Below are 57,671 nucleotides of genomic sequence, written 5' to 3'. Positions count from 1 at the left end.
CTGCTCGTCGTGATGGGGGCGATCGCCGAAATGGCCACCGTGTATCCGGGCAAGAATATGAAGGACTTTATCCGCGAAGCGTTTGGGGAGCGCGTCTCCTTCATTCTCGGTTGGCTTTATTGCTTTATGTGGCTCGCCGTTTGCGTCATCGAAGTCATCGCCGCCGGCAGCTTCCTGCAGTTCTGGCTGCCCGATGTGCCCTTGTGGGTGCTCAGCCTGGCCAGCGCCGCTTTCATTATCGCCGTCAATATGATGAGCGTCGGCGGATACGGCGAGTTCGAATTTTGGCTGGCCGGCATCAAAATCGCCATGATCGTCGTGTTCATCGGGCTGGGGGCCGCCATGCTGTTCGGCTGGATCCCCGGGGCCGAGACTCCGTTCCCGCATAATTATACCGACTATGGCGGCTTTTTCCCGAACGGCTGGACGGCGATCTTCTCGGCGCTGCTGGTCGTGATGTTCTCCTACGGCGGCTCGGAGTTGATCGGGTTGACCTTATCGGAGGCCAAGGATGCGGAAAAAGTGCTGCCCCGCGTCGTCAAAAACTTTATTTTGCGCGTGGTGCTGTTTTATACGCTGCCGATTCTGATCATTTGCGGGCTTATTCCATGGAACAGCCTCAGCGAGCAGACTAGCCCGTTCGTGCAGGTGCTGACCTCCGCCGGTCTTCAGGGCGCGGCCCATCTGATGAACTTCATCCTGATCACGGCCGTGTTGTCCGCGGCCAACTCCGGCATTTACGGAGCGACGCGCATGCTCCACTCCATGGCGACCGGCGGCGAGGCTCCGGCTTCCCTCGCCCGAATTTCGGCCAAGGGGGTGCCGATGAACAGCCTGAAGCTGAGCGGCACCGTGCTCGTCCTCGGCTCCATGCTCGCCATGTTGAACCAGGCCGGATTGTTCCGCCTGCTGATGGCCGTTCCGGGATTTGTGGTGCTGCTCGTGTGGATCACCATCTGCTTGTCCCAGTATAAGCTGCGCAAAACCTATCCCGTTGCGCCGGCCTTTAAGGTCTGGGGTTATCCGTATATCACGCTGCTGACGGTGATCGGTTTGTCGGTGATTGCGTTGTTGTTCCTGTTCGACGCGCAAAACCGCGTCAGCATCGGCGTTTGCCTTGCCGTCTTGATCCTGCTGATCGTCTGGTCGGCCGTTCGTTTCCGCCCTCGGGCCGGGCGAGGCTAACAGCGCAACCTGCATTCCCCTGTTCCTCCCGTCAGCCCGGGCATGATACAATAAGGGCAGAGGAGACTACTTTTTGGGGGAAACCATGGAACTTCAGGTATGGAGTGAACTGATCCAAAGCAAACCGACGCTCGGCTCCCGGATCGCCCGCCGCATCCGGGGAGCCTACCGATACGATACCGCCTTTTGGCGATCCGCCGCTGCCGGCCCCTGGGGGGCCGGCATGTTCGCGTTTATCCTCCTGGCCTTGGGCATGCCGACCGGACTCAGTGCGGCCATCGACATCCTGCTGTTCATGCTGGCGGGAACGTTGAGCCTGTTCCTTGCGGCGCACCTGACGGCCTTATTGCTGGCCTTGATTGGCCTGCCGATCCCCCGATTGTTTGCGGGAATCGTATTGTTCGACCTGCTCGCCGTTTTTTTTATTTTCGAATATAATGAAGTTTCGTTTGCCGCCGCGGCGGTCGTATCCGCCGTCGTCACCCTGGCGGGAATCGCGGTCGGGCTAGCGGCGGGAACGATGGCCAACGGGCGTATCCGGCTCCGTCATAAAGCCGGAGTCGTAGGGCTGATCGCCCTGCTCGTACTGGTTGCGGCGGTCTGGCCGAATGCCTCCGAGGATACTGCGGCCGTGCCGGCGTTTCACAATGCGGATACGGACGGAGGTTTGGCGGAAGACCTGGATTCGGCCGTTCCCGCAACGATCGTGCCGGATTTATCCGTAACGGCCGACAACCCGGCCGAACCGGGGCCTTACGAGGTATCTACTTTTTATTACGGGAGCGGCAAAGACGTTTGGCAGCCGGAATACGGCGCTGACGTCGACGTCAAGTCGAAGCCGGTCGATGCCTCCGCCTACATCAAGAAATGGTCGGTCTTCCGTACGACCTATTGGGGATTTAACCAGCGTGCCTTGCCGGTGAACGGCAGAGTGTGGATGCCGGATGCGGCTGAGGGGAACACGGATAAGAGGCAAACCTATCCGCTGGTTTTGATCGTCCATGGCAATCACCTGATGGAGGATTACTCCGACGATGGGTACGCCTATTTGGGGAAATTGCTGGCCAGTCGGGGGTTCGCGGTCGTGTCGGTGGATGAGAATTTCCTCAACTATTCCGTGTGGAGGGGAATTCCCGATAACGACATGAAGGTTCGGGCCTGGATGCTGCTGAAGCATCTCCAGCAAATCGGCGAGTTCGCCGCCGAACCGGGCAACCCGTTCTACGGGAAAATTGATTTCGGCCAAATCGGCCTGGCGGGCCATTCCCGAGGGGGCCAAGCCGTGGCGATGGCCGCCGATTACAAGAACTGGTTCAGCGGGGACGCGGCGTTGCTCAAGAGCCTGGAACCGTTCCGCATTCGGGCCGTGGCCGCCATTGCCCCGACCGATAAGAAGGTCGACGGCAAATATACCAAGCTGCGGAACGTCAGCTATTTGACGTTGCAGGGCGCGCGGGACGGAGATGTCAGCGATTTCGACGGCGACCGCCAGTATATGCGGACCTCCTATTCTCCGGAATCCGACCGATTCAAGGCTTCAATCTATATCGCCGATGCGAACCACAGCCAATTCAACAGCAGCTGGGGCGGCCGCGATGTCAGTTATCCGAAAGGCATCTTGCTCAGCCGGGACGGCATGCTCTCCCCTGCCGAGCAAAGAACCATCGCCAAGGTGTACATCTCGGCCTTTTTGGAGGAGTCGTTGGAGCGTGCGGACGAATCGTCGTCCGGAGCGGCCCCCGGCCGGTACCTTCCGCTCCTGCAGGATTACCGCACGGGCCTTGCCTGGCTGCCGCATACGGCTTATTATAACCGGTTTGAGAGCGGGGCATTTACCGCTTGGGCCCGATATGACGAGGACATGAACCGGATGACCCTGCCCGGCGGCGGAACAGCCGAAGCCGATGGGCTGGGCTGGAAGGAAGAGGACGCCAAGAACCGGCAAAACTCCAGCAAGCCGACCCGCGGCATCGTGCTGGAACGCCCGTCGGACAAGAGCGAGCCCTCCGACTATTCCTTAAGCTGGAAGCAAAGCGCGCCGTGGCCTGCTGCCGATATGCCGGAATGGCTCGCTTTCTCCCTGACCGACCGCAGCTTTGAGCTGGAACCTGAGGGCTCGCCGGATGCGGCTTTGGCCTCGGGAGCAACGAAAATCGAGGTCGAGCTGGTCGACGCAGGCGGCGGAACCGCCCGGTTGCCATTAACGCAGTTCGGTGACCCAACCCCGTTGCCCGTTACCGCGTTCACGATTCATCCCTGGCTCGACCGGCACCTGTCGGACGGCAAATACAAGCGTCCGACCGAAGCGGTGTTCCAGACGTACCGGCTGCCGCTGGAGGCCTTTGCATCAGCCGGCTCGGACTTTGATCCGGGCGCCGGGATCAAGCGGCTCACCTTCCGCCTCAGCGGGAGTACCGCCAAAATCATGCTCGATGACATCGGCGTTTATTAAAAGCACGACAAAAAACGCTTCATTCCCGATGGCCCGCTGGCGGCAGGTCGGGAATGAAGCGTTTATTTTTGGGGAGTCGGCCTTATTCGGTTTCTTTGGGCACCAGGTTATAGATTTCTCCGCTTTCCATCGCATCGATCAACCGGTCCAGCCACTCGTAGTACTTGGCCGCTTCCTTGATCTTGCGCACGTCCTCTTCCAGCACTTGGCGAATCGGGCCTTCCGGCTCACAAGCCAGGGCTTTGTTCATTTCGTCAATCGAGCGGCGCAGCACCAGAATGTTGCTCTCCACCGCTTTCCTCCATTTTATCGCGAAAAAGTCCGTAAAGGTCTGGTACCAGTCGTATTCGACTTCATATAAGTCCTTGCGGGAGCCCTTCTCCCACACTTTATTCACCATTTTGAGATCCAGTAAGGTCCGCACGCCCGTGCTCATGCTCGTTTTGCTCATCTTCATTTCCATGCCCATCTCATCCAGGGTCATCGGCTTGTCGGCAAAAAACAGCAATCCATACAAATGTCCGGTCGATAAAGAAACGCCGTATAAGTCCATATTACGGCCAATCGCTTCTATGACACGCTTGCGTACTTTCATTAATAAAACCTGCTGCTCTGATGTGAGCTGGTCCAAGCTCATGCTTGCAACCTCCTATCGTTTTGCAAACCATCTCTGGCTGTAAAGGCGTCGTTACCGCTTAGCTTACGGCGATACGCGGTCTAACGCTTATTCTATCTTAAGAAAAGCAAGGCCAAAAGTAAAGAAGCAGCCTAGGTAGCATTTGGGAGCATACCGGAGTTATCCGTTGAATCCTTATGTTCAGTTTTTTCTGTACGTTCCTTACGTACGGATTTGGACTTTGATTTACGAACGTTTGGTCTGTTACACTTACGTCACGGGTTGATGCGATGTCGCCTCGTCAGGCTTTCAGCCGCCGCGAAGTCCGATATCGAAGGGTACGAGTTTAGAAAGCAAGGAGTGAATGTATGAATCAGGAAATATTACGCGTTCAGGAAGTAAGCAAATTGTTCGGCCCGCATGCGGAACAGGGCATTCCATTATTGAAGCAAGGCTACACCAAAGATCGTCTTCTGAAGGAAAAGGGCATCACGGTGGGCGTAGGCCAAGTGAGCCTAGACATTCGCGAGGGGGAAATTTTCGTCATCATGGGCTTATCCGGCAGCGGCAAGTCGACGCTCGTTCGGATGCTGAACCGGCTCATCGAACCGACGTCCGGAGAAATCCTGCTGCACGGACAAGATTTGCGCAAAATGAACAAAGCCGAGCTGCGGGAAGTTCGGCGCAAATCGATCAGCATGGTATTCCAGAAGTTTGCCTTATTCCCCCATCGAACGGTGCTGCAAAACGCGGAATACGGTCTGGAAATCCAGAAGGCCCCCAAGAAGGAGCGCCGGGAAAAAGCGATGCAGGCGCTGGAGCTCGTCGGTCTTAAGGGCTGGGAGAGCCAATTGCCCGACCAGTTAAGCGGCGGGATGCAGCAGCGCGTCGGACTCGCCAGAGCGCTGGCGAACGATCCGGAAATTTTGCTGATGGATGAAGCGTTCAGCGCGCTGGATCCGCTTATTCGCCGCGATATGCAGGACGAGTTGCTGGAGCTGCAGGAGAAAATGAAAAAAACGATCGTGTTCATCACCCATGACCTCGATGAGGCGCTGCGCATCGGCGACCGGATCGCCCTGATGAAGGACGGTGCGCTCGTACAGATCGGCACGCCGGAGGAAATGCTGATGAACCCCGCCAACCGCTATGTCGAACGGTTTATCGAAGATGTCGACCTGTCCAAGGTGCTGACCGCTTCCCGCGTCATGCGCCGGCCGGAAACGGTCACGCTGGACCGTGGACCGCGGGTAGCGCTGGAGTTGATGCGCGAACGGGGGATTTCCAATCTGTTCGTCATCGACCGCGGCAAACGGCTGCTCGGCGTCATTACCGCCGAGGACGCTTCGCAAGCGGCCAAAACGGGCGGCAGCCTGAGCGATATCCTGATCCAGGATGGCCCCCGGGTCAGCCCGGACACGGTATTAAGCGATTTGTTCGAGGTCACGAGCTCGTCCAAAGTTCCGCTCGCCGTCGTCGACGATCAGGAACGACTGCTTGGCGTAATCGTGCGGGGCGCCGTGCTGGGTGCGCTGGCCGGCGAAAACCAACAACACGAAGCGAAGGAGGTGACCGCAAATGAAGTCGATACCGAGATTGCCGCTGGCCGATTGGATTGAGTCGCTCGTCGACGGAATGGAGACGTATTTGGGCGGATTTTTTGACGGCTTGTCCACGTTTATCGAAACGGTCGTCGATTTCTTCGCCGGATTGTTCCTGCTCCCGCATCCATTGTTGTTTATCGCCATTATCGGGATTCTTGCTTATTTGATCGGGAAATGGCAGCTGACCCTGTTTACGGTGATCGGGTTTCTGCTGATCGACAACCTTGGCTTTTGGGAAGAGACGATGAACACTTTGGGCCTGGTCATCACTTCAGGGCTGATCTCGATCCTGCTGGGGATCCCGATCGGGATCTGGAGCGCCTACAGCAAGCTGACCCACCGGATCGTATCGCCGCTGCTCGATTTCATGCAGACGATGCCGGCGTTCGTGTATCTACTGCCGGCCGTCACCTTCTTCAGCTTGGGCGTCGTGCCGGGGGTCATCGCTTCGGTGATCTTCGCCATTCCGCCGACGATCCGCCTCACCTATCTCGGGATCAAACAGGTATCCGGGGAACTGACGGAGGCGGCCAATGCCTTTGGCTCCACGTCCTGGCAGAAGCTGTTTAAGGTTGAGCTGCCTTTGGCGATGCCAACGCTGATGGCCGGCGTGAACCAGACGATCATGCTGTCGTTGTCCATGGTGGTTATCGCGTCCATGATCGGGGCGCAAGGGATCGGGGCTACCGTCTATCGGGCGGTCACCCAGTTGAAAATCGGCGCAGGATTTGAAGCCGGCCTGGCCGTGGTCGTGTTGGCCATCGTGCTGGACCGCTTTACGCAAAACTTGTTTAAATCCAAACAAAGGGGAGATTAAGATGAAAATGAAGAAGATGAGGAAACTGTTGGTGCTTGCAGGTTTGGTTGGAGTCATGGCGCTGTCCGCTTGCGGTCAAGCGAACAATACGGCGGCGGGCAACGGGAATGCCGCAGCCGGAGGTGCGGCAAACGAAGGCGGTAACGCCCCGGCTAGCGCTGTCGGCGAGCAGGTTGACCACGAAATCATCGGCATCGACCCCGGCGCAGGCATCATGAAAGCGACAAGTGCCGCTCTCGAGCAATATGAACTCAGCGACTGGACGTTGATCGAGGGCTCCGGCGCCGCCATGACGGCGATGCTGGATAAGGCGATCAAATCCGAAGATCCGATTATCATCACCGGCTGGACGCCGCACTGGATGTTCGCTAAATACGACTTGAAGTACCTTGAAGATCCGAAAAAAGTGTACGGAGAAGCCGAGGAGATCCATACGGTTGTACGAAAGGGGCTAAAAGACGATCAGCCGATCGCTTATGAGTTCCTCGACCGCTTCGAGTGGACCTCCGACGAGATGGGCGCGATCATGACCGCCATCCAGGAGGGCCAGGACCCGGCCGAAGCGGCCAAAGCCTGGGCGGACAGCCACGGCGACCGCGTGGACAGCTGGACCGAAGGCTTGGCGCCGGTGGACGGCGATAAGTTCAAGCTTAGTTATGTGGCATGGGATTCGGAAATCGCGAGTACAAACCTGTTGGAATACGTGCTGGAAAGCAAGCTGGGTTACGACGTAGAATCCCTTCAAGTCGAGGCGGGACCGATGTGGACCGGGGTTGCCAGCGGCGACGTCGATGCGACTGCCGCAGCTTGGCTGCCGCTCACCCATGCCGACTACTGGGATAAATACGGCGAGCAGTTGGAGGACCTTGGCCCGAACATGACCGGCGTCAAAACCGGCCTGGTGGTTCCGGCCTACATGGAGATCGATTCGATCGAGGATTTGAAATAACCGATTTGATGCACACAGAGAAGAAGCCACCCCTGCGCGGGGTGGCTTCTTCATATATATCAATTAAGAAGAGGGAGTATCTAAAGGATAGCACCTCTTCCTTAAAGGAACATTACAGAAACCTGAAGAATTGCTTAATTTTCTTATTTCCAGATTCTTTGCCGCTGCAGCAGCTCCTGAACATAACCATAAACGGACACCGGGCTCATCACCATTTGATACGCAAGCACGTAAGCAAAGAAACCGAATAGGTTTTGGCGGATCCGCAGGTTCAACGTTTGGAAGACCCGTTTTTGATAGCGGTAGAGAATGTAGTTTTGCAGAAAAGTCAGCGGCAGTACCAGCAGCGTCGCCGGCCCCACGATCCAGTAGTAGCCGAAGCAGGCCAATACCAGCCCCGGCAACCAGCAAAAGGTATAAACGAGGTCCAGATAAGGCATGACCAAGTTGCAGCCGGTCAAGTATTTGGCGTACACGGAGGGTTGGTTCCACGGCTTCAGGAATTTCAAGGCTTCGATCATCCCGCGGGCCCAGCGGCTTCGCTGCCTCACCAAATGGCGGAAAGACTCCGGAACGTCCGTAAAAGCAACCGCTAACGGCTCGAAATACACTCTCCGACGATTGGCCAGAAACTTCCACGTCAGGACGATATCTTCGCCGATCGCGTCCGGCCAGCCTTCAACCTCGCGAACGGCTTCCGTCTTGTACAGCGAAAAGGCCCCCTGCGCCACCAAGGTTCCCTGAAACATCCCCTGCAGCCTTTTGATGCTGGCAATGCCGAGGAAATAATCCCACTCCTGAATTTTGGCCCAGAAATTATGACGGCTGTTGCGGACGAGCATTGCCCCCGCGACGGCGCAAATATCCGGCGGCGCCATGGCCATGCGCGTCACGATGTGTTTGAGCGCCAACTTATGCAGGAGCGTGTCCGCGTCAAGCGTGATCATGAGCTCCGTCTCGACGAAGCCCAGCGCGGTGTTGAGCGCATGGTGTTTGCCCGGCTTGTTCTCCCCGATCACGAGTAGATCCATCTCCAGCTCCCTGCCCGCGGCTCTGGCCCATTCCGCCGTTCGATCCGAGGAGTTGTTGTCGATGACGATCACCTTGATCGGCCCCGGATACTGCTGCTCGGCCAGGTAAGCCAAGGTCGTCCGGATGCCCCGCTCCTCATTGTGGCAGGCGACCAGCACGGTAACCGGGAGTTCGGGACACTCGAAAGAAAGTGAAGGCTGCCGGTCCAGCAGCAGGCTCGTCACCATGAAAGCGTTCATGTATCCGGGGACGTAGGATATCCCCGCGATGATGAGGAGCGCTCCCGGCAACGTGATGAAACGCGCGAAATCGTTCAGCCAGGGCAGCGATACCAGAATGGAGAAGACCATCCAAATCAAGGCGGCCGAATGGCTGATCGCGAACTTTTGACGTACGGAAATATAACGGCGTTCGGGATTATCGTAGCTGCGGCTCATGTTGTTCTCCCACGATGTGTTTGATAGGTCAAGTAGTTTCAATAGGCAATTGAATTCATTATAATCGGAGGGGAGCGAGGCTGTAAATCATTTCGGAGCCTGGCAAAATTTATCGTTTGCAGCAAAGTTGCCGATACATGTGATTAGGAGGTGACAAAATGGATATTGCTGCCGCATCGACGGTTATGAGCCAAGCCGCGCTTTCCCAGGCCGTTGGCATCCGTGTGCTTAGCATGGCTAAGAACCAGGCCGAAATCCAAGGTCAAAATCTCGTACAAATGATGGCGCAAAGCCAGGTTCACCCGAATCTCGGTAAAAATCTGGATATTAAAGTTTAGCGATAACCCCAAAACCCGTAAGGTCCTTGGCCTTGCGGGTTTTCCTTTTGGGCAGCGCCTCGCAGCAGTTCCGGTCCCCGGCTGAATTCAAGATTCGATGTCGACCCCACTTCTCGAGTTACCTCGTGATCAAAAGTTGACTTTTTGAACAACCTCTTCAACTCCCATTCGGCTCCCAGGTCCATAAGCCCTGCTTGCCGACGGCCGTGACGGGCCGCGGCAGCCTCTGAAGCTCCGTTAATTCCCAGGCATACCGTCCCGGCGTAAAATCGCCGAACCGGTATTCCTCCCCGCTCGCTTCCACAGTGCGATCCCCGCCGTCCAACAGCGCTCTCTCCCCATCGTTTCGCAGCACCGAAAAGCAGTCGTTCAACCGGCAGACCGCCACGACCGACCCCATCGGCAAACTGTCGGGGCCCGCATATCCGTGTGCCGCCAAGATGGAGCGGACCGGTTCCGTCTCGCAAGCCTCCCGATCCACCTGTTTGCCGGCATGAACGGCCAGCTCCCCGCGGTAATTCGTTTTCCACCCCCGCGTCTCCAACCGCTTTGCGCCGACCGCAATCAGCGTTGCCCAAGGTTGGCGTATCGTAATGCAGCGCAAACTTATCCCCCCTTTTTTACTCCCGGCGAAGCTCCGGATGATCCTCATCCGTCCACATCCCGGGCTTAATCCGCCGAATCTCCGCCTTCAGCTCATCCATCATCTGCTCGGCGGCTTCTTCGCCCGCCCTGATGCAGTCCGGCATTTTGGAAAAATCAAACGCGGAGACATGCCCTACCTCCGGCCGGATCACTACGTCGGCCAATCGCAGGCTGGTATGCTTCCGCTCGGCCGTCATCAAGCTGTAGGAGCGGTAGACGACCTCGATCATGTTCCGGGGCGGCTTCTTCTCATGCTCCCGGGTCACGTCAACGGCGATGATCAGGCCGGTATCTTTGCGCTTCAATTCCTGCACGGGCAAATTGTTTAGCACGCCGCCGTCGACCAGCATCTTCCCCTCCACGACCAAGGGCGCGAATACGCCTGGAAAAGCCGTCGTCGCCCGCAACGCCGTCCCCAGGTCGCCATGATCCAAAACCACCTGCTTGCCCTGCATCAAGTCGACGGACACGGCTTTGAACCGAATGGGAAAATCCTCGATTTGCAGCGTGTCCTTGCCATGCTGCTTAAGAAGCTCATGAACGGTGTTGTAGATTTTGTTGCCGCCGATCAGCCCGCGCTGGCGGATGCCCAAATCCATCAGCCGGTATTTCGGCGTATGGTTCAGCAGGTTTTCGATTTCGTCCGCCGGTATGCCCGCGGCGTATAGCCCGCCGATAGCGCCGCCCATGCTCGTTCCCACGATTTCGTCGACCGGAATCTCGTGCCGCTCGAAAGCCTTCAGCACGCCCAAATGGGCGAGACCCCGCACAGCCCCGCCGCCCAATACCAATCCTACTTGTTTCATGGCCATCTCCCCGTCATCCTTGTGATACTGAGATACATATTCTTCGGTGACGCCGGAAGTTCCTCCATATAACATCAAAAAGCAGCCTTAGCTCGATTGTACATCGAACCAAAACTGCTTTACCGGCGGCGGGTTATTTAAAGGCGGCGTAAGGGATGACGAACTCCGGCATGCCTTCGGCATAAGACGTATACTCGTATTGCGTGAAGAAGACGACGACCCCGTTCCGGTTCAGGAAATAGCCACGGTCCGGTTCGATCGATTCAAAAGGGGTTAACAGCTCCATGTTGCGGTTTTTGATTTGCTCCTTGATCCGTTTGTTAATGATCGAAACGTAATTCGGATTATCGTTGGCTGCGTCTTTCAACGACAACGCATTGCCCGTGGACAAATCAAACGTATACGGAACGCGGGCAGTAACGCCGTGAGCTCCCCCCAGATAAACATAATAAATCCACTTTTCCTTTCCGGATCCACTCGCTTGATGAAATGGAACACATACTAAAACGTAGGCTCGCCGGAAAAAGTTTCAGTTCAATTCCCGCTGCCGCGTTTATCCGGATGCAGATATGATTTAAAATAGGATAAGAACCTATAGCAAGGAGCCCTGAATATGTGCGGCCGATTTACGATTACGCTCTCCCTCGACGAACTGATCGTCAGGTACCTCATTTTGGAATCCCGTCTGGCGAAATTCGCGCCGAACTATAACGTGGCGCCGATGCAATTCATCCCGGCCGTCATTTCGGGCAAACAGGGGAACCGTCTCGGCGAATTGCGCTGGGGATTGGTGCCGTCCTGGGCCAAGGATGACAAAATCGGAGTCAAAATGATCAACGCCCGCGCCGAATCTCTAACCGAAAAACCGGCGTTTCGGAAGCTGCTGTCGTCCCGGCGCTGCCTCATCCCGACCGACGGCTATTATGAATGGCAGCAGCAGGCGAACATGAAGCAGCCTTACCGGATCGTAATGCGGGAAGGCGGCCTCTTCTCTTTTGCGGGGCTATACGACATTTGGAGCGATCCGAACGGCGACAAGTTAGCCACCTGCACGGTCATCACTACGGAGGCTAACTCGCTCATGGCGGAGATCCACCCTCGCATGCCCGTGATCCTTCGCAGGGAAGACGAAGCCGAGTGGTTGAATCGCGGCAATTCGGACGTTTCGTCCCTTCAAAAGCTCCTAACGCCTTACGATGCCGCGCAAATGAGAGCTTACCCGGTATCGCCGGTCGTCGGAAACGTAAGGAACAACTCCGAGGAACTGCTGGAAGAGGTGAAATAAGCGCGTTTCTTTACGCCCATAACCCGCCGTCCGGCAGCGGACAAGACCGCTCCTTCAGCCAGGCGACAACGGGAATGATGCAGCCGCAAGCGGCGCAGGTTATCCCGTCCGTCAGTTTGGGACAGGCGCCGCAAATCCGCAGCCTTTCTTGATACCGCTCCTCGCTTACCCTTCGCTCGGGCGCAAACGCCGTCGTCTTAAGCAACCGTTCGATTTGAGCCTCGGTGACCCGATAGTCGTCGCGGCAAGCTTTGCAGGAAGTGTCCGCCATCTGCGTTACGCCTCGGCCGCCAATTCCAGCGTCGTGACCGACATCGCCGGCAAGTTGACCGTCAGTTTGCCTCCCTCCAGCGCGAAGGCGTCGAACGGTTTCGGCACGACCGTATTCGGCTGCTCGAACGTATTGTGCGCATCGAGTTTGCCGCCGGCCAGCGTCGAACCCGTGATCGCCAAGCCCTCCGCAGCCAAGCCCCTGACGTCGATGACGACCTTCGCTTCGGCATCATGCTGCAGGTTGCAGAAACTGATGTGAATGTTCCCCTGCCCGTCGCGCGACGCCGTGGCCGTGACGGCCGGAATTTCGCCGTCATCCAGCCGGTAGCTGCCGCAGTCCAGCGAGAGATCAAGCAATTCGGCGTCTTGGTGAACCTTGTACATATCGAATACATGATACGTTGGAGTCAGAATCATCTTCTCGCCTTCCGTCAGGATCACGGCCTGAAGGACATTGACGGTCTGGGCGATGTTCGCCATGCGGACGCGGCCGTTGTGCTTATGGAAAATGTTCAGCGTAAGCCCGGCAACCAGTGCATCGCGGATCGTATTTTGCTGATACAGGAATCCGGGATTGGTGCCCGGCTCGACGTCGTACCAAGTTCCCCACTCGTCCACGATGAGCCCGACGCGTCCTTCCGGATCGTATTTATCCATGATCGTGCTGTGGCGGGTGATCAGTTCATCCATGCGCAGCGCTTTTCTCAACGTCGAGAACCAAGCCTTCTCGTCGAATCCGGTGGCCGGTCCTTTGTTTTGCCAGTCGTCGTTCGGCAGCGTGTAGTAATGCAGTGTAAGGGAATCCATGAACCGACCGGCTTCGCGCATCAGCACCTCCGTCCAGTTGTAATCGTCCGAGTTCGCACCGCAGGCGATCCGGTGGATCCGGTTTCCGTCATAGTTTCGGACGTAGGTCTGATATCGGCGATACTCATCCGCATAATATTCCGGACGCATATTGCCGCCGCAGCCCCAGTTCTCGTTGCCGACGCCGAAGTAGGTCGCCTTCCAAGGCTCCTTGCGCCCGTTTTGGCCGCGAAGCTCGGCCATCGGAGAGACGCCGCCGAAGGTCAGGTACTCGACCCATTCGGACATTTCCCGGACCGTGCCGCTGCCGACGTTTCCATTGATGTAAGGCTCGCATCCCAACTGCTCGCAAAGCTCCATGAACTCATGGGTGCCGAAATGATTGTTCTCGACCACGCCGCCCCAATGCGTGTTGACCATCCGCTTGCGTCCTTCCTTCGGCCCGATGCCGTCCTTCCAGTGATATTCGTCGGCAAAGCATCCCCCCGGCCAGCGCAGCACCGGAATTTTAATTTGTTTAAGCGCTTCCACGACATCGTTGCGGATGCCGTTCGTATTGGGAATCGGGGAGTCCTCGCCTACCCAGATGCCCTCGTAGATGCATCGCCCCAAGTGCTCGGAGAAATGCCCGTAAATGTTGCGGCTAATCGTTCCCTTGGCGGAATCGGCGTTGAGCACACCTTTAAGCGTCATCGATTGCTTCACTCCTTAGTTAATATTTTTATTAATAAAATAATAATATCACTAATATTATAGGCGCCACTTTCCACCTTCGTCAATTTATTTCCTAAGTTTTCTCGCAGTTTTTATATTGCTTGTCAAAAACACATCATTTGATTAATATAATTATTAACCAAACTATCGATAAGGTGGCACTCCCATGAAACTTGACCTTACTGAGAAGTCGCTTCCCGTTTATGAAGCGCTCTCGAGTCCCGTACGTCTGCATATCTTGCGCCTGTTGGCCGAGCGCTCGATGAACGTCAAGGAATTGGCCGCCGCGGCCGGTTTGTCGAGCGCGATCATGACAATGCATGTCCGCAAGCTATCCGAAAGCGGCCTGATCGCAACCCAAATGACGCCGGGCAAAAGCGGATTGCAAAAGATTTGTTCGCTCGCCGTATCCGGGGCGGAAATTCTTTTTCCTATGCAGACGGCAGGAGGGCGGCGTATGAGCCACCGGGTTGAAATCCCGGTCGGGCATTACTCCGATTTTCACATCGAACCGACATGCGGTCTGGCGACCATAAGCAACGTCATCGGCAGCTTCGACGACCCCCGTTACTTCTGGGAACCCGAACGAATCCATGCCGCCGTCCTTTGGTTCGGCACCGGCTTCATCGAATATAAGGCGCCCAATTATTTGCTGGCCAGTCAGGAGCCGCAAGAGCTGGTGCTGACGATGGAGATCGCCTCCGAAGCCCCAGGAACCAACGACAATTACCCTTCCGACATTACGTTCGCGTTTAACGGCAAAAGGCTTGGAGTCTGGACCAGTCCTGGCGATTACGGCGACCAGCCGGGCAAATATACCCCCGATTGGTGGCCGAGGCAAGCGAATCAATACGGTTTATTGAAACGGCTACGGATAACGGAGAAAGGTACGTTCATGGACGGGATGAAAATGTCAGATGTCACCATCCACGAGATCGACATCCGGAATAAGCAATGGACGTTGCGCTTATCCGTGGAGCCGGACGCCCGCTATCCGGGCGGTCTCACTTTGTTTGGCAAAGGTTTCGGAAACTATGACGAGCATTTGAGCGCGGAATTGTTTTATACAGAGAAGCAAAGAAGCAGCAATAAACGACTCTTTTTGATGTTGTGAACATTTTTTCCACCATGGCGCAGCGCTTCCTTTGCTGCTCACTCCCGACCTGCCTCACAGGCAAAACGTACAGAATAGGAGCGTCCGGCCTCTCCTTCAAACGTAACGGGGGCAAGACCAGGAGCAGCCATACGGCAAGGGCCTGAAACCGAGCACGTCACATTCGCTTCCGTAACCTGGCCTGCAGCCCAGGCAAAGTCAACGGTAAAGCCCCCACGAGCCCGAAGTCCCGTGACGCTCCCCTCGCTCCAACCGCCAGGCAAAGCGGGCAGCAGCCGGATCACCCCGGCGTGGCTTTGCAGCAGCATCTCGGCAATGCCCGCCGTTCCGCCGAAATTGCCGTCGATTTGAAACGGAGGGTGGTTGTCGAAAAGGTTGGGCAGCGTGGAGTGGTCGAGCAACTCCTTCACGTTCTCGTAAGTTTTCGATCCATCCTGCAGCCTGGCCCAGAAATTAATGATCCACGCCCGGCTCCAGCCGGTGTGGCCGCCGCCGTTTGCCAGCCTGCGTTCCAGTGTCGTCCTCGCGGCTGCGGCCAGCTCCGGCGTACGATCCACGCTAAAGCCTTCGCCCGGATAAAGGGCAAACAGGTGGGAGATATGGCGGTGTCCCGGTTCCGCCTCTTCATAATCCTCCATCCACTCCTGGACCTGACCGTATCCGCCGATCTGCGGTTTGGGCAGCCGCTCCAGGGCGGCGGCGAGATCACCGCGGAACGCCTCGTCCCGTCCAATGAGTTCCGCACTGCGGATACAGGCGTCAAACAGCGCTTCGATAATCTGAAAATCCATCGAAGCCCCCGCGCAGAGCACTCCCGTCTCGCCATTCGGCAGCTTATAGCTATTCTCGGGGGAAACGGACGGGCAAGTGATCAGGCGTCCTTCCTCGTCTTCGATCAAATAATCGAGCAGAAACAACGCCGCCTCCTTCATCGTCCCATACGCCCGGGCCAGAAAATAACGGTCTTGGCTGAACCGGTAGTGCTCCCACAAATGCAGGCACAGCCAAGCGGCGCCCATCGGCCAGAAGGAAGCCGGAAGATACGTGTCCTGCGGAGCCGTGTCCGCCCAAATATCCGTATTGTGATGCGCCGTGAATCCCCGGCAGCCATACATGACGCGGGCCGTAACCCGCCCGGGCTCCCTCATCCGTTCGATTAAATCGAACAGTGGCTCATGGCATTCGGCCAGATTGCAGTTTTCCGCCGGCCAATAGTTCATTTGCGCGTTGATATTTATCGTGAATTTGCTGTCCCAAGGCGGGGTAAAGCTGTCGTTCCAGATGCCTTGAAGGTTCGCGGGCAAGGAGCCCGGCCTGCTGGAGGAAATGAGCAGGTAACGGCCAAATTGGAAATAGGTCGCGATCAGCCCATGATCCTCTTCGCCCTTCCGGAGCCGTTCCAGCCTTTCATCGGTCGGCAGCAAGCTTTTGCCCGGACTCTCCGGCAACTCCAGGCCAACCCGCCCGTACAGCTCCCGGTAATCCGCGACATGCCGGGCCAGCAACTCGGCATAAGGAACCCGGCTCAGCTCATCCAACTGTCGTTTGCCGTAAAGCTCCGGGTCGGGATGCCGGAACGTCGTACCGGCTGCGAGCAGCAGCGTGACCGCATCCGCTCCTTCCACCAGTAAATACTCGCCCAAGGTCCGGCAGACCCCGCCTTCCGGAAGCGCCTTCAATACCGCACAAAAGGAGCTGCCTCCTTTGCCGCCGCATTCCCCGCGCATGACCAGCCCGCCAGGCTGCCATTTTTCCGTCTTCTCCAAGTATCTCCAGTCCCGGCGGTTAAACCGGGTCTTTAACGAAACCGCCTCCTTCTTGTCGGCGGAAATCCGGATGACGATGGCCTGATCCGGATAGCTGGCAAACAGCTCGCGGGTATACCGCACCTCGCCGATCCGGTAGCTGACCCGGGATACGCCGCACTCCAAATCAAGCTCCCGAACATAGTCCTCGGCAAGCTGCCCGTGATGGCCGAACGACAGCAGCAGATCGCCGAGCGGCAAATAGTGCCGTTGCGCTTCGGGCATCCCGGCCATCGTCATCGCCGCCAGTTCCTCCGCCTCCCGCAGCCGTCCCTCCATAATCAGCTTGCGGATCTCCGGCAAATGAGGCAGTGCATCTTCGTTGTTGCGGTCGCGCGGACCGCCGTACCATACGGAATCCTCGTTAAGCTGCAGCTTCTCCTCGGCCGTGTCTCCGAAGATCATCGCGCCCAGCCGGCCGTTTCCGATCGGCAAAGCCTCGTTCCATTCGGAAGCGGGCTTGCTGTACCACAATCGATGTTTCCGTTCCATGCTAGCCATGCTCGTCATGCTTCTCCTCCTGTCCGCCGGATGGGCGAAAATATGAGTTGCGTTTAGTCCAGCTCCACCAACGCTTTGATCACCTTCGATTCAGGCAGGAGCCAACCGTCGAACCGGCCGATCATGTCTTCGAACGCGCTGCGGTGCGTGATGTAACTGCCAATGTCCATGCAACCATCCGTTATGGCTGCAAGCACACGCTCAAAATCCTCCCGCGTGGCGTTTCGGCTACCCTGCACCGTCATTTCGCGCTCGTGAAAATCGGGATCGTTGAAGGTGATCGTGCCTTTTACCAAACCGACATAAGTCAAGGATCCGCCGTGGCCGACGAGCCCAAAAGCGCTCTCCATCGACGAGGCGTTGCCGGTGGCGTCGATGACAAATGCCGGAAAGCTGCCGTCCGTTAGCTTGGCCAACCGTTCCTTCGGCTCCCGGAGCGCATTCACCGTATGTTCGGCTTTCGCCCAAACCTTGCAAAATTCAAGACGCTCATCGTTCACGTCCATCGCGATCACCTTCGCGCCGGCGTATCCGGCCAGCGCCATCACGCCCAGTCCGATCGGCCCGGCACCGATGACCAGCGCCTGATCGCCGGCCCCCAGCCCCGAGCGCTTGACGGCGTGCGCGCCGATCGCCAGCGGCTCCAGCATCGCCGCCTGATCCAGCGTCAGCCCTTCCGTCTGGATAAGACAGGACACGGGCACGGCAATTCTCTCCCGCATTCCTCCGTCCATATGAACGCCGAGCACCTTCATATGTTGGCAGCAATTCGTTTTGCCGCTGCGGCAGGCGCGGCAATGGCCGCAATGCATGTACGGGATAACACTGACCTGGTCGCCGACCTTTAGCCCTTCCCGGTTGTCGCCGATTTGCTCGATCGTCCCGGCCAGCTCGTGTCCGAGCACTCGCGGGTAGGTAAAGTAAGGCTGGTTGCCCCGGTACGCATGCAGGTCGGTTCCGCAAATGCCGATCCTCCGGATCCTTACGATCGCCTCGCCTTCCCGCATTTGCGGCTCAGGCAGATCCTCCCGATAAACGAACCGTCCGATTTCCTCGCAGATAATCCCCTTCATGATAATCGCTCCCCGTTCTGCAGGGCCTGCTCGCCGCCCCAGTCCGGCCGTCCGCTCGGCCACGTTGCGCCGTCGATCGGCTTCAGGATCTCCAGCACTTCCTGCAGCAATTGTTCATCCATCGGTTCTTCCGTCCACAAAATATTGTTGCGGATATTATCCGGAGTTGCCGTGCTTACCAGCGTCGTCGGAATGCGTTCATCCGCTGTGGAATACTGGACCGCCAGCTTTGCGATATCCTCTCCTTTGCTCCGGCAATGTTCGGCGGCGCGCCGGCAAGCGGCCTTGATATCCTCGCCCGCGGGATGCCATTCCGGCACGTCCCGGTTGCTCAGCAAACCCATGGACAACGGCGACGCATTGATCAGGCCGGTCCCTTGCCGCTCCAGCAACGGCAGGAGACCGAGCAGCGTGGTATCGTTCAGAGAATAATGGCAGTACGATAAAATGACGTCCAGCGCGGTGCGGGACAACACCGTGTCGAACATATTCAAGGGCAAGCCGGATACGCCGAAGAAACGGATTTTCCCGGATTTTTTCAACTGTTCGAGAGCGGGAATCCCTTCCTCCACCACTTGCTCCAGCGAGCCGAACTCGATGTCGTGCAGCAGCAGAATGTCGAGATAATCCGTCCCCAGGCGCCGCATGCTTTCTTCCGCGCTCAGGATCAGCCTGTTTTTCGAAAAATCAAATTCGTCCTGTCCGTAACGTCCCGCTTTCGTGGACAACACATACCGGTCCCGCGGAATCGTCCGCAGCGCTTCGCCCAGCACGGTTTCCGCTTTCGTCAGGCCGTAATAGGGCGAAACGTCGATCAAATTGATCCCCATGTCGATGGCGGTATGAACCGTTCGCATTCCCTCATCCTTCTGAACGTCCCGGAACACGCCTCCAAGCGAAGACGCCCCAAAACTTAAAGCCGATACGTCCAGCCCCGTGTTCCCCAACTTTCTGTATTTCATCGCGTCGATCCCCCATTTTTAAAGTTCACTCAACTTGTAAAATTTAGCGGCGTTGCCGCCGAAAACAGCTTCGAACTCCTCCGGCGACAGCCGGTCTTGCAATGCTTGCCGGCAAATGTCTACGACTTCATCATAAGTTGCCGCCAGAAGACACACGGGCCAATCGCTGCCGAACATCACCCTTTCCGGGCCGAACAAATCAAGCGTCTCCTGGACGTATGCCGTGAAATCTTCCTTTTCCCAGCCCTTCCGGTCGGCCTCCGTCACCATTCCCGAGAGCTTGCAGTAGATATTCGGATACTGGGCAATTTCGGCCATATGGCTTCTCCACGGCTCCATGACCCCCGAAGCGATCGGCGGCTTCGCTAAATGGTCGACGACGCCCCGAAGCTGCGGAACCCGCTCCAGCAATTGGACAAGCTGCGGCAGCTGATTCGCCAGTACAAGCAAGTCAACCGGCACGTCCTGTTCCGCAAAATAGGAAAGTGCTTCTAAATAGGCGGAGGATAAAACGGTGTTCGGGTCCCCCATATCCTGGATCATTACGCGAAACCCGATGAATTTCGGGTGCTTGCAAAACCGCCGATATTGTTCCTTGAATAAAGGGTCCTCAAGATCCAGCCAACCGACCACGCCGGCGACGAAATTGGCCGTTTCGCTTAATTCAAGGATAAATTCGGTCTCCTCGATGGTTGGCGCCGCCTGCACCAGAATCGTTTTGCCGATGCCGTGTTTTTGCACATGCGGTTCAAGGTCGGAAGGTAAATAGTCGCGGAAAAGCACCGGAAGTTCCGGCGTAATCCAGCCGTAATCTTTTCTGTCCATCTTCCAAAAATGCTGATGAGCGTCTATACGCATCGTACCACCTCCATTCCACCCTATTGTGTGCCGGACCGCTTATTTCGAAGTAGGATGCAAACGGCCGAAAACGGTTTTCCCAAACGGCAGGAAATGTGGCCGTCTTCTACTTCGACATCCGCATTCTTGTCCGAAAATACCTGCGTAATTTCGTAATGCCCAAATGCAGGAAGAGGCAGCTTGATGCTTTCCGGAACGTCACCTCCAAAGGTATGCACAACAGCCATCATATGCGATCCTTGTTTGGATATGCGCATGATTCCTTGCCAGCCCTTGGGATGACGATAGCTGTGCACCGAAGGTCCGAATCGACGAGTCGTACCTTCCTTAATGATCGGAGAAACAAGCTTGTAGAAGGCGATGGCCTCGTCTACAATTTTCCACTGTTCTTCATTCAACTCATGGATATCGCCGGACAAACACATCCTGCCAAGCATCGTGCTGGCCAGCGAGTAAACCAAACGCTGCGAACTGTCATTTTTTCTAAGAACGGCCCAGATCTGGCTTTGCCTCGGCAAAATCACTCTATGCATATTCGCGGCAATCATCGGGATCTCCTCGCATTCATGCGCGTCCGAAAATGATGACATACTTGTAAGTCCCACCATGGAAGGCTCCAACCGGTGTCCGCCGGATGCGCAATTTTCAATCACGATATCGGGTACCTCTTGTTTAATCAACCTGAAAAAATCCTGGACCGCTTGCATTTGCTCGCGTAATCCTTCACCGAGCGATTCCGCGCCGTCACATCCGATGCCCAGATTATCGTTATAATCCACTTTCAAATATCCGAATCCATGTTCTTTCATAAAGCAGATCACTTTCTCTTTCAAATATTTGACGACAAAGGGATCACGGAAATCCCAAAACCGCCGGCCACCGCTCGTAATCGGCAAGCCATCCCGCTTTAAAAGATGATCGACCCTATGGAACGCCGCGGATTCCACGCCGCACACTTCCATTTCGAACCAAATCCCGGGAATCATCCCGCATTTTCGAATATGTTCGAGGGTTTGTTCCAGTCCTTCGGGAAAATCATGTTGGCTGACTTCCCAATCGCCCATACTGTTGTACCAGTTCGTCCCTTCTTTCTTATACCATCCGCTATCAATGACAAGATAGCGGATTCCCCTGTCTTTAAGCCGTTCGGCAATTCCGTAAAGATTCGCGGCCGACGGCGACCCCCAGGTTGTACAATACTCGTTAAAAATAATCGGCAAATCGTCTTCCACAGCTGGCCCATGTAATAGAGGACGATTCTGAATCCCGGTTAATCGGCCCGCCGCACAGTCAACATCTCCCACTACGGCGGTGAGATAAGCACTGGGGGTTTGAAACGTCTCTCCGGGACCGATCGTTTTGGTCCAATGGCCGAATTCTCTGTCCGCCAATCCGCCTGACAGGTACAAGGCGTTATCCTGTCTTCCGATCTCAATCTGCCAAGAGGCGGGATGGGCGATCTGAACCCCCCAAGACACGCCGGAGCGGGTATCCTCCAAAAATGCCGCCGGGAAAAATCCGCGAACCGGCATAGATCCGACTTGTCCGAATCGTAAACATCGTGTTCCATAAGGCGCCCAAGCCGGTTCAAGATTTAGTTCTTCGATTTTGTCGGAAATCAGGCGCCCTTCCGCAGACCACGAACTAAGGATACGGTGAAGAGTCAATGTTTCAGGAGCATCGTCTTCAGCAAACGGGGTAAGCCCTGTCAACGAGAACGATGATATCATTTCTACCGTAACGGGAACTTCGCTTTCATTCCGGATCACCGTAAAAGATTCCAGTGCTTGATACCCCGAATACCAGGTTAAATGATGCTCGACCCTGCATGAACTCGGGCTGCGCCATACGGATATAACCGTTGCGCTGTCATCGCGCTCAATCTTACGCTGCTCTTCAAATAACAGCGCGTCCATAGTTCCGCTGTTGCGCATGGAATGACCGTGCGCGAATCCGCCGGGATACTCATCTCCTATCCATTTGAGTTGCACTAAAGGATCCGCCTTGTATTTCTTCTCGCAGACATGGGATACCCTGGATTCCGGCAACAAGACCAGACCCAATTGCCCGGTTTGTCCATCTTTCACGTAACGCGCGATCATATCGTCGAACTTATGGTCAATCCAGTTTTCCATTCTATCCCCCACTTAAAAGTAATCTATTGTTCGCTTTTTCGGTAGGCGCCTGGCGTAGTGCCCGTATATTTCTTAAACACTTTCGCAAAGTAATGCTTATTGTCATAGCCGACCTGCTGCCCGATTGCGCTGACGGGAAGATCACTCTTTGTCGTCAGCAGCCTCCGAGCCTCCTGAATCCGCATCATGTTCAGGTAATTAACGAAGGTGTGGCCGGTTTCTTTCTTAAACAAGCTGCTGATATAATTCGGATGAAGATTCATGAGATCAGCAAGATGATCCAGCGAAAGATCCTTCCTGAAGTGGATTTCCATGTAAGCGAGAATGCGCCGGGCATGGCAAGTGTACTCCGAATCGGACACGTTCGGCAGCTCTCCTCTGACACGTTCAAGCAGCGAGGCGATTTCATTCTTGTCGATCGGCTTCAGCAGGTAATCAACCACACCGGCACGCAGCGCTCTGCGCACATACTCAAATTCATCGTAGCCCGTCAGGATGATGAAGCGATCGCACCATCCGCCCTGTCTGGCTTCCTCGATTAGCTCGAATCCGTTCTTCTCGGGCATGTTGAGATCCGTGATCGTAACGTCCGGCATATAGTCCCTCATCGCTTCGAGCGCCTCATAGGCGTTTAATGCTTCACGAACTTCGGTTCCAACAGGGGCGACTTCCCTGACGATCTTGACCAATCCGCTCAGGATTAGCGGTTCATCGTCAACAGTCAATACTCTCATCGTTAGCTCCCCCCCTTTTCGTGATGCTGATGCATAGACTCGTTCCCTTACCCGGTTCGCTTGCAATCTCGATCCGGGATTCTCCACCGAAGAAAGATTTGATTCTTTCGCTAACATTAATGAGCCCTACGCCGCTTTCGGTTTCGGCTTCCCTTGTCACATTATGACCTAGTAGCCGGGATTGTAAGGCAGCGAGCTTCTCCGGAGGAATCCCTTTCCCATTGTCTTGGACAACGATCCGTATCTCCTGTTCGGACTCGCTTGCCTGAAGACGAATATGAACCGGACGAAGAACGGCCGACGCTCCATGGATGATGCTATTTTCAATCAGCGGCTGTAAAATAAAACGGGGGCAAACGATGCGCTCCGCGTCGACAGCCACATCTATCTCATAGGCGAGTCTGCTCTGAAGCCGCATTTGATGAATGTTGAGATAGAAGGTGACCATTTCGATCTCTTTTGCGAGAACGGTTACATCCTGCTCGGACAAAAGGCTGTAGCGCATCAACCTTCCGAACCAGAAGGAAATGTCGGCAACCTCTTTGTCGTTGTTGGATTCGGCAATCATTCGGATCGTTTCGAGCGTATTATAGAGAAAATGCGGTTTGATTTGAGCTTGCAGCACTTTATAGGCAGCTTCTTTATTTCTCAGCTCGGCACGATGAACGTTGTTAATCAATTCATCCATCCGCTCAAGCATCGAATTGTAGGTTGCCGTCAAGAAACCGATTTCATCTTTCGGGTTCAGCTTGTCATGCTTGATCATGTGCTGTTTCAGATTATCGTCGTTTAAGGTGCGCATATGTCTGGCTAATCTTAGGATGCGCTTAGTGATCGTGGAGGCCAAGGCATAATAAGCAATCGATAAACCGAGGAGCAACAGGACGATGATCGTCACCAATACGATTTCCCTCTGCTTGATGGAGTGGAATACGCTGCGAACTTCCCCGGTGACAAGCAGACGTACGCCGAGTTCTTTGATTTCCAACTGATTCACGATGGTTTTCCGGTTGATGAAGAACGGATTCCCCTCCGTTTGCAATTGCCGCAACGTGTTTTCGTCCAGTTCGATTCCCGCCTCGCTCGCGAACAGCGGCTTGCCTTCCCCAGAGAGCAGTATCGCCTTCCAGTTCCCTTCGACTCCTGCCGCCTTGTAAAAATTCGCTAGCAAGCGGTTACTGACGCGCATTTCAAGGAGTCCGATTTTCTCCGTATATTGACTATTGTATATATATTGATAATAGACTAACTCCGATGTGTTGGAATCATCAAAGACCCATTTGCCCTTGCCAGGTTCCAAGTCGCTGACGACCCCCTCCATCTGCGGGTCTAGTCGTGAACGGTCTACAAAATGATCCGAAATGGAAAAAATATCGCTCTTCATAGTGTAGATCACAAGAGATTCGATTTCCGGATGGGCAAAAAACAGCTGGGTATATAACGGCCGGATATAGCGAAGAAACACATACACACTTTCGGCATCGGACGGGTATGCCCCATCCAAATAATCCGTGACATAGGGGTTGTATTGAAGCATCCGTTGTACGGATTGGATCCGGGTAAAATCCGTTTTTAGATTCGCGTAAGCCTGTTCCAATATTTTCTGTCGGCTTTCAACAAACTGTTTCGTCAGGTTGCTGTAAATTTGCGAATAGTAGTGGTAACCGAAGGCAATGACCGGAATGAATATCAGAATGACATAACCGAAGAGGATCTTTCGCATGATGCTCATGGCACAATTCTCCCTTCAAGCTTTGGAACTGTATGATAGTTACCTTACCATGAGCGATCCATTTCAGGAAGAAGCGCCGCAGCAGATAAAAGTTCGGTAGAGACATAAGGGTCCCTACCGAAAGTTCTCTGTTATTTAAACAAATCTTTTTTCTTCTGATAAATCCCGTTCGCCCAATCGACCAGCTCCTGGAGGCCCATCGATTCAGCAGTTTTAATCATCTTCTCGTAATTGGCCACGGCTTCCTCTTCGGAATCGGCGAGATAAACCTTCACTTTTTCGTTCTTAATCATTTCGTCTATCTTCGTTTTGATCGTTTTCTCTTTGGAGTCCGGCTGGGTTTGGATTAACCCGATCTCCGGCTTGTAGACCGTGACGGCTTTCCGTTCCAATAACGCCTGGGTCTTTTGCGTGCCAGGTACATAACCCTGCAATCCTTCCATCACGCCATCGTTGTACAAATACCACCACTTGATGCCATTACCGTTGATGAAATCGGCGTCCGACGGGTCGTACTTCAGATTCGGGTATCCCTCTTCATTCCAAGTCCAATGCTCACCCTCGACGCCGAACATGGTCAGCTTCTTGCCTTCGTCGCTGGCCAGATACTGCAAGAATTTGATCGACGCTTCAGGATCTTTATTTTTCTTTGTAATAAAAGTACCTGCAAACCCAAGTCCCGTGCTGACAATTTTTGTTCGTTGCGACAAAGCGCTTGGCAGCATTTTGAACGTATACGGCTTCCCACTAGTTTTGGCCTTGATGTTATCCGCATCCGCTACGCTGACGGTATGGCTGTGGGCGAACGCTTTTCCGTTCAGGGCGTATTGATCATCGATCTGATCGTTCGTATAGGCATAATTTTCGGCCAGTACATATCCGTTACGGTAAAGACTGTTCATAAACTTGAAGAACTCCAGCATCTCCGGTTGTCTGATCGCATAATCCACTTGTCCGTCTCGTTCATACCAACCATCCAACAATGCCTCAACGCCGAACTGTTGTAGAAAATATTGCTCAATCCAATCCTTGTCCATAACCATGGGCACCATATCGGGGTATTTTTCCTTAACCATGCCCAGGATCTTAGCGAAATCCTCCACCGATTTAAGCGGCGGATTGCCCAGCTCCTTCAGGATGTCTTCCCGAACGGCAATCCCCGGGTTTCCATCACTGCCGATCGCGTATTTGTTCTGGGCCATTTCTTCCTGCGTCGCAAAGGAATTTCTCACGGTATAGAAATTACCATCGTCCATGGTATGGATCGCGATTCGGGTATTATCGATTTTAAAATCTGGCGCATACTTCTCAATCAGCTCATTCCAGGGATAGGAGAGCTTGGAATCCGACATCCGATCGATCTGTGCATAAGTAAAGACGAGATCCGGGAGATCGCCGGAGGAAATCATCAGCGGAAGTTGCTTGTCATCCGTCGCGACGGTCACTTTTAGTTTAATCCCCGTTTTTTCCGTGATTTTCTCGGCCACCGGTCCCTTCCATTCCTTGACCGGATACCAAGAAGCATCAATGAACAACGAAAGTTCCTTGACTTCTCCGGTATTCGTCGAAGACGTTTTATTTGTCCCGGTGTTTTCTGGCTGGCTGCTATTCTCCTTGCCACCACATGCCGACAACAACGCCATAACCAACACGACAACCAGTGATAAAAGCGCAACTTTCTTGCCCCTGTCCTTCTTCATATAACACCCCTCCAAGCTTGTAATATATATTAAAGCCTAATGCCTTAATATCAAGTTGATCATCAACCCTTAACAGAACCTAGCATGATCCCTTGAATAAAAAATTTCTGCAAAAACGGGTATACGCATACGATCGGCGCGATGGAGATCACCATGGCTGCGACCTGAAGGGAATAGCTGGTGACACCTGCCGACGCGCTGTTTGCCACGGCGATCGCATCCATCGGCGCATTACTTTTATTGATGACCTCCATCATCCGGAAAGCAAGTGTCCGTAAACTCTCCGATTGGACGAAGTAAGCGGAATCCAGCCAAGAATTCCATTGGCCTACACCCATAAATAGCGCCATAGTGGCGATCAGCGGCTTGGATACGGGAAGAATGATCCGATAAAAAATGACGAACTCGTTCGCTCCATCCATATGAGCCGATTCTTTGAGTTCTCCGGGAATCTCGCGAAAAAACGAGATGGCGATGAGCAGAAAAAAGGTGCTTAACATCGACGGAATAATATACACGCCAAACGAATTGAGCAGCCCGACCGAACGCAGCACCACGTAATACGGGATCAGACCGCCCGAGAAATACATGGCGAAGATGATGACCGTGAAATACACTTTATGGAGGAGAAGATCTCGGTGGGACAGACCGTACGCAACAAGGCAAGTGAATAGAACGCCCAATACGGTGCCCGATATCGTTCTAGCGATCGTCACTAGAAAAGCCTGATACCAATGCGGATCGCTCAAGAACTGGGAATAGTTCTCCAACGTAAAGGTTCGGGGCCAAAGATAAATCCCCCCCAGTAGCGAATCGGTCCCCTTGTTGAATGAGAGGATCAGAACATAATAGAACGGATATAGCATGGACAGCATGATGATAAATAAGAGGATGGTGACGAAGGTATCCATAATCCGGTCCTTTTGTCTTTGGCTTAGAGTCAATGCCGACCTCTCCTTTCCTAGAATAGACTTGATCCGGACGTTCGTTTGGCGATGAAATTACTGGAAAAGATCAGAACGACCGAGATGATGGATTGGATCAAATCAATGGCTGCGGCGTAGGAGAACCGGCCATCCCTAAGCCCAACCTTAAACGCGTAGGTTTGCACGATTTCTGATGTAGGATTGTTGATACTGTTTCCGAACAGAAAGGCCTGTTCAAAATTGGAACCGACCAATCCTCCCCCCAAAATACTTCCGATCGTTAGAATGAGCACGACAACGACCGTTCCTTTCATGCCAGGGAAGGTGATGTGGCGAATCCGCGCCAGCCTTCCGGCGCCATCAATTTGCGCAGCTTCGTACAGAGCCGGATTAATGCCCGCTATGGCAGCTAGGAATATGATCGTCCACCAGCCCATCTCCTTCCAAACGGCGCTTGTGACGGCTAATCCCCAGAAGTAATTCGGATTCGTAAGGATATCCAGCGGCTTGTCAATCATCCCAAGGGACATGAGCACCTTGTTGACCATTCCGATATCCGTAGAGAGCAAGGAAAAGGCGATGCCGACAACCACGACCCATGAGATGAAGTGCGGCAGGTAGCTTACCGTTTGGACAACCCGTTTGAATCTAAGGTTTTTCGCTTCGTTTAGCAAGATGGCCAAGAGGATCGGAGCCGGAAAGGCAAATATGACTTTCAAGAAGCTCAAGACCAGCGTGTTCCTCACAATGGTTCCAAACTGATAGTCGTTCACGAACTCGTTGAAATGTTGAAGTCCTACCCATTCGCTTGTGAATATTCCTTTGATGCCCGTGGATATGGAATAGTCCTTGAACGCCATGATAATGCCGAACATCGGCGTATAGGAGAAGATCAGCAAGAAGATCATGCCGAGTCCAACGAAAAGATGCAGAACCTTCTGTTTTTTAAACCGCTTCCAAAATTGAGATCTCTTCTTCGCTATTCCGGTGGGTCCTGCCAATCGTGTATCTACATCCATAAGTGTCCCTCCCTTGTATATAGGTTACCCTTTGGAAGATGGGCGGCGTAAGCCAACATTTTTAAGAAAGCGTTGTCATTTTTTAATATCCCTTCGCCACCATCGGCGGATCAAAAAAGATACTCCTTTCCATTTGCGGAAAGGAGTATCCCTTAGAGCATTTATTCCAATGTAAACGAGGACAGGCTTGCGCCTCCCGTGCCTCTATACGTAAAATACAACGCTTGTATGCCGTCCGGTATGACGAGATCGGCAGAATATTCCGTCCAGATATTCGTAAAGTTGACCGGTATCTTTCCGAGAACCGGGCCATCCCAAGCTGTCTTTACTTCAAAGGCACCTTGGCAATATCCGCGCACCTTGATTTTAACCTTCCTGATTCCTTGGCAATCGAAATACTTGAAACCGGCCGTAGCGGAATCCGTCATATTGGCGATGTATCCGATTTCTTTATCCCCGTCTTTTCCGTCCTGGGATATCTTCGGAAACCGGCTGTCCATCCATGCCCCGGCACGGCCGAAACCGCCTGTATACAGTTCCTCGTCTTTACAGAACAGATTGCATGCCAGATACGCGGGATACTCTCCGCGACCCGCAAGCGGTCCTCCATTTGCGCCGCAGGAGGTCATCTCCGCCTGAGGGATCGTCCCATCCTGCCGAAATGCGATCGGCTCGATACAGCCTTGCCGGCAGAAAGCTGTACCGTTGGTATGTCGATGATAAAAAATATACCAATTTCCGTTTATTTCAACGATACTGCCGTGGTTGTTCCCCCCGTAATACATCGGTTTGTCCGCCGGTTTGTAGGAATCGATATGCAGATCGTTATTGCTGACGACAACCCCTTGGTAGACGAAGTCTTTGGTCGGAAATTGGCTTGTGGCATAACACAGCTCATGCATGACGATCGAGGAGTACACAAAATAATACGTATCCCCTTTTTTTCGAATCGAAGGAGCCTCAAAAAACTCATGTCCCTCAAATCCGCTGCCCATGCTGTAAGGTTCGCTCGGCGCAACAAATACGGGTTCTTCCACAATCGTGAGCATATCCGGACCAAGCACCGCGGCCATTGCGCCGTGTCTTGATTTGTCCCCAGCCGCACAGAAACCGGTATACAGGTAAGTTTTCTCTCCTTCCGTCAACACGCCCGGATCAAACTGGGGCTCGTCGCCTTCTCTTTCTCCCAGGCGCGTGCCGTCGGCATACTTTACGTAGCCGTAAAACTCATACTTGCCGGCCGGTATATCGCAAACGGCTACCGATACGATGGAAACCTTATCGAGAACATAGTAGAGATAATACCGTCCATCCGGTCCGACAGTGACGTCCGGCGCATAAAGACACATCCTGCCGTCGGGATTAAGCGGATCATCCGTTTTCTTGTAAATCACGCCTTCATACCGCCAGTAGCCCAAATCGTCCACGGGTGCCGACCAGCACACATAGTCATCTAAACAAAAGGCATGTCCGTTAAAACGATCGTGGGAGCCATACACATAAACTCTGCCGTTAAAAACATAGGGCTCTCCATCCGGAATGTACTCCCACGATGGGAGATAGGGGTTCAATCCTTGCTTTTTCATGATAATTACACCCTCCTTGTTAACTGTAAAACTTTCTTCTCATAGTTCAATCTCACCTTCCCTGACGACCACAGGATCACCCTGATAAGAGACGATGGTTTGACTGGATTTCCCGGCGATTTCCACTGCGAATTGTCTGTCCTCCGGCATACCGTCGTAACTGCCGACCCGCTCTCCTATCGTCAGCGTGCGGTCTGATTCGCACCAACGCATCTCAATCGTGGAATAAGCGCCAGCCTCGTAGTTATACGTATCCCCTTCATCTTCATAAAGCGTAAATACGGCGTCCCTGCCGGAGTATACTTTCAGGCGAATAACCGCTTCAGGCTGTTCATTCGCGTATTGCACGTCCGGACCGACAGGAACGATGGAGCCGGCACGGACAAAGAGCGGAAGCGTCTCCAAATCGGCTTTCGCCTCAATCGTCTTGCCGCCCTCGATTCGTTCGTCAGTCCAATAATCGTACCATTCATCCGCCGGCAGGTAGACGCTGCGCGACTTGCTGACGCCTTGAAGTACGCGGGAACCGGGACCGTAATACATCGCCGTCGTGACAGGCGCGACCAGGAAGGCCGGTCCGAGCATAAACTGATCGTCAATATCGCGGGCGCGGGCATCTTCCCGATAATCGAAGGCCAGCGCCCGAAGCATCGTATAGCTATGATGCGCAACCGCCCCCGCAAGAGAATAGATGTAGGGAAGCAGCCTGTACCGAAGCTTCAGATATTTCGCCAACGTATCGTAAAATGGTTCGCCCGGTTCGCCGAATCGCCAAATTTCCCTGGGCGTGTCCGTTCCGTGGGAACGGAACATCGGCAGAAAAGCCCCCAATTGGAACCAGCGGACATACAGCTCGCGATACCCCGAATCTGCAACTCCATCGTTATAGTCCCCGTTCCAGAACCAAAGATCTTTATGGTTATGAACGAAAAACGCGCCGATATCCAGCGTCCAATAAGGCGACCCCGTCGCGCAAAAATTAAGGCCGTCCGCAATCTGCTTTCTAAGCGTCTCCCAGTTGGCGGATATATCTCCCGACCATGTAATCGTGCCGTAACGATGCTGCCCGGCATAAGCGGAACGCGTCAGATTCACGACCCGTTTGCCGCCGGTTACGGAACGCTGTCCTTCATAGATGCCTTTGGAGTGCAGCAGCGAATAGGCATTGATATACCCCGGGTCGAGATAAAGTTTGGCTTCCGCCGTGTTCATCAGCATTCGCTGTTCGGGCTCCGGCTTGACCGCCCCTTTCCAGTCCGATTCGAACGGCTCGGTGCAGTCGCACCACCATGCGTCTACCCCATGGGAGAACAGTCCGTCATGAGCTTGCTTCCAATACAATCGGCGAGCTTCATCCGTGAAAGCGTCATAGGTAGCCTGGTTGCCGAGCAGAAACCCGTGCTCGTTCATTTCCCGATGATTGTCGCCGCCCTCTCTCATGATCGGCCAGATCGATACCATCAGCCTGGCGTTCAACGCATGCAACTTGCGCATCATGTCCGAGGGGTCCGGGAAACGCTGCGGATCAAACGTCTTTTGACCCCATAGCTCCCCCGTCCACGACTGCCAATCCAGTACAATGCAATCGAGAGGCAACCCGCGGTCTCGATATTCCTGTACGGTAGAGATCAATTCCTCCTGGGAAACATAGCGTTCCTTCGATTGCACATAGCCGTAAGCCCATTTCGGCAGCATCGGCGCTTCGCCCGTCAAATAGCGAATCCCGGCGATGATCTGATCGAATTCCGGACCGTAAATAAAATAAAAATCCATTTCATCGTCTACATCGGACCAGATGTACGAACCGAAGGAGTCGTCATGAAAGCTCATGTACGAATAAGAGTCCGCCAAAATTCCATAACCTTTCGTAGATAAAAGAGCCGGGACAACCGCCTTCATATTTTGCTGGTACAAATATTGATGTTTGCCCCGAAGATTCATCATCCCCTCTTCGTGCGAACCAAGCCCGTACAGCGCCTCGTCTGCCTGCCATGCGAACTCCAGCTTCGTATGATAGGCCTGCCTGTCGAATTTGCGGTTCATCCCTTCCGCTCGCGAACGGAACCCGTCCGCCCCGCGAGCCGTTTCAACCTCGCCCGCCGAAGCGTCGAAGATCGTACGGTAAACATCGGTGCGCTCAAGCGTTTTTCCGCCTCGGGACGGTTCTTTCGCGAGCAGCCTGCCGCTCGCATCCCAATAGCTGAATGCGCAAGTCGATTTGTCCACCCGAACCGTGAGCAGCTCGGTCGAGATTTCCAGATGGCCCGGCTGGTCTGCAATCTTAAATTGCACATCCCTTCTCTCCGAACGTTTCACAACCATAAGGCTCTGTTTCCCGCCGAACTCCGAATCCAACGTATAACGGATTCTGGCAATCCCCGGTGTGCAAAAAACGATCTGCATGATTCCGTCAGAGGTGTTCAACGTAACGCCGTTCGTTTCGGTTTGAAAATGAGTCAACCTCAAAATCATCGCTACCCTTCCTCATGGATTTGATCTAATATAATGATATTATTGTTTTTTTCGCATTATCTAGCAGATAATTACGTATTATCGGCATTATATTACGATTTCCAGGAGGGTATCATGTACGAACATCGTTACCGGGAAAACAAACCGCACGGCGTTCCAGATTTTCCGGTGGATATATACAAGGTAGAGCATCAAACCGGGGTTCATCCCATTCTGCCCGTCCATTGGCATAATGAGATGGAAATCATCTATCTGGCCCTAGGAAAGGCCACGTTCCGAATCGAAAACCGGGAGTTTGCCATTCGTGAGGGAGATGCGCTCGTCGTTCACCCGGGCGAACTCCATTCGGGAATGAACGAGCATGATGCAGGGATATGCTATTACTCCATCGTGTTCAAATTATCCTGGCTGTCTTCGCTCCAAGCGGATCGAGTCCAGGAGCTGTTCCTCGGACCGATCCTGCAGGGGACGTCCAGACTTCCTGCCTTGATATCCGCTTCGGGCGGGACGCCTCCCGAATTGCTGGACTATGTACGGCAATTCCTGATCCGCTATGAGCGCCGGTCCCCCGCATACGAAATGAGCCTGAAAGGCGTACTGCTGCTGCTGATTGCGGATATTTACCAATACGGGCTGGTCGAGAAAAATAACGAGCCGGGAAACCGCCACGGACGCGAATTCAACCGGCAAATCAAAAAAGTGCTGACATATATGGAGGAGCACTCCCGCGAAAAGCTCGAGTTGGATCAACTGGCAGCCGTAGTGTCCCTTAGCCGCTCCCATTTTTGCAAATTTTTCAAAACGCAGACCGGGATGCGGCCGATGGAATATTTGAATTTCATCCGCATCAATAAAGCCGCGGGCTTGCTGCGCACCGGATCGTACAATGTTCTGGAAGCCGCGCTGGAGTCCGGCTATCAGCATGTCAGTTACTTTTCCAAATGGTTCAGGTTTTATATGAATATGACGCCTTCGGAATACAAGGCCTGTTATTCTTCCGGTCTTTAAAAGCAAATCAGCAGACGCTGCATTTATATGGTCCCGTCGCCGCCTAGCGTATCGGTGCGATATTCCTGCGGCGTTAAACCGGTCCATTTTTTAAAAAAACGAGTGAAGGATTGCGGCATTTCGTATCCGATCAACCAACCGACCTCGGCCACCTTCAACTCGGCCCTCCTCAGCAACTCCTTCGCTTTGCGGATTCGGAGCTCGTCAATATATTCCGACAGATTGACCCCCCGCTCCTGCTTGAACATCCTGGACAAATAGGAGGGATTGAAATGGAATTCATCCGCCAATCTCACGAGGGACAGATCTTCGCTTATGTTCTGCTCAATGTACCAGCACATTTTATGGATTGCGCCGGCCGCCCTATTTTGCTCTCCGCTTTTCCGGAGCGAAAACAGAACCTCGGCCGCGCCTTTCAGAAACGCGAAGGCTTCTCTCCAAGAATGATAGGTCTCCAGCTGCATCAGACCGAACGAACCGATCTCACGGACTTCCCATCGATTGATGTATGACAGAAGCACAAGCGCAATAGTATAACAAAGCTCCGTCAGATTAGGGTCTCCCCTCCCGTGTTCGTAAGCCGGTTCGGCCAATTCGTAGAACAGCCTCATGAACTCCGCTCTTCTTCCGGCTTCCAAATGCGCGGCCAACGCTTCGGATTTATCGCGCAGTGACCGGCTGCGAACCGAGGCGGACGCCGGGGCGTCCTCATTCGGAAACACCCTTTGGACCATTCGCGTTCCGTCCCCGGTCCGATCATGCTGATGCCGCCTCATTTTGTCGTAAATGGCGGGAAGCCCTTCCCAAGCGAACGCATCGCCGCTCAGCGTAACGGCAACCGTCGTATCGAGCGACTCCAGGCAGGCTTGCTGAATCAACTCAAATGTCCCTTCCAAAAACATGACCGTCTGTTCGAAAGCGTCCGTCCGCTCCAAATCAATACGTTGCCCGGGTTGAAAAAACCAGACCAAATCGCCGTATCGATCGATGAAACCGATGCTGTCCGTCCGCTCCGCCAAAAACGCCTCTGCCAGAAACTTAACCGCAAGTGCCGTCTCCTGACGATCGGCATACGATGGGGACGCGCCCGCCGATCCGGCATGCGTTAAATTGCCAATCGCAATCAGGACCGGCAGAGTCGCGTCCAGCGGGATATGAAGCCGCTTGAAATCTTCCGCCAGTACCCGTTCGAAGAGGGCGTCATGGAATAACAAATTTCGAAAATAGTCCCCGTGCGCAAGCGTCTCAAGCGTATGCAGCTGTTCTTTCGACCGCCGGATCAGATCGTTCGCGCGCAACGTATCCTCCAATTCCTCTAGCGCTCGCTCGACGGCTGCGATCAATTTCGGATAGCCTTCGTTTTTCAGCACATATTGCACGTCCGGCGCTTGAATCGCCTGATAGACATAGTTGAAGTCGTTATGCCCCGTCAGAAAAACGATTTTGCACTGCGGCCATTTGAGTCGTATGGCTTCCATCAGTTCCAGACCGTCCATGCCGGGCATGCAGATATCGGACAAGACGATATCGACTCTGGTCCGGTTTAACAAGTCCAGCGCCTCTTGGCCGGAATACGCCTTGTACAAGTCGAGGTCGAGGTTCAACTTTCCGAAAATATCCGCCAAACCATCCGTGATGATCTCTTCGTCGTCAACGATAAGCATTCTGTACATCTGACCGGTCACCTCCGTTGGCAAGAACGATCGTTACCCGAAGCCCTCCAAGCTCGCTCCGTTCGGTTTGCAATCCGCTACCCTCCCCGAATGTCATGCGAATTCGGCGATGAATGTTCACCATCCCGGTGGTCTCGGACTGATCCTGCACATCGTGCAATGCTTGCCGTATCTCCTTCAGCGATTCATCCGTCAACTGTTCTCCGTTATCCTCCACGATAATTCCGGCATGGCCGCCAGCCTGCTCAAAACGGACCGTAATCAATCCTTTTTTTACCTTTTTTTCAAGGCTATGCTTGAATGCGTTTTCAATAATCGGTTGAACGATTAAACGGGGCACGGGGATCGGCCGCAGCTCGTCGGGCAGCGTATCAAATCGAACCTGAATCCTTCTGGAAAACCGCAATTCCTGAATTTCCGCATACATTCTCGCATGATGGATTTCCTGTTCCAAAGCAACCAGATCGGAAGCATTCCTCGTCACAAACTCGAAATACTCCCCGAGCAGCGTCGTAAACTGTTCAATGCGTTCCGTGTCTCCCGTCTTGGCCATCGTATTCAGGATAAAAAAACTGTTATATAAAAAGTGCGGGTTGATTTGCGATTGCAGTTGCTTCAGCTCCGCTCGCTGAGCCATGATTTTCTGCTTGTAGACTTGATCGATCAAGGAGCGCAAATTTCCCACCATCTGGTTAAACCGGCCATACAAATACCGAAACTCGTCTTTGGATTCATGCGCGATGTGGATGCTCAGGTCCCCTTGCTCCATCCTTCTGAAGCTTTTAACGAGCGTCAGCATCGGTTTGTGAATGAACTTATAGGTAGACAGCGCAAAAGCGGCAAAAATCCCCAATGCACAAGCGGCAAATACCCACGCCCATTTATAAAACCTGCTCAGCGGCTCACGTACGACCTGTTCGGGAATGAAACGGTATATCGACAATCCCAGGTCCGAAGAGTGCGCCTGAACGGCGTAATACCGGTTCCTCGCAATAAGCAGCCTTGCCGTTTTGACCGCTGCTGCCGGCCGGATTTCCCGAACGTAAAGGGAGACGCCAGCCTTCGACAATTCCCTCGCTCCGCTCGCCAAAGCCACCTTGGCGCTGTCCGACAGCAGCAGCGTGCCGCTGCCGGAGTAAGTGTTGAATTGGGCTAGCGCCTCCTGCAGCTTTTGCGTATCCAGCTCGATCTCGACCGTGAACAAGGGCTCCGCCCCTTTGGTCCCCCTCTGTTTCATCGCGCCGAGGAACAAGCCGCCGTTCCATTCGACGACCTGGGAACCGCCGCCAAATACGGAGCGGATTTCGCGGTAGCGTTCGGTTTCGAACTCGCGCACTCCGCCCAGGGCCGACATCGTTCTGCCGATCGTCGCGATATGGACGCTCACATCCTTGATATACATGCTGCTGTTTTGGACGGTGTAAAGCCGTTTCATCAGCGAATTCATATTTTCCATGCGGTCGATCGTCGCCATCGTTTCCCAGGCGAGGGCGAGTTCGTTCAGATTATCGTCATCCAGCAGACTGTACTGCAATAGTTTCATGCGCTCGATCTCATTTTCAAGATCGGTCAAATAGAATGCGGTTTGCGCGGCAGCCGTCTTGGTCATGTCCGCGCTTGCGGTTTGCACGATCCAATGGTACAGATAAACCGCGGATAACAAAATAGGCAGCATGATCAGCAGAAAAGTGACGATCAACCGTAGAAATATCGTATTTCGCAACGAAAAGTCCTGCTTTGAAAACAAAACCGATGCCTCCAGCCATTTTTTCTCAATTATATAGCCCGAAACCGAAGAGACAACCAGGCATTCGAAGCGTCCTATGCCATTAGCCCCGCCGTCATCCTTTGACGCTGCCCAGAACGATGCCTTTCACGAAGTATTTCTGCAAGAACGGATACGCCAAAATAATCGGGAGTGAACCGAGGAAAATTTGCGACGATTTCAACGTCCGATCGGAAATGAGCGCCAGATTGAGCATATCGTCCCTCGACATATTCGACAGGTTTTGCTGGATGACGATCGTTTGAATATAGCTTTGCAGCGGATAATTGGACGGGTTCCCCATCAGCAGCAGCCCGTCGAACCAACTATTCCAATGCTCGACCATGGAAAACAATGCCAGTGTGGCGAGCGCGGGCTTGGAGATTGGCACGAAAATCGCCCACATCGTCCTCCAGTGGCTTGCTCCGTCAATGAGCGCCGCTTCTTCAAGCTCCTTCGGAATCTCCCGGAAAAAGTTAAGCAGCAGCACGACGCTGAATACGGGAACCGCGCCGGGCAAAACAAGCGCCCAAATCGAATCGAGCAGCCCGTATTCTTTAATCGTCGAATACCAGGGAATCAGCCCCCCGTTGAACAGCATCGTAATAAAAAAGATCCACGCATATAAACTGCGAAACCGAAAAGCATGCGACTCTTTGGCCAGCGGATAAGCGACCAATATGGTCAAAAGCAGATTAAGCGGAGTTCCCAAGCCGATCCGCGTCAATGACACAAGCATCGATTGCCATAATTCGTTGCGGCTCGCCGTATACATGTAAGAGGCGAACGTGAAATCGACGGGCCACAGCCTCACGTACCCCGCCGAAGCCGCCGCGCTCGAACTGAAAGAAATCGCTATGATATGAATCAAAGGCAACACGCAAATAAGTGAAATCAAGATAAGAATTGCGGCATTGGCCAGAGGAAACCATTCAAAACGTTTTCCTTGCCGGGTGCGGGCAAACCCTGCCGGTTTTGGCGCCAACTTTTGCTCCAAAGTTCTCCCTCCTCTAAAAAATCCGATATTTCGCAAACCGGTAGGCAAAGAAATAAGAGCCGGAAATTAGCGTGAACGATATGACCGATTTGAATAAACCGACCGCCGTCGCTACCCCGTACTGCGCATCCAGCAAGCCGATGCGGTACACGAACGTATCCAAAATATCGCCGCTTTCATACACTTGCGGACTGTATAAATTAAATACTTGATCGAATCCGGCATTCAGCAACTGCCCCAGGCTTAACACCGAAAGCAGCACGATCACCATGCGCATCCCCGGAATCGTGATATGCCACATTTTACGCCAGCGATTGGCGCCGTCCATCGTCGCCGCTTCGTATAGTCCCGGATCGATGCTTGTGATTGCTGCCAAATATATGATCGTCCCGTAGCCGAAGTTTTTCCATGTGTCCGAAGCGATAAGCGTAAAGGGAAACCAGTCGTTATCGCCGAGGAAAAAGATCTTTGAAATCCCGACTAATCCGAGAAATTCATTAACGATCCCTCCGGAAGGGGAGAGAATATCGATCAGAATACCGCCCAGAACGACCCAGGATAAAAAATAGGGCAGATAAATCGCGGTTTGAACGGATCGTTTGATCAGTTTATTTTTCAATTCGTTCAAAAGGATCGCAAAAATGATCGGGATCACGAGGCCTAATATAAGCTTGAAGCTGGAAATAAAAAGGGTATTCCACAAAACCTGCGCAAAATTCGGCAAATTCATGACATACACGAAATTGTCCCAGCCGATCCACTTCTGATCGCCGAACAAGCCTTTGGCGGGAATAAACTTCTGAAACGCAATCATAACGCCGGCCATAGGGATATACGAAAATAGCACGATCAAAATTAGTCCCGGCAAAATCATCAAATGAAGCGGCAATTCTCTTCGCCATTTCGCTCTCATTTTCATCCTCCACATCGGAAAGCAAGAGTAGGGCCGAGGGAGAGCACAATCCCTCCTCCGACCCGGAATCGTTACTTTGTAGTTTCATGCCATTCGTTGACTTCCTGCGTTATTTGATCCCCGCCAAGCTTTTTCCAATCCGCCACGAACTGGTCGAATGTATCGATGGGCTCCCCTAAAATGATTTTGACGAACACTTCGTTTTGCAGCTTTTCGAGCGTCGCTTTGCGTTCAACCATCGTTGGGGTCGGGGCGCCGACGAATTTTTCCCGCAGAAACTGATTGTTTTTATCGTACTGGTCGGCAATTCCCATTGAGCCTTCCTCTCCATAAATTCGTTCCCAGCCCCATAACGCGAATCCATCCGACGATCCCGACGCGTAAGCTTCCAGTTTTTCTTGGATCGTCTTGGCCTCTCCCGTCAAGGTGGAGAAGTCGTCGGCTTTGCGCGCAGCATCAATCGCCCGGAAGGCGTCTACGTTTTTCTTAACCGGATACGGCGTAACGGGCGAGAGCTGCCATACGCTTTCGGCCTCCGGCGGCGCAAAATACTTATCGAACTCCGCGGTCTCGCCCCAGTTTTTCTCCAGATGCAAATTGAACATTTTGATCACCGCTTCAGGATGCGCGGCGCCCTTCTTGACGGCGAAGAAGCGGGTAGTGCTGAATTTAAGCGGTACCTTCGGCGTTTCGCCCGACTCCGAAACGATCGGGAAAGCTTGCCATTGCGCGTTCGGATCATTATCGCGGTTGAGCTGAAGCGGCCAGATGGAATTCCACTGCTCGCCGTACTCCATCCCGATCTTTCCGGCGGAGATCTGTTCAGACACCTTGCCTCCGTCTTTGACCCCGAACTCTTGGTCGATCTGTCCGTTTTTGGCGATATCCTGCAATACCTGAAGCACTTTCTTCACTTCCGGCTGGATGCTGCCATACACGAGTTTGCCGGAAGCGTCTTCCACCCATATGTTGGGGTAGGCATTGTATCCGGCCATAAAACCTTCGAGTCCCATCGCGCCGCCCCACAAATCCTTCGTCACGCCAAGACCGAAGGTATCCTTCTTTCCATTCCCGTCCGGATCGTTATCCGTAAACGCTTTCGAAATCGCCAGCACGTCGGCCATCGTTTTCGGCGGCTCCAAACCTAATTTGTCCAGCCAGTCGGTACGAATCCAGATGTACATCGCCCGTTCCATGGAAGACTCCAACTGGGGAATGGCCATCAACTTCCCGTCGAACGTAGCGGCATCGAACACACTAGTCCCTTCTTCAGACAGCACTTTTTTCGTAAAAGGAGACGCGTACTTTTCGTATAACTCCGTCATATCCTCGATTTGGCCGGAATCGGCCAATTGCTTGAGCTGCGTAGCATTCACCGGGATGACGTCAGGCAAGTCGCCGGAAGCCAACGTAACGTTGATTTTCTGCAGGTATTGATCGGAAGTCGTGCTGCCCTTTACGACCCAATTGTATTTGATCTTGATACCAAGCTCGTCCTCGTACAGTTTGGTCCAGCGGTTGTTGTCAATCGTTTCGTCCTTCAGCACGCCGAGCACATTGTTTTCCACGACATCGCTCAGATCTCTGACGAACGATACATCAATCGCCGGATCGTAGTTGCCGAGCGGGCCGTCATCCGTGGCGGAGGTCTGGTTCTGGTTGTCCTTCGAAGCTCCGCCCGGATTCCCGTTTGCCCCGCCTCCGCCCGAGCAAGCGGCAAGCATAAGCGAAGCCAGCACTATTACGGAGAGCCCTTTTAACCACACTGAGCTTTTTTTGCTTCTCGTACTCATTTGCATCCCCCTGTTCAATGTATTCGTCTTTCAATTGGTTACGCTTTCATTATGTAATGGTGTACATTTCGTGACAACGTTCATCTTTTTACTTTACTTATCCTTCATTTACCAAAACAAGCAAAAAGTTTCGTAGCTGCCACGCAACTACGAAACTTTTTAAAATTCTTATAAATATCGGAACGGCTCTCGCGCATCAACGAAAGCGACGGGAATGTTTCTTACGAGCGGCCGCAGCCATCCCGCCATATACTTCATCCCCCATTCCTCGCTGCGCTCATGTCCAACGACCAGCATCGCCTTGTTCATCCCCAGCATTGCTGCGTCATTGACATAGGCGCACAGCGTCCATTCCAGAATTTCCCCGCAGATCATGACGTCCAGCTCCTGATCCCGCATCAGTTCCATCGGCATTTGCTCTCTTCCGAGTCCCAGGCTCCCGCCGCCGACCAAAACGCCGATGCGAGAGCATGGCATTTCCGGGCGGCCTACCAGTTGAAGCACGTCCATGGACAATTTCCGCTTCAGGAAATCCGCCAGCTCCCCGACCGTCGTCCGGTCGATGACATACACCCAAGGCTTACTATCCTCCGCAAGTCGGTCTTTCCATCCGAGTTGTTGGATAAGACCGTCATATATCCGATCCGTTTCGGCCATGTGCATATGGTCATGATATCGCCATATGGCGATGCCGTGCTCGTCGATCAATTTCTTCTTGGCAAGATAAACCGGATCTTGCTCTAGCCACTCCAGCTCATCATTTCCTGTGAAATAAGTCGGTTCGTGGGTAATGATCAGATTTGCCCCGATCGATATCGCCTCCTTAATGACGCCGACGGTCGCCATAAAGCTCGTGACGATCCCCGTAACTTCCTGTTTCGGGTCGCCCGATGCCAACCGATCGCAAGTGTTTTCGACTCGTTTCTCGCCGCAGGAGTCTTCCAGAATTCGATTAATGACTTCTTGTACTTTCATATGGGCATGGTTTCCTTTCCGTTTCATCCTTTAACGGCGCCGATGACGACCCCTTTGGTTAAATACTTCTGCAGGAACGGCAGCACAATCACGATCGGCAGGATGCCGATGACCGCCATAGCCATGCGGATGGCCGTGCTCGGAAGCTCGACTGTTCCCGCGCCAATGACGCTGCCTGCCTGCCCCGATTTCAGAAACTGAATGTTGTTCATCAAGCGGATCAGCATATTTTGAATGCCATAATATTGCGGTTTCGTGATAAAGTACAACGCATTGATCCAATCGTTCCAATAAGCTAAACCCATGAATAATCCAACGGTGGCCATAACTGGAACGGATAACGGCAGCATAATCCGGAAGAACGTCCGCAGCTCCGACGCCCCGTCAATTTGAGCGGCTTCGATCAGCTCGGCGGGAATGTTGTTTTTATAATAGTTGCGGATCAGCAGAACGTAAAACCCGTTGGTCAGTAGATTCGGTACGATCAAAGCGGCCAGCGTATCCTTGATATGCATATATTTGGTCCACATGATATAGGACGGAACGATCCCGCCGCTGAACAGCATCGTAAAGAACACGATAAACGCCAGCACGTTATGATATTTGAAATCTTTCCTGGACATCGGGTAGGCCAGCATACTCGAGATCAGAAGCCCTCCCGCCGTACCTAGGATCGTCACCAGGAAAGACACGCCGTACGACCGAAGGAAGGTCGAAGCCGAGGAGATCATGTACGCGTAGGCGTCCAGGCTCAATTTCGCCGGGAAGAAGCTGTATCCGTCCCGGATCAACATCGATTCATCCGTAAACGAAGCGACCAGGATCAAGATGAACGGCACAAAGGCAAATATCGTAAGCAGCACCATCGCGACTGCGGAGAACAAGACGAAAATTCGTTCGCCTTTCGTTTGAATCATGGTCTTTCCTCCTAAAACAACGCGTTATCCGCGTCAATCTTTTTGACGATCGCATTCGCCAGCATGACCAGCCCGAACCCGACAAGCGACTGGTACAAGCCGGCTGCCGCCGACATCCCGATATCATTCACCTGCATGAGTGCGCGGTACACATACGTATCGATCGTTTGCGTCGTGCTGTATAAAGCCCCCGCGTTCATCGGGACCTGATAGAAGAGGCCGAAATCCGAATTAAAGATCCGCCCGATCGACATCAAGGTCAGAATCACGACAGTAGGCTTCAGAAGCGGCAGCGTAATCGTCCAAATTTGCTTCAGCTTGCCTGCACCATCGATTTTTGCAGCCTCATAGATGCTCTTGTCAATTCCGGCGATGAACGCAATGTAAACAATGGAGCCATATCCGGCTGTCTTCCACATCTGAATAACCACAAGGAGATACGGCCAATATTTCGGTTCGGAGTACCAATTGATTTCCGGCAGGCCCAGCGGACGAAGAATCGAATGGTTAACAAATCCGCTGTCTGCGTTCAAGAACGCAAAGACCAGATAAGACAATACGACCATTGAAATCAAATTCGGCAGCACGAGCCCGGATTGAAATAGCTTGGAGTAAGCCTTGCCGATCAGCTCCGACATAAAGATCGCGATGATGATCGAAAAAATGGTTCCAAACACGATAAAAGCAACGTTGTACAACAAAGTGTTTCTCGTCATAATCCAGGCATCGGACGTCTGAAACAGGAATCTGAAATTGTCGAACCCGATCCAATCGCTCCGGAAGATGCCCTTGGCATAATCGATGTTCTTAAAGGCAATGAACACGCCGGCCATGGGAATGTAACTGTTTAGGATAAAATACAGCAGGCCTGGCGCGGCTAATAGCAGCAGCGGGAGATTTTTCTTCAGCCCTCTTGATCTCAACGTCTTGTTTGTCATAGCGGTTCTCTCCTACATTCCCGTTCTACTTCCCGCTATTCTGGGCGGCAATCCATTGATCCAGCTGCTCTTGCTTACTGCGGATAATATCCTCAGCACCCGCGTTGTTCAAAGCTTCAACAAACTTCGGAATCGTCGTTTCCGGATCCAGCACACCACACATGAGTCCTGGCAAGTATTGGTTCACAACATTCGTGACGGCGCTTATCTGGGTTTTCACTTCGCTAGGATCAAAGATAAAACCGAAATACGGGGATTTCTGGGTCTCTTTGTTCTCTTGCAGCTTGAGCTCAACGTCAGACCAGTTGACGCCTTCCAATTGATATTGCAGCGACTCGGAGCCAACGATACCGGTGCTGAGCATGGCGGTGTAACCAACTGTGTTGGCATCCTTGCCATCCGGATATTTAACGTGGTGCTCATCCACCTTCACATAATCTTCGCCTTCGATCCCATATAGAATCGTATTGATCAACGCTTCATCGGTGTACAGCAGGTTCAGGAACTTCACCGCTGCTTCCGGAGCCTTCGTCGTGCTCGACAACATCCAGCTGACCATATTCACGGCCCCAGTTTCAAAATAATAAGGGGCGATCCGTTTCATCTCCAGGTTTTTTCCCGTTTGGGCACTTAAGGCTTTGGCTGCCTCCAAGCCGCTGTATCCGCCCATAAAGGAGAAGCCGCGCCCGGATGTGATCAGGTCGGAAGCGGTGATCGATGTTGTAGCCGCATCCTTCTCCAGATACCCTTTATTGAACCAATCCCGCATCATCATAGCGCCTTCTTTGAACAAGTCGGTCTCATAGAAATTGCGCACTTTGCCCTCATCGCCGACGACAACCCCGATTCCGGTGGTGTCCGACAAGAAGTCCACTTGATGCGAGCCTTTTAACAGCAGCAGAAGCGAAGTATCACTTGGATTCACATTAATCGGACCAAACGGAACGGCATCCGGATGCTTTTGCTTGACCGCTTCGAAGATCGCCGGTAAATCATTGACCGAGCGAATATCGTCTGCAGTGAAACCGGCTTCGTTCAGCATGTCCGCATTGTAAACGAAGTTCGTTGGGATCGACATGCCCTTATTCACGGGGATGCCGTAGATATGTCCATTCAATGTGGTCGCTTTCAACATGTCGGGGCCGAAGTCCTTATCCAGAATGGCGGTGAGTTCTTTGCCATACTCGGGGAGCAATTCCTCCAACGGGTAGACCTGGTTTTTGGACACGTAGCTAGTGAATTGCCCCAGCGTCGTAAACAAATCCATCTGCTCTCCGCTCTGCAGTGCCAAATTGACTTTTTGTGCGTAATCGACCGGACCGTAAACTTTGTAGTCCACTTCTACGCCGATCTTCGGAATCGTGATTTCATTGATCGCATCCGTGATCCGTCCCAGATTATCGGGGATTCGGTTAAAAGAAGGCATGGCGAACACAATTTTCTCCACTTTGGCATCGGTACCATTGTCAGGAGTTGTCTTCGTCTCGCTCGAATCCTTGCCGCACGCTGCCAGAATCGAGCTGCACAGCATGGCGGATAACAACAACAGGACCATTCTCTGTTTTCTCTTCATCTCTTCTTATTTCCCCCATTCATGTGGTTTCGTTATCAGTGTATCGTTTTGAACGGGGCTTCTCTTTTAATAAACCGACATCTTCTTTTAAAAAAAAGCTCAGTTCCCTGAGCTCCTTAATCCTCCGGCTTATGTTTGGCCCGATAGGCGTTTGGTGACTCGCCCGTCAGTTTCTTGAACACCGTGGAGAAATACGAGAGGTTGTCGAATCCGGTATCCGCCGCAATTGTTCCAATGCTTACTGGCCGCTCCGCCAACATCCGCTTGGCCATTTCAATCCGATGGGCATTCAAGTATTCGATGATCGACATGCCTGTTTCATTTTTGAAGGTTTTGGACAAGTAATCCGGCGTCAAGAAGACGCTGGCTGCCACGTCATCCCGGCTGATATCCCAGTGATAGTTCTCATGAATGAACCGTTTTGCCCGCTCGACAACGCCCTCGGATTGTAAGGTTTCCTTCAGCGTTTCAATCGCCTTTTCCGTCATCAGGTGCGCCCATTTCATGAAATCAAACACGCTGTGGTCGGATCGTTGGAGCAGGCGTTTGGCGATGTCATCCGAGAATAACCGATGGGCTTGAATATTATTTTGTGCCAAGAATGCATAAACCACTTGAAGAAAATCCTCACGCACCGAATGGAGGGTAGCAGCATCCAGTATATTCTGCGCGGCAAGTCGTTCCAAAGTAAGCTTCAAGCGCTTGACGATTTGCATTTTATCCTTCTGGGCGAACAGCAACGTAAATAAGCGGGTGTCCAGAGCGAACGACTCCGTCGTGTTATATTGGAAGCGGTCGTTTTGAAAGTGGACAATCCCCCTGAAGATTAGATTTGATGCATCCATTTGTTCCAACTTCACCTTACCCTGGGCCAATTGGGAAATCTTCAATTCCTCGCTGATATAACACGTGGCCGTGCATTTGAAGTATTGTTTGCATAAGCGGACGAGCCGCTCGCCGCTTACTTTCAATTGGAGCGGTTCTGTCCCGCTATCCAGAATGAACGCGTGGTAGATCTGATTGTCCTGTTTATATGGGATCACGCGGTCAGGGTTGGGACCATCGAACATGATCTCGGATCCGAGATTGGACAGAGCGTAGTGAAACACACTAGCGTTCCAACGTTCATCGATTTCGGATGCCGCAACGCTGACCAGAACTAGGATAAATCGCCGCTCCGCGGAGAAGGACAAATCCCTCCTTTGGATTTCCCCTTGGATCAAATCCTCCCTCGTAGAGAGCGTGGAGGACAAGACGTCACTCCAGAAGCTCTTCTCCACCAAATCCTTGTTACGCAGCCAGGCTAACCCGTGCCTGCTGTATTCACCTAGCGTTCTTCGCCGCTTCAGCGACTCAAGTGAACGGTGCAGCGCTTCATCCAGCTTAGTCTCGTCGAGCGGTTTAATCAGGTAGGAATCCGCATGATAGGTCAAGGCCGTCGAAGCGAAATCGAAGCTCTCGTGGCAGGTAAAGAAGATAAAAGCGCAATCGCAACCTTGCTCTCTTACCCATTGAATCATTTCGAGACCCGTCCCCCGGGGCATTTCAATATCACAAATGATCAGATCCGGCGGACCGGCTTCGAAACAGGACTTGGCCTCCATAATGTTATACGCTTCTATCACCTGCGAGAAGCCGTAATCATCCCAGTGAACGATATCCCGGAGCACCTCAACAGTAGGTATGTCGTCATCAATTAGTAAGCAGCGCATCGTTACACCTCTCTTATGAAGTCATTTCCTCGTCGCCTTCCATCGGGATGAGGATCTCGACTCTAGCTCCCAGCGGTTCGGCATTGGATAGTTTCAACAGGTCTTCGCGTTTATACAGCAATTGCAGCGTTCGCCGGATATTGGAGATCCCGACTTGCCTGCTCGCTTCCGCCGACTCCATACTTGAATGCCCCGCGGCCTGCAACATGTTTGTTGGAAATCCCCCGCCGTTATCCTCGATCGAAATGTGGAGATAGCGCTTGTCCTCGAGCTCGACCAGACTGGACCGGATGAAGATCGATAACATTTCACCAAAAGTCAGAGCATGCTTGAAGATGTTCTCGACGAAGGTTTGGACCAAGAACTGAGGGATATGGATACGCGCCGTGGCCATATCAATATCCGTCATGCAGAAAATCTGGTCGGGGTTCCGAATCTCTTGCATGCACACGTAATTGTCTACATGCTTCATCTCTTCCTCAAGCGGCACCAGGACCAATCCGCCCTTAAACATATATCGTAAATGCTGAGACAGCAGCTGAATCAGCATTCGGATTTCTTCATTTTTGTTTTGATACGTCAAGCTGTTGATCGTGGAGATCGCATTCAGGAAAAAATGAGGTCTGATCTGCATTTGCAAATATTTGAGTTCCGTGCGGCTCCGCTCGATTTTTTCCTCATACGTATGGATTTTCAAATCGGTAATCTCGCGAACCATGGAATCGAAGGAATGAAACAATTTCATAAACTCGATGGAAAAATGCCCGGACGGTTCCGGGAAGCTCGTTCTCCCTTTTTCGACGTCTTTGGCCGCCTTCACCAACTCCAACACCGGCTGTAGAATGTCCCTGGCTAACAGCTTCAACACCAGAGGAATCGCCACCACCGAAATCGCAGCCAAGGAGATAATGATCCATTGAATCAGCTTGAGCCCCGAGAAAATACTTTGCTTGGCCATCATGTGGGTGATATCGCCAAATTCGGCGATCGGTTCTGAAATAAACAGGTAACTCTTCTTAACCTGCTCTCTCAAATCCGATAGGGACGACGCTGTTTCCAATAGGCCCTCATCGGTCGAAGCCAGAACCCCGCCTTCCCGAGCGCTAAGAAGGGTTGGGCCAAGCTCTTGTCCTTCCCCGCTGGCGACGGCAAGCAAGGAATCGGCTTTGACGAACGTGCCAAAGCTGACCTTCTCATAGGTAATGTATCGGAACAAATAGTGCGCACCCTGAACTTCGAAGTCCGTCCATTCGTCGAGGGTCCGGTCAGGATCGGGGAGAAAATCATGCTCCTTCAAAAAGTCTACAAGATCCAGCTTGTCTTCGGATCGGGTGCGATTACCGAACTGAACGAGCGTCGCTCCATCTCCCGACAATTTGATAAATACCCCATCGCTGGAGTCGTTGTTCGACGCTTTGGCCTTCAGGGCGTCCAGCAGAGCGATTTCTCTGAAGTAGCGATCGCTCACGTTCAGGCGCTCATATTCTGTCGCCGCATCAACCTGGTTCTCGAACACCTCGGTCAGGTCTTTGGCATACAGGTTCAGCTTACTGTGAATGTTCTCAACGTAAATCCCCAAGGTATTGCGCGAATTGCTAATCGATTGGGTACGAACCACTTCCAGCGAATAGATGTTGCTGAGCAATAATACCGTAAACAAAATGGCTAGGATGATCGTGAATGAAACGAAAAACCTGAATACGATGCTCTTTCTAGTAAACAATCCTCCGGCTTTCATCAAGCATCCTCTTCCTTTATCTGGGCAATGGTTCGAATATGGCACGCCCCCGAAGCGGGAGCAAAACGGCTAATAGGCCGAAGCTCTCTTCAGGGGCGGATGAGGCAGGAGACGATTTCAGTTGACCAATTCGGTATTAGTTATGGCCCACTCAATGGCTGGACCGATATGCTCATTCCAGAAATTCCAGTCGTGTGTCCCTGCGCTTTCCTTATAGTGATGAGGAATTTCCTCTTGAGTTAAATAATCATGGAACCGCCGGTTTACGTCAAGCAAAAAGTCCTCGTTACCGCATGCCATATAAATCTCTGGAATAGGCGCGCCCTGTTCCTTCAATTGTTTGGCCAGTGCTTCCGGATCCTTATCGCTTCCAAGAAGCTGATTCAAATCCCCGAAAACTCGCTTGTAGTAATTATAGTCGGCAATAGCATCTTGATAGCCCGGGGACAACCCGGCAATGGTGTAGGGAATGAGCGCGGAGGAGAGCGCGATGATCCGGCCAAACTGGTCGGCATACTTCAGACCGTTTCGAATCGCTCCATACCCGCCCATGGAAAGTCCTCCGATGAACGTATCCTTCCGGTCTGCGGATAACGGGAACATCAGGCGAGTGAACTGAATCAGTTCCCTGCCTAGGAATTCCCCGTACAGCTGACCCTTGTCCTCATCGTCAAGGTAGAAATGATTTTCTCCCGAAGGCATAAATACGGCGATTTTGTACTTATCGGACAGTTCCCGGATTCGGGAGAAATGGATCCAATCCGTATGATTGCCAGAATACCCGTGCAACAGATATATCGCCTTTAAGGGCTTAGCCTCCTCCGCAGGTTGACCCGGAATTGGCGGGGCGTCCAAGGGAACCAGCGCGCTGAGCGCGACTTCCCTTCTCAACGATCGCGAGAAAAATTGGATCTGTAACATGGCCATGTTGTTGTTCCTCCTTGTTTTTTTGAAGAAATCAAATCCGATATTCGGTCAATAGCCCGTGCTCGTCGATGTATTGGATCACCGATTGGTTCGTGTTCAAATCTACGTTAAGCAAACAGCTTTGATCTTCCTGACTCCAGCGCAAACGTATTTCGTTGTCCGGCGATTCCAGCACCTGAAACTCTCCGTCAAACGCCGGATAGGTGTTGCGGAATCGAATCAGTTGTAACAGCCGCTGTACAACTTCCTTCTTCAATGACAGGCCCATTTCCTCTACCGTGTAATTATGCCGGTTGATCTCCCGTCCTTCCCCTGTTTCCTTCACGCGGTCCATATCGTTCGCACCCGCAAACAATCCCGTATAGTAAACCTGCGGAATCCCGGGGGTGAAGAATTGAATCGCTCTCGCGGCCAGATAGGCGTCATCATCTTCCCCTAGCACGCTATAGTAAGTACAGCGGATCTGGTGAACGTCGAAGCCGTCCTCCGCCTTATGCTCGTCGGACAGGATCAGGCTGAGGTTCGCTCCTCTTTGCACACAGACCTCAACCAGCTCCCTGGCCGATCCGGTGTCGATGAGATCGTCCAGATCCGGCTTGACGGGAATGCCGTCATGACAATCCAGCATGGTAAATTGCTTGTGCGGCCGAACGTTTAAATAACGGGTAAGCTCTGCGGCACTCTTCGTAAGGAGCGCTTCGAGGATGCGGTAAGGCAGGATGAAGTCATAAATCCAGAAGCCGCGTTCCGCCAGTTTGAATTGCGTCGTGTAATGCGCGTGTACTTCCGGTAACAGTTCGATGTCAAGCGAATCTGCCAACGCCTTGATCTCTTCTAGAAACTCGTAGATGTCCGGCTCTACAAAGAAACAGCTGGTTCCCAGCTTTTTGATGACATATCCAACCGCGTCCAGCCTTACGATTTTGACGTTCTGCTTTTTAAAGTTTTCAAAGAACGAGCGCAAAAGCCGCCGCGTCTGCGGTGAACGGACATCCAGATCGATTTGCTCCGAGGGGTCCGTTTTGCCAAACGTCGTCCATACCTTTTCTTCCTTGCCGCCGATCTCAAAAGCAGAATAAGGCAAAGGCCGGCGCAAAAACATTTTGTCGATGTCCTCCTGGACCGGGTTCCCGTCTTTCCACACTTTATCCAGCGTCAGAAACAAATCGGCATGTTCGGACGCCCGGCCCTTGGCCAGAAAATCCTGAAAATACGGCGATTGCCTGGAGATATGATTCACCATCAAGTCGACCAGGACATCGAATTTCTCGCCGATGGCCCGAATGTCTTCCCACGTCCCGAAGCTTGGTTCGATCTCCAGATAGGTGAGCGGCGCGAACCCGCGATCCCCGGACGAAGGAAAGGGGGGCAGGATATGGACGCCGCCCGTAAAAATATCAGAGAAATGCTTCGATAGCATTTCGTTTAACGTTTTCAGGTTTCCGCCCATGGAATCCGGATACGTGATCAATTGAACTTTATTTTTCAGCGGCATGCTTTCATCCTCCTATAATCCGAACTGTTCCTTGATGGATTCAAGCTTCGGCAGTTCCACCACGGCGCCTATATGCCTCAACTTGTAGGCGCTCACGGCAAAACCTAAATTCAACGCGTCCCTGACGGTATATCCTTGGAGCAAGGCCGCATAGAACCCGGACCAAAACGCGTCCCCGGCCCCCGTCGTATCAACGACGTCGGTAGCCAGAGAAGGAAAGCTGACCGTCTCGTTCCCGTTGGATACGATCGCCCCTCGTTTCCCCAAAGTCATGATGACCAGTTTGGCCCCCAGGACCAGGAATTTGTCGATCTGATTGAACGGATCGTCTTCTCCGAACAAACGCTCGGCATCATCCTCCGACGGCTTGACGATATCCACTTTGGATAGCATCGATTTGACATACCTCGCGCCGTCTTCGCCGCGCTGCCATATCATCCGATGATAGTTGGGGTCGAACCCGATCAATAGACCGCGATTTCTCGCCTCCTCGATCACTCTCTCGATGACGTGCCGGGAAGGCTCCCGTGAAATGGGCCAGCAAGAGAAGTGAATCGCTTTGGAATGTTTCAAGGCGCGTTCCAGATTCGCATCGAAGGTCAAGCGAAAGTCCGCGTCCCGATAGAAAATCGGGATGGGCGAAGCCTGGCTTTGGGTCAGTACGACCAGGCTCGTTGCGGCATCCACCCGCTGGATCCCGTTCGTGCTCATGCCCGCGGCTTCCAATCGCTTCATCAAAAACGTCCCCAACCCGTCTTCCCCTACGGCGGAGGAAATCTGGGTTCGAATCCCCAGCTTGTTCGCATTTATCGCAATGTTTGAGGGGGAGCCGCCGAAGAACCGGGTGTATCCATCGCTCTGCCATTCATCGCCGTATTCATTGGAGATCATGTCCACGAGCAATTCGCCGACTGCCAAGAGATCATTTGGTTTATCTTCGAAAGTGAATCTTTCATCTAAATTAATCATTCAAGTTCCCCCTTAATTACTCCGCACTCCGTTCTTTTACCCGAAAAGCCCTGGCCAATGCGTGCAAATATCCATTTCTGGCGCGTAGGCTGATTTCCGCATGGGGAACTGTGTGTTCGAACCCATGATAGCATCCCGGATAGAGCTGAAATTCCACGTCGACGCCATCCCGCGCAAGCCGGGCGACGTACTCGATCGTCTCGTCCCGAAACGGATCCAGTTGGCCGACGCAAGTGTAAGTCGGGGGAAGGCCGGCCAGGCTTCGAGCCCGGCTTGGCGCCGCATAGGGAGATATTTCGCCGTTCGCATGTTCGCCCAAATACATTTTCCAAGCCGCCAGGTTATTGGCTCTGTTCCAGACCGCGGGATTGGTGATTTCATGGCTGGACGGGGTGATATTGCGATCGTCGATCATTGGATAGAGCGGCATTTGGTAACAAATCGCAGGTCCGCTGCGATCGCGGGCCAAAAGCGCCATTGCCGCCGTCATTCCTCCTCCGGCGCTGGGGCCGCCGATCGCGATCCGATTGATGTCGATGTGGAGTTCGGTCGCATTCCCGGCAATCCATACCAACGCCGCATAGCAGTCCTCCATCCCCGCCGGGAACGGATGCTCCGGAGCCAGGCGATAATCCGGGGAAAAGACGACGCAGCCCGCGGCTTCCACAAAGCTTTGGCATATCCCGTCATCAACGTCGGGATGCCCTAGTATATATCCCCCGCCATGGAACCACAGAAGCGCCGGCAGCGCTTCCCCGTCCCTAACGATCGGCTCGTACACCCGCAATAACATCTGTTGCCCGCCTGCACCAACGATCTGTCGATCCGTAATTCGCACCTGTTCGGATCTTGATGTAGACACGGGGGGCATCATCCGTGCTTGCGCCAAATCCTCGGGTAAATGAAAAGGCGGAGACAACGTCAGCCCCTGTTTCAATTCCGGAACTACTCTGCTAATGAAGTTCATTTCCATCTCTCATTTCTCCTCAACGCCGATAAATTCGTGTTTCAGGGGGATGAAGCTTAAATGCTCATGTTGAATATTTACCTCGTTACCTTGGAAATGGAAGGCAAGGCGGTCATGATGCGGCGAATCGATCTGGTAGGCGTAGAGGTCGAAACGGTTCCGCTCCAGCCACGCGCCTCTGACCGCCACCTTTTTATCGCCGAGCAGGTTGGCTACGCTCCATGCGTCGATCCCGGCGATCAAACGATGGGTTCCTCGTCCATCCAGCCATTCGAAGATGCACCTGCCGTCCTTAAACACAAACGAGACGTTTTGCAAGCCCTGTTCGTTTTCTTGAATCCGAAACCGTTTCGCGCCCGTCTCCCATGGCGTGATCTCCGTGAAAGAACGCTCGCCGAGCTCTAAAGCAGCCAGTTTTCGGGTTAACCGGCTATAAACCTCGGGATCGAGCGCAGGGCAAGGTTCGACCAGGGAAGGAAGCAAATTCCGCCAGACCGCGTCCAGTACCCCCTGCATGTCTTGCAAACCGCCGTTCATCGCGATGACGGCATCTTGGTCGGGCATGACAATGCAATATTGGCCAAACGCCCCATCTCCCCGATAGGCGTTATGGCGGCATCTCCAAAACTGGTATCCATACCCCTGAATCCAGTCGATAGGAACCGGCTGCCCTACTTGGGTCTCGAGCGGGATATTATCGACCTGATGCGAGCCGGCCTGTTCGATCCACTCGGAAGAGATCAGCCTATGCCCGTTCCATACCCCTTTATTCAGAAGAAACTGGCCAAACCTGGCAATGTCTTCGGTACATAGTTTAAGTCCCCATCCCCCCGTATTTCCGCCATGGGGGGCTTGCTCCCAAATCGGCCGATCGATGCCTAAAGGCGCGAATAGACGAGGTTGTAAATAGTCGACCAAACGGCTTCCCGAAATGCGTTCCACGATCGCTCCCAACACATGGCTTGCCCCGCTGTTGTAGAGGAAATAAGTGCCGGGAGCCCGCGTAACGGGAAGTTCCATAAATCCCCTTACATAGTCGAGGTCGCTTCGGTCGCCGACCCGCGCTTCCGTTACGTGCTGCAGGAAGTCCGGTGTGGCTCCGAATCTAGCCGTGTCGGCTTCATGTCCGGTCGTCATCGTCAATAAATGTCTTACTTTCATATTCCCTATATTCTCGCGTGTCGCCGACGTATCCAACTCCGGAAAATACGCTAGGATTTGCTGATCCAAGGAAAGCCCCCCCTCCTGGACGGCAAAGCCCGCTGCTAGCGACGTAAAGCTTTTGGTCAGTGAATAAACGGCATGGGGAATCTTCGGGCGATACGGTTTCCACCATCCTTCAGCCAGGACATGGCCGTGCCGTAAAAACATGAAGCCGTGAAGCTCAAGTTTTCGCTGCTCGATCTCCTTCAGGAAAGACAAGATACCGGAAGAAGAAACACCTTGCTGCTCCGGAATACTTCGCGGTAATGAATTCGTGACTGTCATGTAAGCTTCCTTTCCTATTCCCAAGTTTTTGTATCAACCGGTTGACATGCCAAATGACATAAAAGCCGCGCTGACGTAAATTGCGGCTTCGTCTTGATCTTTTCGTCTTCCTCCCAATTCATACAGACATCGTCACGTCGGCATGGCATACGCCTTCTCAAGTCGTCTCCCGCTCAACCAAAGTGACCGGGAATGAATTGATTTTGGGTACTTCTCCCCCCTCCAACTGCTTGATGACCAATTCGATGGTGCACTTGCCCATTTCACGGATCGGCTGCCTTATGGTGGTCAGTTGAGGCGAAACCAGCGAGGCGATTCTGACGTCGTCGTATCCGATGATTTTGATATCTTTCGGAATGCTCTTGTTTAACTGGCGGCAGGCCTGAATGACCTCGGCGGCGATGACGTCGCTGCTGGCGAATACCCCGTCGATTTCCGGGCGATCGGTCAGAAAACGTACCACCTCGCTGGGGTTGCCGGGCTGATCGTCGTCGTTTATCTCCAATTGCAGGTGTATCGGCTCCATGCCGGCAGCCGCCAACTCCTCGTCGTACCCTTGTGCCCTCGCATTGGCCAGCAAGGCCCGATGATGTGGTCCGCCGATTCCTCGATAGATGTACATGGGATGTTTACAGCCCTTTTCGATCAACAATCTCGTGGCAAGTTTCCCCCCTTGGAGATTATCCGAAGTGACGATCGGAATATCTTCGGCCACGGTGCGGTCAAAGGACACGATCGGCAAATTGAGGTTCAGGTAATGCTCCACATCCAGTACCGAGCTGCCCATGATAATGGCGTCGACTTGATTTTTCTTGAGCATATCGGTATATTTGCGCTCCTTGGCGGTATCGCGATTCGAGTTGCAGAGCAGCAGCTTGTATCCCTTTTGATCGGCATAGTGCTCCAGGTAATAAGCCAATTCGCTAAAAAAGGGATGAGATACCGATGGAATAATCAATCCGATCATGTTCGATTTTCTTCGAAACAAGGCACGCGCCATTTCGTTGGGTTGATAATTCAACTCTTTCATCACCTGGTATACTTTGTTCCGCGTCTTCTCGCTAATATATCCCCGGTTATTCAGTACACGGGAAACCGTGGTTACGGAAACCCCTGCTTTTTCTGCCACATCTTCAATTCTAGGCATGAAATACCCACCTTGCCGTTTTTTTAAAACAATTATACCCTTTTCAATCCACTTTTTCAGCCAAAGATTGCCAAATGGCTATTTGAGGGCCCCTTCCGTAATCCCCTTAATGATTTGCTTTTGAAGGAACAAATACAGCACCAATACCGGAATAATAGTCATGATCAGTCCGGCCATCAGCGGCGCAAAGTCCACGGAATAGGAAGAGAAGAAATTGTACGTGGAAAGCGGCAACGTTTTATGAGCCGGAGACAGCAAGACCAAGCTGGGAAGCAAGTAGTCGTTCCAGATCCAGAGGATGTCCAGAACGATCAACGTAACGAATACGGGTTTCAATAAGGGCAATACGATCTGGAAGAAGGTCCGCAATCTGGAGCTTCCTTCGATAAACGCGGATTCCTCCAATTCGAATGGAACACCTTTGATAAAACCGTGGAACGTGAACACGCCAAACGGTACACCAAACCCCAAATACATAAACATTAAGGTAACTTTCGAGTCCAACAGGTCCATATTTCCGTACAGCATGACCAGCGGAATCATGAGCACCTGGAACGGGAGGGTTAGCGAAGCCAACATGACAAAGAAAATGAACGAGTTCACCTTCCATTTGAATCGGACAAACAAATACCCTGTCATCGCCGAAAAAATAAGAATGATGAAGACCGCCACGACCGTGATGATCAGGGAATTCAAAAAGCCGTGCAGGAAATCCATTTTATCAATCGCGCTCGCGTAATTTCCAAAATGGAAATCTGCGGGAAGCGAAAGTGGATTTTCGACGAACTGTTGGGTCGATTTGAACGAATTCATGACGATTAACAGGAACGGAGTCAGAAAGACGAGAAGGAATAAGTAAAGAAGCGCTGTTTTTACCACCGTTCCGATAGGCCGGGCATTCATTACGATTCCACCTCCAGTTTCTTGAGCAGATAAGATTGTGTCAGCGCAATGATCGCGACCACCGCAAACAACACTACCGCTTCCGCTTGGCCTATCCCATACTGGTTGGACAGAAACGCCTTTTGCACGATATGATAGGTGGCCAGCTCGGTGGAGTTAAACGGCCCCCCCTTGGTTAAGGCCAGGTTGATATCGTAGGTCAAGAATGAACGCGATATGGAGATGAAGATGCAAATAACGGTGGCCGGTATGGATAGCGGCAGAATGATCTTTCGAATGATCGAAGATCTGTTGGCTCCGTCGATGCTTGCGGCTTCCAATACATCGCCCGGTACGCCGGAAAAGCCGGCGATATAGATGATCATCAGATAACCGATCAACTGCCAAGCCGTCGCAATAACGAGCGCCCAAAATGCGGTATTCGTATCCGTCAGCCAGGACGATGCGAACAACGACCATCCGTATTTGTTCCCGAGATAGGGCAGAACTTGCGAGAATAACGTTTGCCACAAGTAACCAAGTACGATCCCGCCGATCAGATTCGGCGTAAAGAAACCCGTGCGCAACCATTGCTCCCCTTTTGCTCCGGCGGTCAACGCAAGCGCAATGAAGAACGCCGCCCCATTGGCGATCAAGACGGTGAAGAACACGTATTTGAGCGTAAACCATAACTGGCCCAAAAACACTTTGTCGCTAAACACATCATAGTAATTCGCAAATCCGATAAGCTCGCTGTTTGCCGTCCGAACATCCCAATTCGTGAACGTCAGATATAATCCGACGATAAACGGAATAACGACCACGGCGGCGAAAGCAAAAATGGAGGGCCCGCCGAAAAGCAGGAACGTTCCGGCATTGGATAATAAACTTTTCTTCTTCATGTTGCCGCCCCTTTAATAAACCCGTATTTGTGTTCCCATAAATGAGGCGGGCCGAGGCAAGGCCCCTACCCGCCATTCATCTGTCCAATCCGATTTTCTATTTTCTGCCCTGATATTCCCAATATTCCTGAACCTCGTCCGCAAGGCCCTTGCGATCGATTTTGTCGACAAGGTACTTTTGCATCGACGCCCCTGTCTTGGACCAGTAATCCTGCGGCAGGTAATTGATTACGCCGATATTCATCACTTTGCCTTGATCCACGTATTGGGAAACCGCATCGGAGATGATGTTTGTTCCCTTCACTTGCACATCCT

Annotated in this window: 48 protein-coding genes (2 of these 48 only partly in view); 9 read left to right on the top strand and 39 right to left on the bottom strand. The window is 52.9% G+C overall.

Annotation, left to right across the window (positions count from 1 at the left end):
• On the top strand, positions 1-1,185 hold the 3' portion of the coding sequence (locus tag ACQ4N8_RS07665; protein ID WP_430703748.1) for an amino acid permease. Its footprint begins 165 nt before the window's first position; 1,185 of the gene's 1,350 nt are visible here — the last part of the coding sequence; the start codon falls outside the window, past its left edge; its stop codon occupies positions 1,183-1,185.
• Between the two features lie 73 nt (positions 1,186-1,258).
• Positions 1,259-3,637 (top strand): alpha/beta hydrolase family protein, encoded by a 2,379-nt coding sequence (locus tag ACQ4N8_RS07660; RefSeq protein WP_430703747.1) that lies wholly within the window; start codon positions 1,259-1,261, stop codon positions 3,635-3,637.
• An 82-nt stretch (positions 3,638-3,719) separates the two neighbouring features.
• Here ACQ4N8_RS07660 and ACQ4N8_RS07655 read toward each other — a convergent pair whose 3' ends face one another.
• Positions 3,720-4,274: a GbsR/MarR family transcriptional regulator gene (locus ACQ4N8_RS07655; RefSeq protein WP_430703746.1), complete on the bottom strand. Its 555-nt coding sequence runs from the start codon at positions 4,272-4,274 to the stop codon at positions 3,720-3,722.
• Between the two features lie 347 nt (positions 4,275-4,621).
• Between ACQ4N8_RS07655 and ACQ4N8_RS07650 the strand changes: the two genes are divergently transcribed.
• From ACQ4N8_RS07650 to ACQ4N8_RS07640, 3 genes are read left to right on the top strand one after another with little or no spacing between them, the layout of a single operon-like run.
• A complete protein-coding gene (locus tag ACQ4N8_RS07650; RefSeq protein WP_430703745.1) occupies positions 4,622-5,872 on the top strand; it encodes a quaternary amine ABC transporter ATP-binding protein in 1,251 nt (416 codons plus the stop codon).
• Entirely contained in the window at positions 5,832-6,674 is an 843-nt protein-coding gene (locus tag ACQ4N8_RS07645; protein ID WP_430703744.1) for an ABC transporter permease, read from the top strand. Before ACQ4N8_RS07650 ends, ACQ4N8_RS07645 begins: the two co-directional genes overlap by 41 nt.
• A gap of 1 nt (position 6,675) precedes the next feature.
• A complete protein-coding gene (locus ACQ4N8_RS07640) occupies positions 6,676-7,623 on the top strand; it encodes a glycine betaine ABC transporter substrate-binding protein (protein ID WP_430703743.1) in 948 nt (315 codons plus the stop codon).
• Between the two features lie 143 nt (positions 7,624-7,766).
• Here the strand turns inward: ACQ4N8_RS07640 and ACQ4N8_RS07635 are convergent, their stop codons facing one another.
• Complete coding sequence (locus tag ACQ4N8_RS07635; RefSeq protein ID WP_430703742.1) at positions 7,767-9,092, bottom strand: glycosyltransferase family 2 protein; 1,326 nt, start codon at positions 9,090-9,092, stop codon at positions 7,767-7,769.
• Positions 9,093-9,250: 158 nt separating this feature from the next.
• On the opposite strand from ACQ4N8_RS07635, the gene ACQ4N8_RS07630 reads away from it, so the two are divergent.
• Positions 9,251-9,430: a YjfB family protein gene (locus tag ACQ4N8_RS07630; RefSeq protein ID WP_430703741.1), complete on the top strand. Its 180-nt coding sequence runs from the start codon at positions 9,251-9,253 to the stop codon at positions 9,428-9,430.
• A 157-nt stretch (positions 9,431-9,587) separates the two neighbouring features.
• Here ACQ4N8_RS07630 and ACQ4N8_RS07625 read toward each other — a convergent pair whose 3' ends face one another.
• The 3 genes from ACQ4N8_RS07625 to ACQ4N8_RS07615 all read right to left on the bottom strand — a co-directional run bounded on the left by ACQ4N8_RS07625 (position 9,588) and on the right by ACQ4N8_RS07615 (position 11,254).
• Entirely contained in the window at positions 9,588-10,034 is a 447-nt protein-coding gene (locus tag ACQ4N8_RS07625; protein WP_430703740.1) for an ASCH domain-containing protein, read from the bottom strand.
• A gap of 16 nt (positions 10,035-10,050) precedes the next feature.
• The gene (locus ACQ4N8_RS07620; RefSeq protein ID WP_430703739.1) at positions 10,051-10,881 is read right to left on the bottom strand and encodes a patatin-like phospholipase family protein; all 831 of its coding nucleotides are present in this window, start codon (positions 10,879-10,881) and stop codon (positions 10,051-10,053) included.
• 133 nt (positions 10,882-11,014) lie between these two features.
• On the bottom strand, positions 11,015-11,254 hold the full coding sequence (locus tag ACQ4N8_RS07615; RefSeq protein WP_430703738.1) for an RsiV family protein: 240 nt from the start codon (positions 11,252-11,254) through the stop codon (positions 11,015-11,017).
• A 240-nt stretch (positions 11,255-11,494) separates the two neighbouring features.
• Between ACQ4N8_RS07615 and ACQ4N8_RS07610 the strand changes: the two genes are divergently transcribed.
• Positions 11,495-12,166, top strand: a complete 672-nt coding sequence (locus tag ACQ4N8_RS07610) for an SOS response-associated peptidase (RefSeq protein ID WP_430703737.1) — start codon at positions 11,495-11,497, stop codon at positions 12,164-12,166.
• A gap of 10 nt (positions 12,167-12,176) precedes the next feature.
• Here ACQ4N8_RS07610 and ACQ4N8_RS07605 read toward each other — a convergent pair whose 3' ends face one another.
• On the bottom strand, positions 12,177-12,437 hold the full coding sequence (locus ACQ4N8_RS07605; RefSeq protein WP_430703736.1) for a DUF6171 family protein: 261 nt from the start codon (positions 12,435-12,437) through the stop codon (positions 12,177-12,179).
• 5 nt (positions 12,438-12,442) lie between these two features.
• Entirely contained in the window at positions 12,443-13,939 is a 1,497-nt protein-coding gene (locus tag ACQ4N8_RS07600; protein WP_430703735.1) for an alpha-N-arabinofuranosidase, read from the bottom strand.
• A 187-nt stretch (positions 13,940-14,126) separates the two neighbouring features.
• Between ACQ4N8_RS07600 and ACQ4N8_RS07595 the strand changes: the two genes are divergently transcribed.
• A complete protein-coding gene (locus tag ACQ4N8_RS07595; protein ID WP_430703734.1) occupies positions 14,127-15,074 on the top strand; it encodes an ArsR/SmtB family transcription factor in 948 nt (315 codons plus the stop codon).
• 38 nt (positions 15,075-15,112) lie between these two features.
• On the opposite strand, the gene ACQ4N8_RS07590 is transcribed toward ACQ4N8_RS07595, so the two are convergent.
• The 12 genes from ACQ4N8_RS07590 to ACQ4N8_RS07535 form a co-directional block, all read right to left on the bottom strand.
• Positions 15,113-17,389: a glycoside hydrolase family 95 protein gene (locus ACQ4N8_RS07590; RefSeq protein WP_430703733.1), complete on the bottom strand. Its 2,277-nt coding sequence runs from the start codon at positions 17,387-17,389 to the stop codon at positions 15,113-15,115.
• Positions 17,390-17,433: 44 nt separating this feature from the next.
• Positions 17,434-18,453 (bottom strand): zinc-binding alcohol dehydrogenase family protein, encoded by a 1,020-nt coding sequence (locus tag ACQ4N8_RS07585; RefSeq protein ID WP_430703732.1) that lies wholly within the window; start codon positions 18,451-18,453, stop codon positions 17,434-17,436.
• Entirely contained in the window at positions 18,450-19,415 is a 966-nt protein-coding gene (locus ACQ4N8_RS07580) for an aldo/keto reductase (RefSeq protein ID WP_430703731.1), read from the bottom strand. The genes ACQ4N8_RS07585 and ACQ4N8_RS07580 overlap by 4 nt, the downstream gene beginning before the upstream one ends.
• A gap of 18 nt (positions 19,416-19,433) precedes the next feature.
• A complete protein-coding gene (locus tag ACQ4N8_RS07575; RefSeq protein WP_430703730.1) occupies positions 19,434-20,273 on the bottom strand; it encodes an amidohydrolase family protein in 840 nt (279 codons plus the stop codon).
• A 20-nt stretch (positions 20,274-20,293) separates the two neighbouring features.
• Positions 20,294-22,408 (bottom strand): glycoside hydrolase family 36 protein, encoded by a 2,115-nt coding sequence (locus ACQ4N8_RS07570; protein ID WP_430703729.1) that lies wholly within the window; start codon positions 22,406-22,408, stop codon positions 20,294-20,296.
• Positions 22,409-22,431: 23 nt separating this feature from the next.
• Entirely contained in the window at positions 22,432-23,142 is a 711-nt protein-coding gene (locus ACQ4N8_RS07565; protein WP_430703728.1) for a response regulator transcription factor, read from the bottom strand.
• Positions 23,123-24,874 carry a sensor histidine kinase gene (locus ACQ4N8_RS07560; protein WP_430703727.1) on the bottom strand — a complete coding sequence of 584 codons (1,752 nt, stop codon included), beginning with the start codon at positions 24,872-24,874 and terminating at the stop codon, positions 23,123-23,125. The genes ACQ4N8_RS07565 and ACQ4N8_RS07560 overlap by 20 nt, the downstream gene beginning before the upstream one ends.
• A gap of 131 nt (positions 24,875-25,005) precedes the next feature.
• Complete coding sequence (locus ACQ4N8_RS07555) at positions 25,006-26,574, bottom strand: extracellular solute-binding protein (protein ID WP_430703726.1); 1,569 nt, start codon at positions 26,572-26,574, stop codon at positions 25,006-25,008.
• Positions 26,575-26,636: 62 nt separating this feature from the next.
• Entirely contained in the window at positions 26,637-27,518 is an 882-nt protein-coding gene (locus ACQ4N8_RS07550) for a carbohydrate ABC transporter permease (protein ID WP_430703725.1), read from the bottom strand.
• 17 nt (positions 27,519-27,535) lie between these two features.
• Positions 27,536-28,519 (bottom strand): ABC transporter permease, encoded by a 984-nt coding sequence (locus ACQ4N8_RS07545; RefSeq protein WP_430703724.1) that lies wholly within the window; start codon positions 28,517-28,519, stop codon positions 27,536-27,538.
• 161 nt (positions 28,520-28,680) lie between these two features.
• Positions 28,681-30,105, bottom strand: coding sequence for a family 43 glycosylhydrolase (locus tag ACQ4N8_RS07540; RefSeq protein ID WP_430703723.1), 1,425 nt, complete (start codon positions 30,103-30,105; stop codon positions 28,681-28,683).
• Positions 30,106-30,144: 39 nt separating this feature from the next.
• Positions 30,145-32,577 carry a TIM-barrel domain-containing protein gene (locus ACQ4N8_RS07535; protein WP_430703722.1) on the bottom strand — a complete coding sequence of 811 codons (2,433 nt, stop codon included), beginning with the start codon at positions 32,575-32,577 and terminating at the stop codon, positions 30,145-30,147.
• Positions 32,578-32,691: 114 nt separating this feature from the next.
• Between ACQ4N8_RS07535 and ACQ4N8_RS07530 the strand changes: the two genes are divergently transcribed.
• Positions 32,692-33,585: an AraC family transcriptional regulator gene (locus ACQ4N8_RS07530; RefSeq protein ID WP_430703721.1), complete on the top strand. Its 894-nt coding sequence runs from the start codon at positions 32,692-32,694 to the stop codon at positions 33,583-33,585.
• A gap of 23 nt (positions 33,586-33,608) precedes the next feature.
• Here the strand turns inward: ACQ4N8_RS07530 and ACQ4N8_RS07525 are convergent, their stop codons facing one another.
• The 20 genes from ACQ4N8_RS07525 to ACQ4N8_RS07430 all read right to left on the bottom strand — a co-directional run.
• A complete protein-coding gene (locus tag ACQ4N8_RS07525) occupies positions 33,609-35,258 on the bottom strand; it encodes a response regulator transcription factor (protein WP_430703720.1) in 1,650 nt (549 codons plus the stop codon).
• A complete protein-coding gene (locus ACQ4N8_RS07520) occupies positions 35,236-36,933 on the bottom strand; it encodes a sensor histidine kinase (protein ID WP_430703776.1) in 1,698 nt (565 codons plus the stop codon). The genes ACQ4N8_RS07525 and ACQ4N8_RS07520 overlap by 23 nt, the downstream gene beginning before the upstream one ends.
• A 166-nt stretch (positions 36,934-37,099) precedes the next feature.
• Positions 37,100-38,020, bottom strand: coding sequence for a carbohydrate ABC transporter permease (locus tag ACQ4N8_RS07515; RefSeq protein WP_430703719.1), 921 nt, complete (start codon positions 38,018-38,020; stop codon positions 37,100-37,102).
• A 13-nt stretch (positions 38,021-38,033) separates the two neighbouring features.
• Positions 38,034-38,933: an ABC transporter permease gene (locus tag ACQ4N8_RS07510; RefSeq protein WP_430703718.1), complete on the bottom strand. Its 900-nt coding sequence runs from the start codon at positions 38,931-38,933 to the stop codon at positions 38,034-38,036.
• Between the two features lie 71 nt (positions 38,934-39,004).
• Positions 39,005-40,726, bottom strand: a complete 1,722-nt coding sequence (locus tag ACQ4N8_RS07505) for an extracellular solute-binding protein (protein WP_430703717.1) — start codon at positions 40,724-40,726, stop codon at positions 39,005-39,007.
• 168 nt (positions 40,727-40,894) lie between these two features.
• Positions 40,895-41,701 (bottom strand): Nif3-like dinuclear metal center hexameric protein, encoded by an 807-nt coding sequence (locus ACQ4N8_RS07500; protein ID WP_430703716.1) that lies wholly within the window; start codon positions 41,699-41,701, stop codon positions 40,895-40,897.
• Between the two features lie 23 nt (positions 41,702-41,724).
• Positions 41,725-42,618, bottom strand: a complete 894-nt coding sequence (locus tag ACQ4N8_RS07495) for a carbohydrate ABC transporter permease (RefSeq protein WP_430703715.1) — start codon at positions 42,616-42,618, stop codon at positions 41,725-41,727.
• An 11-nt stretch (positions 42,619-42,629) separates the two neighbouring features.
• A complete protein-coding gene (locus ACQ4N8_RS07490; RefSeq protein ID WP_430703714.1) occupies positions 42,630-43,556 on the bottom strand; it encodes an ABC transporter permease in 927 nt (308 codons plus the stop codon).
• A 25-nt stretch (positions 43,557-43,581) separates the two neighbouring features.
• Positions 43,582-45,129 carry an ABC transporter substrate-binding protein gene (locus ACQ4N8_RS07485; RefSeq protein ID WP_430703713.1) on the bottom strand — a complete coding sequence of 516 codons (1,548 nt, stop codon included), beginning with the start codon at positions 45,127-45,129 and terminating at the stop codon, positions 43,582-43,584.
• A 116-nt stretch (positions 45,130-45,245) separates the two neighbouring features.
• Positions 45,246-46,841, bottom strand: coding sequence for a response regulator transcription factor (locus ACQ4N8_RS07480; RefSeq protein ID WP_430703712.1), 1,596 nt, complete (start codon positions 46,839-46,841; stop codon positions 45,246-45,248).
• Positions 46,842-46,854: 13 nt separating this feature from the next.
• Positions 46,855-48,579, bottom strand: a complete 1,725-nt coding sequence (locus tag ACQ4N8_RS07475; protein WP_430703711.1) for a sensor histidine kinase — start codon at positions 48,577-48,579, stop codon at positions 46,855-46,857.
• Between the two features lie 117 nt (positions 48,580-48,696).
• Positions 48,697-49,506 carry an alpha/beta hydrolase gene (locus tag ACQ4N8_RS07470; RefSeq protein WP_430703710.1) on the bottom strand — a complete coding sequence of 270 codons (810 nt, stop codon included), beginning with the start codon at positions 49,504-49,506 and terminating at the stop codon, positions 48,697-48,699.
• A gap of 31 nt (positions 49,507-49,537) precedes the next feature.
• Entirely contained in the window at positions 49,538-51,001 is a 1,464-nt protein-coding gene (gene gtfA / locus ACQ4N8_RS07465; RefSeq protein WP_430703709.1) for a sucrose phosphorylase, read from the bottom strand.
• A gap of 12 nt (positions 51,002-51,013) precedes the next feature.
• Positions 51,014-51,970: a carbohydrate kinase family protein gene (locus tag ACQ4N8_RS07460; RefSeq protein WP_430703708.1), complete on the bottom strand. Its 957-nt coding sequence runs from the start codon at positions 51,968-51,970 to the stop codon at positions 51,014-51,016.
• A gap of 16 nt (positions 51,971-51,986) precedes the next feature.
• Positions 51,987-52,937: an alpha/beta hydrolase gene (locus ACQ4N8_RS07455; protein WP_430703775.1), complete on the bottom strand. Its 951-nt coding sequence runs from the start codon at positions 52,935-52,937 to the stop codon at positions 51,987-51,989.
• Between the two features lie 9 nt (positions 52,938-52,946).
• A complete protein-coding gene (locus ACQ4N8_RS07450) occupies positions 52,947-54,425 on the bottom strand; it encodes a serine hydrolase domain-containing protein (RefSeq protein WP_430703707.1) in 1,479 nt (492 codons plus the stop codon).
• A gap of 157 nt (positions 54,426-54,582) precedes the next feature.
• Positions 54,583-55,572, bottom strand: a complete 990-nt coding sequence (locus ACQ4N8_RS07445) for a LacI family DNA-binding transcriptional regulator (RefSeq protein WP_430703706.1) — start codon at positions 55,570-55,572, stop codon at positions 54,583-54,585.
• Positions 55,573-55,650: 78 nt separating this feature from the next.
• A complete protein-coding gene (locus ACQ4N8_RS07440) occupies positions 55,651-56,475 on the bottom strand; it encodes a carbohydrate ABC transporter permease (protein ID WP_430703705.1) in 825 nt (274 codons plus the stop codon).
• Complete coding sequence (locus ACQ4N8_RS07435) at positions 56,475-57,356, bottom strand: carbohydrate ABC transporter permease (protein ID WP_430703704.1); 882 nt, start codon at positions 57,354-57,356, stop codon at positions 56,475-56,477. Before ACQ4N8_RS07435 ends, ACQ4N8_RS07440 begins: the two co-directional genes overlap by 1 nt.
• 97 nt (positions 57,357-57,453) lie before the next feature.
• A protein-coding gene (locus ACQ4N8_RS07430; RefSeq protein ID WP_430703774.1) for an ABC transporter substrate-binding protein crosses the window boundary here: on the bottom strand, positions 57,454-57,671 show its 3' portion. The gene runs 1,141 nt beyond the window's last position; 218 of the gene's 1,359 nt are visible here — the last part of the coding sequence; the start codon falls outside the window, past its right edge; the stop codon is at positions 57,454-57,456.

Origin of the sequence: Paenibacillus macerans (assembly GCF_050565405.1) — a bacterium.
Lineage (GTDB): Bacteria > Bacillota > Bacilli > Paenibacillales > Paenibacillaceae > Fontibacillus > Fontibacillus macerans_B.
This window is presented reverse-complemented; position numbering and strand designations above follow the sequence as displayed.

Coding starts and splice junctions, on each gene's coding strand:
- ACQ4N8_RS07520 (WP_430703776.1), bottom strand. CDS start 36,933: ATGCTGCCTATTTTGTTATCCGCGGTTTATCTGTACCATTGGATCGTG.
- ACQ4N8_RS07620 (WP_430703739.1), bottom strand. CDS start 10,881: ATGAAACAAGTAGGATTGGTATTGGGCGGCGGGGCTGTGCGGGGTCTC.
- ACQ4N8_RS07455 (WP_430703775.1), bottom strand. CDS start 52,937: ATGAACTTCATTAGCAGAGTAGTTCCGGAATTGAAACAGGGGCTGACG.
- ACQ4N8_RS07470 (WP_430703710.1), bottom strand. CDS start 49,506: ATGGCCATGTTACAGATCCAATTTTTCTCGCGATCGTTGAGAAGGGAA.
- ACQ4N8_RS07475 (WP_430703711.1), bottom strand. CDS start 48,579: ATGAAAGCCGGAGGATTGTTTACTAGAAAGAGCATCGTATTCAGGTTT.
- ACQ4N8_RS07650 (WP_430703745.1), top strand. CDS start 4,622: ATGAATCAGGAAATATTACGCGTTCAGGAAGTAAGCAAATTGTTCGGC.
- ACQ4N8_RS07540 (WP_430703723.1), bottom strand. CDS start 30,105: ATGAAAAAGCAAGGATTGAACCCCTATCTCCCATCGTGGGAGTACATT.
- ACQ4N8_RS07525 (WP_430703720.1), bottom strand. CDS start 35,258: ATGTACAGAATGCTTATCGTTGACGACGAAGAGATCATCACGGATGGT.
- ACQ4N8_RS07460 (WP_430703708.1), bottom strand. CDS start 51,970: ATGATTAATTTAGATGAAAGATTCACTTTCGAAGATAAACCAAATGAT.
- ACQ4N8_RS07565 (WP_430703728.1), bottom strand. CDS start 23,142: ATGAGAGTATTGACTGTTGACGATGAACCGCTAATCCTGAGCGGATTG.
- ACQ4N8_RS07610 (WP_430703737.1), top strand. CDS start 11,495: ATGTGCGGCCGATTTACGATTACGCTCTCCCTCGACGAACTGATCGTC.
- ACQ4N8_RS07640 (WP_430703743.1), top strand. CDS start 6,676: ATGAAAATGAAGAAGATGAGGAAACTGTTGGTGCTTGCAGGTTTGGTT.
- ACQ4N8_RS07445 (WP_430703706.1), bottom strand. CDS start 55,572: ATGCCTAGAATTGAAGATGTGGCAGAAAAAGCAGGGGTTTCCGTAACC.
- ACQ4N8_RS07535 (WP_430703722.1), bottom strand. CDS start 32,577: ATGATTTTGAGGTTGACTCATTTTCAAACCGAAACGAACGGCGTTACG.
- ACQ4N8_RS07575 (WP_430703730.1), bottom strand. CDS start 20,273: ATGCGTATAGACGCTCATCAGCATTTTTGGAAGATGGACAGAAAAGAT.
- gtfA (WP_430703709.1), bottom strand. CDS start 51,001: ATGCCGCTGAAAAATAAAGTTCAATTGATCACGTATCCGGATTCCATG.
- ACQ4N8_RS07500 (WP_430703716.1), bottom strand. CDS start 41,701: ATGAAAGTACAAGAAGTCATTAATCGAATTCTGGAAGACTCCTGCGGC.
- ACQ4N8_RS07440 (WP_430703705.1), bottom strand. CDS start 56,475: ATGAATGCCCGGCCTATCGGAACGGTGGTAAAAACAGCGCTTCTTTAC.
- ACQ4N8_RS07450 (WP_430703707.1), bottom strand. CDS start 54,425: ATGACAGTCACGAATTCATTACCGCGAAGTATTCCGGAGCAGCAAGGT.
- ACQ4N8_RS07605 (WP_430703736.1), bottom strand. CDS start 12,437: ATGGCGGACACTTCCTGCAAAGCTTGCCGCGACGACTATCGGGTCACC.
- ACQ4N8_RS07505 (WP_430703717.1), bottom strand. CDS start 40,726: ATGAGTACGAGAAGCAAAAAAAGCTCAGTGTGGTTAAAAGGGCTCTCC.
- ACQ4N8_RS07485 (WP_430703713.1), bottom strand. CDS start 45,129: ATGAAGAGAAAACAGAGAATGGTCCTGTTGTTGTTATCCGCCATGCTG.
- ACQ4N8_RS07600 (WP_430703735.1), bottom strand. CDS start 13,939: ATGACGCTTAAAGGTGTGCTCAACGCCGATTCCGCCAAGGGAACGATT.
- ACQ4N8_RS07630 (WP_430703741.1), top strand. CDS start 9,251: ATGGATATTGCTGCCGCATCGACGGTTATGAGCCAAGCCGCGCTTTCC.
- ACQ4N8_RS07655 (WP_430703746.1), bottom strand. CDS start 4,274: ATGAGCTTGGACCAGCTCACATCAGAGCAGCAGGTTTTATTAATGAAA.
- ACQ4N8_RS07585 (WP_430703732.1), bottom strand. CDS start 18,453: ATGAAGGGGATTATCTGCGAGGAAATCGGACGGTTCGTTTATCGGGAG.
- ACQ4N8_RS07555 (WP_430703726.1), bottom strand. CDS start 26,574: ATGAAGAAGGACAGGGGCAAGAAAGTTGCGCTTTTATCACTGGTTGTC.
- ACQ4N8_RS07510 (WP_430703718.1), bottom strand. CDS start 38,933: ATGAGAGCGAAATGGCGAAGAGAATTGCCGCTTCATTTGATGATTTTG.
- ACQ4N8_RS07480 (WP_430703712.1), bottom strand. CDS start 46,841: ATGCGCTGCTTACTAATTGATGACGACATACCTACTGTTGAGGTGCTC.
- ACQ4N8_RS07545 (WP_430703724.1), bottom strand. CDS start 28,519: ATGGATGTAGATACACGATTGGCAGGACCCACCGGAATAGCGAAGAAG.
- ACQ4N8_RS07495 (WP_430703715.1), bottom strand. CDS start 42,618: ATGATTCAAACGAAAGGCGAACGAATTTTCGTCTTGTTCTCCGCAGTC.
- ACQ4N8_RS07590 (WP_430703733.1), bottom strand. CDS start 17,389: ATGACGAGCATGGCTAGCATGGAACGGAAACATCGATTGTGGTACAGC.
- ACQ4N8_RS07530 (WP_430703721.1), top strand. CDS start 32,692: ATGTACGAACATCGTTACCGGGAAAACAAACCGCACGGCGTTCCAGAT.
- ACQ4N8_RS07595 (WP_430703734.1), top strand. CDS start 14,127: ATGAAACTTGACCTTACTGAGAAGTCGCTTCCCGTTTATGAAGCGCTC.
- ACQ4N8_RS07490 (WP_430703714.1), bottom strand. CDS start 43,556: ATGACAAACAAGACGTTGAGATCAAGAGGGCTGAAGAAAAATCTCCCG.
- ACQ4N8_RS07645 (WP_430703744.1), top strand. CDS start 5,832: ATGAAGTCGATACCGAGATTGCCGCTGGCCGATTGGATTGAGTCGCTC.
- ACQ4N8_RS07560 (WP_430703727.1), bottom strand. CDS start 24,874: ATGAGCATCATGCGAAAGATCCTCTTCGGTTATGTCATTCTGATATTC.
- ACQ4N8_RS07635 (WP_430703742.1), bottom strand. CDS start 9,092: ATGAGCCGCAGCTACGATAATCCCGAACGCCGTTATATTTCCGTACGT.
- ACQ4N8_RS07570 (WP_430703729.1), bottom strand. CDS start 22,408: ATGGAAAACTGGATTGACCATAAGTTCGACGATATGATCGCGCGTTAC.
- ACQ4N8_RS07435 (WP_430703704.1), bottom strand. CDS start 57,356: ATGAAGAAGAAAAGTTTATTATCCAATGCCGGAACGTTCCTGCTTTTC.
- ACQ4N8_RS07580 (WP_430703731.1), bottom strand. CDS start 19,415: ATGAAATACAGAAAGTTGGGGAACACGGGGCTGGACGTATCGGCTTTA.